Origin of the sequence: Allochromatium warmingii, from assembly GCF_900107145.1 — a bacterium.
Taxonomy (GTDB): Bacteria; Pseudomonadota; Gammaproteobacteria; order Chromatiales; family Chromatiaceae; genus Thermochromatium; species Thermochromatium warmingii.
The window spans coordinates 1-57,671 of sequence record NZ_FNOW01000016.1 but is presented as its reverse complement, the minus strand read 5'-3'; the positions used below and the strand labels follow the sequence as shown (position 1 = coordinate 57,671).

The window sequence follows — 57,671 nt, the reverse complement described above, 5'->3', positions numbered from 1 at the left end:
CGCGCTGAGTGCCGCCGCGAGTGTCTGGCGCGGCTGGAATCCACTTGTGCCCGGCGGGCTGACATTCCTGACCACCGAGGGCGGCGTCGCGGTCGCCGCGCATCATAGCTGGATTCAAGCCTATCCTTCGCCGACCAATAGCTGTGTGAGCAGCGATCCGGGGCTGATTGAAACGCTGGTTGAATGGCTCGGACAGCAGATACCCAGCCTGTTTTTAGCCACGGGTTTTTGTGAGGATGATCGCTTTCGTTTACTCGGCTTGCCGTTGGCAACTATCTCGCTCTTGCTGTTTACCGCGCTCACAACTGCCGCACTCTGGGCGCTGTGGCACACTTGGCGCATCCGCTCACGCAACGTATAAATTTTGGAGCACCGCTTATGCTGCTAAACCGCCGTCACTTCAATCACCTGCTCTTGAGCACAGTCGCGCTCGCCGCCTTGCCGCTACAGGCGCGGGCGGAACTCATCGAAGGTCAAGACTGGCGTGCTATCACCCCGCCACAGCCGAGCGATGTGCCGGGGAAGATCGAAGTGCTGGAGTTCTTTTCCTACGGCTGCCCGCATTGTGGTTCGCTCAATCCGCTGCTGAAACAATGGCAGACCACCCTGCCGGAAGATGTCGTCTTGCGGCGGGTGCCTATCACCTTCGGGCGACAAGCTTGGGCAAATCTGGCGCGGCTGTTTTATGCGCTTGAAAGTCTTGATGAATTAGAGCGACTCGATCAACCCCTATTCACGGCGCTGCACGAAGATCGCGCCAAGCTATTCACCGAATCGGCTATTGTGGACTGGTTAGACGATCAAGCGATTGATCTCCAGCGTTTCAAAGATGCCTTCAATTCCTTTGATGTGCAGACTAAAGTCGGACGCTCGGATTATCTCGCCGAGCATTATCAAATTGATGCTGTGCCGACGCTGGCTATCGGAGGACGTTATGCCGTGCTGAATGAAAACGCGCAGACACTGCCGGATTTGATTGCCATTGCCGATCAATTGATCGAACGGGTGCGGCGTGAAACCAGCGCACCACCGGCGGCATAGGTGCCGTGCAAGCGAGCGTCCCGCGTGCGCGTGAGACGCTTGTATGCACGGCAGCCGGTGTCAGAGTGTGGCATTCCGCTTGAGCAAATCCAGTAAACCGAAGAGCGCCGTGTAGACAGCCTGTTCGCGCACCGCTTCGCGCTCACCAGCAAAACACACGCGGCGCGTTACAATCGTGTCTGCTGTCTGTCCCCAAGCAAACCAGACCGTCCCGACTGGCTTGTCGGGTGAGCCACCGCCCGGCCCGGCAATGCCGCTCACGGCCAGTGCGACCTGAGCGTGACTGTGCGCTAAAGCACCGGCGACCATTGCCCGCACCACTGGCCCGCTAACCGCGCCCTGTTCAGCAATCAACGTACTTGAAACGCCTAACAGTTCGTGTTTAGACGCATTGCTATAGGTGACAAAGCCACGCTCAAACCACGCACTGCTACCGGCGATGTCGGTGAGCGTTTTGGCAATCCAACCGCCGGTACAGGATTCAGCCGTTGCTACTGACCAGCCGCGTGCGCATAGGCGTTCCCCGATGCGCACGGCGAGAGATGTCAGTTCAGGTGCTGAGATGATTTGATCTGCGGTTGTCATGGCTGATTGGAAAAGTCGGTTAAACATCAAAACTGTCAATTTTCACACACTGAACGAGACAACACACCATGAGCGATTTAACGATTCGTTGCGAACACAAGCCCTCACCGGCCAAGCTCGAGGTGATGGGTGTCGAGGACTGGCCGATCTGGAAGAAAGAACCCGCGACCTTTTCTTGGCATTACGACCAAACCGAAACCTGTTATGTGATGCGCGGGCGCTTCCGCGTCACACCCGAAGGCGGTTCAGCGCAGGAGTTCAAACGCGGCGATTTAATTACTTTTCCGGCAGGTTTGACCTGCATCTGGGAGGTGCTTGAGGCGGTGGAAAAGCACTATCGTTTTGATTAACGCTGCCAAACTCAGCCCATACAATCAATGCTTTGGATAAAATATAGCGAGTATAGTCGGCGGCTGCCGCCATCAGTGTAAAATCGCCCCCTTTTCATTCAGCCGCTGGATGCTCCCATGTCAGACGCCATATCTGCTAAGCCCTGGGCCGGTCGCTTCAACGCGCCAACCGATGCCTTTGTTGAAGCCTTCACCGCTTCAGTTGAGTTCGACCGCCGACTCTATCCCTATGATATTCAAGGCTCGATTGCCCATGCCACCATGCTGGCGCGTCAGGGGATTTTGACCGACGCCGAGCGCGACGCCATTGTCGCTGGACTGGAGCGCGTGCGTGCCCAGATCGACGCGGGCGCGTTTCAGTGGTCGATCCGGCTTGAAGATGTACACATGAATATCGAGTCGGCGCTGACCGCTGACATCGGCGAGGCAGGAAAGAAATTGCACACTGGACGTTCGCGTAACGATCAGGTCGCGACCGATGTGCGGCTCTGGTTGCGCGATGAAATTGACACTATTCGTGCTGAAATAGTCCGGCTGCAAACCGCGCTGCTCGATCTGGCCGAGCGCGAAGCTGAGACCATCCTGCCGGGTTTTACGCACCTTCAGGTTGCCCAGCCGATCACTGTTGGTCATCACATGCTGGCGTGGTTTGAGATGCTGGAGCGCGACCGCGAGCGTCTGGCGGATTGTCGGCGACGGCTCAACGTCATGCCGTTGGGCGCAGCGGCGCTCGCGGGCACCACCTATCCCATCGACCGCGCCTATACCGCTGAATTGCTGGGTTTTGATCGTCCAGCGGAAAATTCGCTTGATGCAGTTTCGGATCGGGATTTTGCGATTGAATTTACCGCCGACGCAGCGATTTTAATGATGCACTTGTCGCGCTTTTCGGAAGAGTTGATTTTATGGTCATCGGCGCAATTCGGTTTTATTGAGTTATCCGATAGTTTTTGCACTGGCTCGTCGATTATGCCGCAGAAAAAAAATCCCGATGTGCCTGAATTAGTGCGCGGCAAAAGTGGGCGAATTTTTGGGCATTTAATGGGTTTATTAACGCTGATGAAGTCCCAGCCGTTGGCCTATAACAAAGACAATCAAGAAGATAAAGAACCGTTATTCGATACGGTAGATAATTTAAAAGGATCGGTCAAAGTTTATGCCGATATGATGGCGCATGTGACCTGTAAGCGTGAGCGGATGCGGGCAGCGGCAAAACAAGGATTCAGCACAGCGACTGATTTAGCGGATTATCTGGTACGGCGCGGCATTCCATTCCGCGATGCGCATGAAATTGTCGGCAAGGCGGTTGCGCTTGGCGTGCGTGAAGGGCGCGATCTGGCTGATTTAACATTAGATGAATTGCGCCAATTCTCAGCACTGATTGCTGACGATGTATTCAGCGTCTTGACGCTTGAAGGCTCAGTTGCCGCCCGCGATCATTTCGGCGGCACGGCACCGGCTCAAGTCCGGGCAGCGATTGCGCGAGGACGCCAGCGGCTCGCTGATCACGCCTAAAAATCCAACCCTCAATAGCGACTAAAAAAGCTGGTAACTGAATATGTCATGATTACTGTCGCTGAAACTGGGCCGTTCCAAAAAAAGATCGCAACACTACTCTCTTTGGAAGAACGTATGGAATTGATTTCGTATTTAGCCGAACATCCAAATTCAGGCGTTTTAATTCAAGGTAGTGGTGGTATCCGTAAACTGCGATGGGCGCGACAGGATAGCGGCAAGCGTTCTGGTATTCGCGTTATTTATTACTTTCACAGCGATATGATGCCGCTATATCTATTAGCGGCATTCGGGAAAAACGAGAAAGCTAATATTTCGGCAAAAGAAAAGCAGCTTTTAGCAAAAGCTGTTGAAGAATTAGTGCAATTCTGGAGAAAACGTGATGAGCAATGCCTTCATTGAAATCATGTCGGGCCTCAATGATGCTAAATCTCATGCTCAAGGGCAATCGCGTCATGTTATTGAACATGCTCCAGATTGCTTAAACGTTAAAGCCATTCGCGAAAAGACTGGCATGAATCCGCAACGCTTTTGCGCCACCCTAGGTATTTCTCTCAATACATTAAAGCATTGGGAACAAGGGTCAAAAATACCGCGCGGATCAGCGCGAATTTTGCTAAAAGTGGTTGATAAAAATCCGCAAGTCGTGATTAAAGCTATTGCAGACTGACAGATGAGGCAAAATAAATGATGATGCTCGACTGGCTAGTCGCAGCAGTTGCAGATTGGAGCTATGCGGGTATTGTGCTGCTCATGGCTATTGAGTCGAGCTTTATTCCGTTTCCGAGTGAAGTGGTGCTGATTCCGGCGGGCTATTTAGCGCAGCAAGGGATCATGAATCCATTATTGGTGCTCATCGCGTCGCTGCTGGGATCGTTAATTGGCGCGTTTGTCAATTATGGGCTGGCACTCTGGGTCGGGCGGCCATTTTTGGAACGCTATGGGCGCTATGTGCTGATTTCACCGCCGACGCTCCATAAAACTGACCGCTTTTTTGCGCGTCATGGAGCTATTTCGACCTTTACCGGACGGTTAATTCCGGGGATTCGCCAACTGATTTCAATTCCGGCTGGATTAGCGCGGATGCCGTTAATTCCATTCGCGCTTTACACCGCTTTAGGCGCGGGGCTGTGGTCGCTGGTATTGATTGCGTTGGGCTATGTGATTGGCGATAACGCGGCGCTCATTCGTGAGCACCTGACATTAGCAACTAGCGCGACCTTAATCGGCGTCGCGCTCATGCTGCTGATTTATGTGCTATGGATGCGGCGGCGTCAGCCGGAATGAACTGCTGTATTGGTATTCTTCTGGCCGGGACGATAGAACAAATGTCGCCCGATGCGCGTGGTGCGCTGGAATTGCCGCGACCATTTGGGCTTGACGTAATCGGTGTGATAGTAGAGTGCGCCGTTGGTCGGGTCGGGCACTTCGTCGGCGAGCACGCGGCGGCTGATTTCTAAGGAACGTTGCCAAGCGTGTGCTTCGGTCGGGTCATCCGGCTGGCCATCGCACCACCAAGAAAACTGGCAGCGGTTGCGTTTGTTGCCGCCCTGTTTGACCACACCACAGACCGATTTGGGAAATGCCTCGGATTGGACGCGGTTGAGGGTGACACGGGCGACGGCAATTTGGCCGGATTCCGGCTCTGAGCGGGCTTCGTGATAGATGTTGAGCGCCAGACAGTGTAAATCCTGATCGAGCGTGGGGTTGAGGTTGACCTTGACGGCAGTTTTATGACGCGGTTGCGGTTTGCTCGGTCGGGGTTTATGGGGTTTAGTGGTAGCCGCTATTTGGGGTTGGGGCGCTTCCTGACTGAGTGGCGGCGTGTCGCTGAGGCGCGGGACAGCGTGTGAAGCGGTCAGGATGGTCGGAATAATCGCGGCCAGCATGGCAGTTGACAAAGTGCGCATGTTCGCGTTCTCGTGTATGCACTACAAAGCAAGATGGCTGCAATGGTATTGCAAAACGCGATATAAGGGAAATCCCTAGATAGGGATTTTCCCAAGTTGCGAACCGCACGCACACACAAAACGACGGGCAGTGTGCGTTATGTGTGCCCGCCGTACTGCCGGTTATTTGGTTAGCGTAGCGGCGGCGCTCAATCCTCCGCCCGCTGATACGCCTCCATCATCTGCTTCTGAATCTGACCCGGCACCGGATCATAATGACTCAATTCCAGACTATAGGTGCCCTCACCGCCGGTGAGCGATTTCAGCCGCGCATCATAGCCATCTAATTCCGCCAGCGGCGCTTCACCTTCAATGACCACCCGCCCGCGACTCTTGGCATCACTGCCATTGATTCGCCCACGCCGACTCGATAAATCACCGGCTAAATCACCCATTGCTGATCCGGGCGTGGTAATACGGAGTTTGACAATCGGCTCCAAAATCACCGGCTGCGCTTTCAGTACCGCATCAATAAAAGCTTTGCGTCCAGCGGTGGCAAAGGCAATATCTTTGGAATCAACCGCATGATATTTACCGTCGTATACCGTTACCCGAACATCTTGCAACGGATAGCCGGCAATCGCGCCCTCATCTAATACCTGACGCACGCCCTTTTCAATCGACGGAATAAAATTCCCCGGAATCGCACCGCCGACAACCGCATCGACAAATTCAAAGCCTGCGCCCCGTGCTAATGGCTCAACGCGCAAATAGACTTCGCCGAATTGCCCAGCACCGCCAGTCTGTTTTTTATGGCGATAATGACCCTCCGCCTGACCCATAATCGTTTCACGATACGGAATACGCGGCGGATGGGTTTCAACCTCGACATGAAATTGCTCAGATAAACGCCGCAAGACCACCTTGAGATGCGCTTCACCTAAACCGCGCACAACGGTTTCATTGGTGTTGGCATTATGCTCAATATGAAAACAGGGATCTTCCGAGCGCAATTTATTCAGTGCCTCGGTTAATTTCTGTTCATCGCCGCGCTTGGTCGTCGTGATTGCCAAACCGAATAACGGCACCGGACATTCGAGCGTCGATAGATGGAAATGATCCTCGTCGTGCGAATCATGGAGCACAGCATCAAAATACAGATCATCGACGCGGGTCACGGCCAAAATATCGCCCGGCACCCCTTCATCGACTTCAATCAGATCATTGCCATGTACACGATAGAGATGATTGACCTTAAATGGCTTACGCGCATCGCCGATGAATAACTGACTCGCCGGCGTAATGCGCCCCTGATGCACGCGGAACATGCCGATTTTGCCGCGATAGGGGTCATTGATGATCTTGAATACATGCGCAATCGCGTGCCGCGTTGGATCGGGATGAACCGGCACCGGCTCTAGCGCCGCGCCCTCGCCCTTGAGAAATGGCGGCGGATTACCTTCAGCCGGATTCGGCATCAATCGCGTCAGAATTTCCAACAGTTCGGGAATCCCCGCGCCGGTTTGCGCCGAGACATAACAAATCGGCATTAAATGCGCTTCGCGCAGCGCCGCTTCAAAGGGGTCATGGAGCTGTTCGGGTTGCAGCTCTTGACCCTGCTCTAAATAGAGCGCCATCAGGTCTTCATCGACCTCAACGACTTGGTCAATGATCTGGCTGTGGGCCTCGGCGACCGATGAAAAATCCGTCGCCGCGCCGCTGGGCTGAAAAAAGCAATCGACCACGCGCCGCCCATGATCGGCGGGCAGATTGATCGGCAGACATTCAGGGCCGAAAGTCTCGCGGATCTGGGCGGTCAATTGCCCGAGATCAACCTGCTCGGCGTCAATCTGGTTGACGATAATCAGGCGGCATAACTGCCGATTGTCCACTGCTTTCATCAGGCGCGTGGTCATCGGTTCGATGCCCGCCTGCGCGTTGATCACCAGTGCGGCGGTTTCGACCGCTGGCAGCACCGAGAGGCTACGCCCAAGAAAATCGGGATAGCCGGGGGTGTCAAGCAGATTGATATGCTTGCCGTGTGTGGTAAAGCTGGTGATCGCGGCATCGAGCGAGTGCTGCAAGGCTTTTTCCATCGGGTCAAAGTCGCAGACCGTGGTGCCTTTGGCGATATTGCCCTGCACATTGATGACGCCGGTGGCCGCCAGCAGCGCCTCCACCAGCGTGGTCTTGCCGCCGCCGGCATGACCGACTAAGGCGATATTGCGGACGTCCTCGGCATTGTAGTCAGACATCTGGAATTCCATCATGGCGCTTGAGTGAAAAAAACCATCGGTGAAGCGTGCGCGAACGAGCGCCTAGAAGCGTTCGCGTGAACGCTGTGCCAGTATACTGTAACCAGCGAAGTGGACATCGCGGCGGGCGTACCCCGGATCAATGGGGGTGCTCAGGTAGGGGGATAGCGGTTGGATCGTGCAAAAAAGGGCGGCCACATACTACAGGCCGCCAAAGGACGCACAGCTAGAAATCAGGATAAGCCGTCGCTGAACAGATCGCCGCATGCAGATCAGCGGGGCACGATTCGATCCGATCCATGATTGAAACAGTAGCACAACGCTGACCGCTAAACTCGGCACTGGTTCGCAAATCTGACACGATCAAACCGAGCCGTTTAGCCGTCGCAGCAACCGCCGCAATCGTGCTCGGTTATAGCGTTGAATCAAGATAAATGGCAAGTTTATAACGCCAGCATAGATGAGCATGAACACGCCCATCCACCACGGCGTCCACAGAAAAAAAGTCAGCGCCAGCGCCCAAGTCAGCCAATGCCCGAACTCAGCACGGCTGGTCTCGCGGGCAAAGCGGTCGAGATAGTCCAGCTCGGCGGACGCAAGCTGGCGTTTAGCAAATCCATCGCGCAGCAGCCCGCCCGCTTCGGGCAGATGATCTTTCCACGCCCGAATCCGCAGCCATTCATAGCAGCGCCCGCCGTGTTCCCAGCCGTAGCTGGCGCGAATGATCGGCCAGCGCGTCAGCCAAGCGAGCGGCAGACGTTGTGCCACATAGCCAGCCAGCAGATGAAAACTCGGCCACAGCACCGCGCACAGGGCGATGAAGATCCAGACATTCATGCCCAATTCGGCGGCGAGTTCGGCGCTGTTCATCATCGAGTGTGCTTAGTTCAGCCGCTCCAGACCGCCTAAATAGGGCCGCAACACGTCGGGAATCAGCACGCTGCCATCGGCCTGTTGATAATTCTCCAGCACGGCAACCAGCGTCCGCCCGACCGCCAGCCCCGAGCCATTGAGCGTATGCACCAGTTCCGGCTTGCCGGTTTCGGGATTGCGCCAACGTGCTTGCAGTCGCCGCGCCTGAAAGTCACCGAAATGACTACAGGAGGAAATCTCGCGGTAGGTGTTCTGTGCCGGTAGCCACACTTCGAGATCGTAGGTTTTACGTGCCGAAAACCCGAGATCGCCCGCGCACAGCGTCATCACACGGTAGGCCAATCCCAGCCGTTGCAAGATCGACTCAGCATGGCCGGTCAGGGCTTCGAGCGCCTGCGGGCCATCCTCGGGGCGCACAATCTGCACCAGCTCGACTTTCTCGAACTGATGTTGCCGAATCATGCCCCGCGTATCTTTGCCGTAGGAACCGGCCTCACTGCGAAAACACGGCGTATGCGCAACCCATTTGCGCGGCAGGCTGTCGGCTTCCACAATCACATCCCGCACCAGATTGGTCACCGGCACTTCCGCCGTCGGGATCAAATACAGCTCGCGCTCGCCCGGAACTTTGAACAGATCGGCCTCAAATTTGGGCAACTGCCCCGTGCCGCGCAGACTGTCGGCATTGACCAGATAGGGCACATAGGTTTCGGTATAGCCGTGCTCAGTGGTATGCACATCGAGCATAAATTGAATCAGCGCCCGATGCAGCCGCGCCAGCGGGCCAGACAGGGTGACAAAACGCGAGCCGGTGATTTTCGCTGCTAAATCAAAATCCATCCCGCCGAGTCTGGCCCCAAGATCGACATGATCTTTGGGGTCAAAGTCAAAGGTTGGCGGCGTGCCCCAGCGCCGTTCTTCACGATTCGCCGCCTCATCGCGCCCATCGGGAACGCTCGCATCGGGCAGATTCGGCAAGCTCAAGCTGATGTCGGTCAGTTCCTCTTGAAGCGTCGTCAACCGCGCCTCAGCCGCCTTGAGCCGCTCGCCCAGATCGGCCACCTCAGCCAGCAGCGGCGCGATGTCCTCTCCGGACGCTTTGGCGCGACCAATTGACTTGGAGCGCGTGTTGCGCTCGTTTTGCAGTTCCTGCACCTGAATTTGCAGGGTTTTGCGCTCAGTTTCCAGTGCTTCCAGTCGCGCCGTATCCAGCACCAGACCACGACGAGCGAGCTGTTCGGCAACCTGCGCCAATTCGGTGCGCAACCAACGGGGATCGAGCATGATTTATCCTGCTACCAGCGAGAAAATGGCGAATTATACCCGCTTGCCAAACGGCTGCTTCCAGAACGCGGCGCTGAAATCTCCAGCTAGATAGCCTTCCTGAAACTGGTATTCAACGTCCAAATCTTGGGCTAACCGTTTGATTTCTCGCGGTAAATAGAGATTATAAATCGGCGAGGTGTCCCAGCCTTTGAGCAGATTGAACACGAATCCATGACGGCTGGCATCCAGACAGCGTTCGATAAAGCGCCGCGTTTCCTCGCGGGTAAAGGTATTCATCGCCCCGCTACACAGATAAACATCCGCTTCGGGGAGCGTAGTCGTCGCGTCGAGAATATCGAGCACCTGAATCTCACAGCCGGTGCGCCGTCGCGCCGCCTCGACCATTGGTTCCATCACATCCAGCCCGATATAGCGGCGCGGGCGCTCGCCGCTACGCTCCAGATAGCTATAAAGATCGCCGAAACCGCATCCGGCATCGACCAGCGTCAGCCGCGAGATATCCGGCGGCAAAAATGAGCGCAGGACGCGAAAGCGCACTTCTTGGGTTTCGGTCGAATTCCACTGCACGCCCTCGGCGGTTTCGCCATGAGTGTCGAGCGCACTGCGATAAAAAATTTCCGTATCAACGCGGGGCATACCGGGTGCGCCTCCTTAAGCGCGGGGTCAAAAGTGCGTTACTGTCGAAGTGAGATGCAGACGAGTGTTTGTCGGCTCGATTTCACGCCGACAGCTATGATTGTGTAGGATGCAACAGGCACTGATTGTGACCGCGCAATCTACAAGCTGTTTATTCCACCCTCGGTTCGTTCAATCGCAATCCTGTCTGATGGAGAGTCATCATGCCATCGCTACCGAACGCGCCCCGATTGGCCGCCAGCGGCTGGTTGGTGCTGGCTCTTATGTTTGGGTTCGGAATCGCATCCGCCCAAGCAAGTACAGATGTTATTTTGGCGCTGGATCGCTCGTTGAGCATGAACAATAACGATCCGGGGCGCGACAGTTTGCAGGGCGCAACGCTATTTACGGAACTCTTGAACCCGACAGATCGGCTCGGACTGCTAACTTTTGGACAGGATGCGCCACTGCTGCGCGATCTGAAGGTACTCGACGCCGACACCCAACGCCAGTCGGCGATTGAACAGATTCAGTCGCTGGTGATGAACGGCACCCGCACCGATTTTGGCGCGGCTCTGCGCACCGCCTATCAGCAATTCAACGCGGCCAAACGCGATGTAACCACGAAACGGCTGCTGCTGATTTTCACCGACGGGCAACTCAATCTCGGCTCAGACGCGGCGACCAATGCCGCCCGCGCCGAGATCATCAACACCTGGATTCCGCGCTATCAAGCCGCTGGCATCCAGATTCACGGTGTCGCCTTTTCGCCCGAAGGGGATAGTGATTTTCTGCATTTGCTCACCGATTCCACCGGCGGCCAAGCACTACGCGCCGAGCATCCTGAAGATATTTATCTCGCTTTCGTCAAATTATTTGAGCAAACCGATCAGCCATTGACCGCGCCGGTGGTCGCCGGACGGGTCACGGTTGATGCCAATGTGCGTGAACTCAAGCTCTTGATTCCGCGTGATCACACCGCTCCCCCAACGGCGCTCACCGATCCGAGCCAACGCACCCTGACCGCAGACGCCCCGGGCGCGGGTGTAATCTGGCACCCGACCACGCATTTTGATCACATCGTCATCACGAATCCAACGCCGGGCATCTGGGCAATCAGCAATCTCAACCCCAATCAACGCGCCTATCTCGAAAGCGATCTGGATTTAAGCGCGACCTTGCCGGTGCTCGCAACCGTCGGGCAACCGCTGACGGTCACGGCGCGGCTGGTCTATCACGGTCAAGCTGTAGATGCGCAGTTAGCTGACACCACGCTGTTGAGCGCGACTGTGCTCGACGCTACTGGCACGCCGCTGCATCGCGTTGAGCTGACCCCGGAGCTGACCACAGCGCAAACGCCAGTGTCGTATCAAGGTCAGTTGCAGTTGACCGCGCCCGGCCCCTATCAGATTCAAGTCATGGCCGAACACGAGAGTTTTCAGCGCACTAAGATCCTATCGATGAGCCTATTGCCAGCCGATCAGCCACCCGCGACCGCTGACGATCTGGTTGATGAAGAACAGGTCGCCGCCCTGAGCATTGTGCTCGTAGCCAATCTCATCTTACTGCTGGTTATCGGCAGTGGCGCGGGGCTGTGGTGGTGGCGACGCCAACAGCGCCGTAAGGCCGCAACCGCGAGCCAATCCAGTTCCGCTTCAGGAGTGCTCTAAATTATGGCGCTCAATCAGTATGTCTGGATTTACAGTCTGGCCGAAATGTTGGCCGTGGTGCTGGTTGTTGCCATTGTTTTCGGGATCAAATGGTGGCATTTGCGCCAAGAGCGGCGCACTTGGCTCGGCCTCAGCGTGCGCGTCGAGCGCCTGATTGATGACGAAATCGCCGCTACTAACAGCAAACACGCGGATCGGCCCGAATTGCGCGACAGTCATCTGGCAATCCTGTGCGCCATCGCCAAGCCGTTTCAGGATGAACGTCTGACCGAAGATCAAGCTTGGTCGGAAGTCATCGGCTTAATCGACCGCTACATAACTGCGCTGACGCAAGTAACCGCACGCCCGACCACTCAGCGCACCGCCGCGCCGCCTGCGGCCACACCCGCCGAACAGACCGCTGCGAATGCAGCGGCTGAAAGTCGAGAAGTTGAGCTAATTAACGGCATGTTGCAGCAATGCCAACGCGGGCGCTCTACCTTACCTGAAGGCGAGAATTTGCAGCGCACTTATCAGGACATGATCCAGACGCAAGAACAGCTCATGGCGCGGGTGCGGGCCGCCCGCGAAGGGTGTCAACTTGACATGGACGCGCTACAAGCAGATTTAACCACCGCCACCGAAAACAATAGTGCGTTCATGCAAGCGGCGCACACCACCGAGCGCAATATCCAACAGCTTGAGCAAATCTTCGAAGATTTTGAAGCGCGGATTCATAATCTTCAGGTGACGATCAACACGCATCGCAAATCAGCGCAAAAGCTCATCACCGAGCGCAATAGCTTGCAGCAGGATAAAGAATTACTACTGGGGCAACTGGCGATTAAAGAAAAGATTATCGCCCGCCTCAATCGCAGTTATGAAACCTTGCGCCGTGAGTACGTCAAGATTTACGAAGGGAAGCTCTAAAGCAGGGTTTGATTTTTGGTCACGAAGCTTGAACTTCGTGACCGCTGAAAGCTGAAAAGCAATCAACCCGCCGTCACCACCACAATTCCCTCCGGCGAGACAAAAAACCGCTCACGGTCGCGCCGCGCATCTAAACCAATCTGTTCGCCGGGCGCAATAACCACTTCTTTTTCAACAATACAGTTGCGCAATTGCGCCCCGGCACCTACGCTCACGCCTTGAAATAAGATCGACGCCTCAACAATTGCGCCATCTTCAACCCGCACTTGCGGGAAAAGAATCGAATGATTGACGCCCCCACCGCTAATCACCGTGCCCGCCGCTAACATTGAATTGACGAATACGCCCTCAGTGCCACTCTGCGGGCCGGGCACAGTCCGTGCCGGTGGATGCTGACCTTGATAAGTGTGAATAATCCAATTGGGTTGATAGAGATCGAGCGGCGGCGTCGCACGTAATAACGCCATATTCGCCTGATAATAAGCATCAATTGATCCCAAATCACACCAATACCGATCCGGCGTCACGCGCCCGCGTGCTTGACCAAAACGATAGGCTCGCACCGATTGTTCGGCTAATAATGGCGCAATCACATCGAGTGCTAAATCTGTATCCGCTGTTACTCCGCGTTCATAGCGTTCGAGTGCGGCAAGTAATGCGGTTTTTTCAAATAAATATACGCCCATTGTTTCGAGCATTTCGGGCGCGGACGAATCCGGTTCAGCCTCGGCAGACGGTCGCTCCGGCGGTAATAATGCTTGAATCGGTTCCTGTTCTTGTGCCGCGAGCACCACCCGCGCTTGGCGTCCGGCGCTGCGTGGCGTAACCGTGCGCGTGACCACGGTGACTGCTGCGCCGGTTTCCTGATGCGCACGCACTAATTCCGCGTAATCCATACGATAAATCGCATCACCCTGCAAAACCAGCACATGACGTGCGTGATTGCGTTCGATTAAATAGCGATTTTGGCGAATGGCGTCAAATGGGCCGCGATACCAATCTTGACCTTCGCGCATTTGCGGCGGCACGGGCGTAATAAATTCGCTGAGTTCCGGATTAAAAATCGACCAGCCATCGCGTAGATGTTTTTGTAGCGAATGGCTTTTATATTGCGTCAATACCAAGACTTGACGCAATCCCGAATGCAGACAGTTTGCCAGCGTGAAGTCAATCACGCGATATTTACCACCAAATGGTACAGCCGCTTTGGTGCGATGATAGGTCAGGGCATCGAGACCCTGGCCGCGATCTTGGGCCAAAATCAGAATCAGGGTGTCTGAAGACATGATGAACTAGGGAGCCTTTATAATGAGCGTAATCAGCTAAATTTTGACAGGATGAACAGGATTATTCAAAATGAACAGGATTAAAAAAGATTTTTGATTAAAAATTCGGTTAATCCTGAGTCATCCTGTTTATCCTGTCCAATTCCTCAGCAACACACACAACAGTTAGACGCCATCGTCGCGCTGATGAATTGCGCTAATAATACGACTCGTCGAGCGTCCAGGCACGAAATCAAGCACCCGTACTGTACCGCCCCGCGCCAGCACCGCATCCGCGCCGGCAATATCCTCGGGGCGATAATCACCGCCCTTCACCAGCACATCCGGTAGCACGGCGCGGATCAACGCTTCGGGCGTGTCCTCGCTGAACGGACACACCCAATCGACCGACGCCAGCCCCGCAAGCACCGCCAGCCGCTGTGCTAACTGATTGATCGGACGCCCCGCGCCCTTGAGTCGCCGCACCGACGCATCGTCATTGACGGCCACAATCAGCCGATCCCCGAGTCGCCGCGCCTGTTGGAGATAAGCGACATGCCCATCATGCAGAATGTCGAAACAGCCGTTGGTCATCACCAGCCGCTCACCCGCCGCCCGCGCCGCCGCGACCGCCGCAAGCAATGCCGTGCGATCCAGAATCGGTCGCCATTCCACGCCATGATAGGCACGCTCCAGTTCTGCTGCGCTGACACTGGCCGTGCCCAGCTTGCCGACAGCCAAGCCCGCCGCGCAGTTGGCCAGCGCACAGGCAGTGGTCAGCTCTCCGCCCGCTGCCAGCGTCGCCGCTAAGGTCGCAATGACGGTATCGCCAGCGCCGGTCACGTCGAATACGTCCCGCGCTTGGGTCGGCAGATGCAGCGCCTCGGTTGCCGCTTGCACTAGCAGCATTCCGCGTTCACCCAGTGTCACCAACAGCGCATCTAATGCAAGGTCAGCCCGCAGCCGCTCGGCCCGCTCGCGGAGCGCGGCATCATCTGGACAAGCGCCAACGATGTCTTCAAATTCAGCACGATTCGGCGTCAGCAGCGTTGCGCCGCGATAACGGTTGAAATCGCGGCCTTTGGGGTCGATCAGCACCGCTTTGCCCTGCGCCCGCGCCAGCGCAATCAGCCGTTGCGGATCGGCAAGTGTGCCCTTGCCATAATCCGACAGGAGCAGCAGATCGCATCCAGCTAACGCGCTAGTCAGCGCATCCGGCAGCGGATCGGCGGCAGCGTCATCCGGCGCTAATGATTGTTCAAAATCGAGGCGTAGCAGTTGTTGATGCTGACTGAGCACGCGCAGTTTAGTAATCGTCGGACGATCAGCGCGGCGAATGAGCTGGGTCGCAATGCCTGCCGCCTGTAGCCGCGTTGCCAGCACGCTCGCCGCCTCATCTGCACCCGTGACGCCAATGAGGGTCGCGTTAACACCGAGCGTTGCCAGATTCAGCGCGACATTCGCCGCCCCGCCCGGACGATCTTCCAGCGTCTCAATGCGCACTACGGGCACCGGTGCTTCCGGTGAAATCCGGCGCGTCGCTCCGCTCCAATAGCGATCAAGCATTACATCACCCGCGACCAGCACGCGGGCGCGGGTGAAATCAGGACAGGCAACAGCCGAAGGAATAGTCACGGCACCTAACACTCCGTATCAAACATCGGTATCGGTAGAGATGCAGACAGGATAAACAGCCTGATACAGGCACGCTGCGTCCAATTTCCGCTATCATAAGCGCGTGAACCTACGTGACCTCAAATACATTCTCGCTGTCGCTGAAACGCGCCATTTTGGGCGTGCCGCCGACCGCTGTTTCGTCAGTCAACCGACTCTGAGCGGTCAAATCAAAAAGCTGGAAGATGAACTCGATGTGGTCATTTTCGAGCGCACCAATCGCTCGGTTGAAGTAACCCCAGTCGGCGCAGCGATTCTCGCTCATGCACGGCTGATCCTCGAACAGACTACAGCCATCGAGCAGGTCGCCCGTGCCCATCAGGATCCAATGGCCGGGCCACTGCGGGTGGGCGCGATCCCCACCCTCAGCCCCTATCTGATGCCGTTGATCCTGATGCCGCTCAAGCAAACCTATCCGCAATTGCGGCTCGTACTGTCGGAAGAAATTACCGAGCAACTGCTCGGACGGCTCGCTCGCCATGAAATCGATGCCGCGTTGCTGGCCACCGCCGTCGATGACAGCGATTTCGAGAGCCTACCACTGTTTGAAGAACCGTTTTGGCTGGCATATCCGCCCGGACATCCGCTTGAGACACAGCGCGAGATTAGTGCGCTTGATTTGGAACAGATCGAATTGCTACTACTCGCTGATGGGCACTGTCTGACCCATCAAGTAATGAGCGTCTGTCATCTCAGCGAACGCCCCCAGCATGGCGACATGGCCGATCTCCGCGCCTCCAGTCTGGAAACGCTGCTACAACTGGTTCGCGCTGGATTCGGCTGCACACTGATTCCGGCGCTTGCAGTTCAAGCACGCAGCACGCACCGTGATAGCAGCCTCATGACCCGCTCATTAGCGACCGTCCCCGACGCCTATCGCCGCATCGCGCTCGTGTTCCGCAAAAGCTTTCCCCGCCGTCAAGCCTTAGATGCCTTCGCTGAAGTCATCCGCGCCCAATTACCTAAAACCGTTAAAGTCGTGCGTTAAATAAAAGTCGCGAACATCATACGCATGCGATTGCGAATATTCGCAATGATCGCTTTGAGGTGGAATAGCTGACTGTCTCAACTCTTTTCTTTCACTGATGCGCTCATGTCGGAGCAAACCATGTGCATCCTTTCGCCACCCCCGACAGACGCCAGCGCCGCTTTAGGTCAGATTGTCCCGATTTTAGCCGGTGGCGGGACGCGCTTACCGGCGCATGTCGGCGTCATTCAGGCGCTCGATGAACTCGGCGTGATAGGTGGGCATATTGTCGGTGTGTCGGGCGGAAGTATTGTGGCCGGTTTACGGGCGGCGGGTTGGTCAGCGGCAGCCATGCAAGCATTGGCGCTGAGTGTGGATTTCCGGCAATTTCGTGATTTCAGTGTGTATCAATTACTTTTTCATGGCGGTTTATCATCAGGTGATCGCTTTGAACGCTGGATAGATACCCAATTACAGGGCGCTCGTTTTCAAGATTTACCTATGACGCTGCATGTTGTGGCAACTGATGTGCGCAATGGATCGCCGGTGGTTTTTAATCGCGAACAGCAGCCGGACATGCGTGTTTCGCAAGCAATTCGTTATTCGATGGGCATTCCCTTGCTCTTTGCATATAAAGAACATAATCAACATTTGATGATTGACGGCAGTATTTTATCGGAAGATGCACTGCGCCGCGATTGGTCAGGCGAAGGGATTCCCAGTTGTTGTTTTCGGTTGCGGGCTAATAGCAGTGTTGCGCCACCGCAGCGCCGTTGGTTGCCGTTGGCTGATTATTTGCAAATGCTTATTCGCGCATTTATGACCAGTCTGTCACATGAATTTGTGCAGGATGCGTTTTGGAATTCTACGGTGGTCATTGATACCAATGGCATTACGCCGCTGGAATTTAATCTGACTGTGCAAAAAAAGCTGGAATTATATCAAGCTGGTTATAATACAACGCATCGTATTTTTCCTGATAAAATGCAGCGTTTTGCTGCTAGGGCAATTTCAAGATCAAAAAATTGACAGGATGAACAGGATGAATCAAGATTTACAGGATTGATTTTATATTGATAAATTTATCAAAAATCATTCGATTCTGAACCATGCTGCATCATTATTCTGGTCACGAAGCTCTAGCTTTGTGACCTATAATTCGGGCCGATCTGATGCCACGCTCTAATCTTTTTCGTCAGCGTCTGCTTGTGCTCTTTTTATTAGCACTGTTATTGCTGTTCTCGCCATTGGCTATGCGTCCTGAATCAGCAGAATCTTGGTTCGGCTTGCCCGCGCTCTTTGTTTATTTATATGCAGTCTGGGCCGGTGTAATTGTGCTGGCCGCTTGGATTGCATTCCATGATCGCGATTGAGCAGCGCCAATTATGATTTCCGGTGCGCTGATTATTGCCGTTGCCTTTGCCTATCTCGGACTACTTTTTGCGATTGCGCATTGGGCGGATCGCCGCGCTGATGCTGGGCGTTCGGTGATTGCGCATCCGACAGTGTATGCACTCTCACTCGCTGTTTATTGCACAGCTTGGACATTTTATGGCAGCGTCGGGCAAGCTGCTGAAACTGGCATTGGTTTTTTGCCGATTTATCTCGGGCCGACTTTGATCGCACTGCTTTGGGGATCCGTGCTGCTCAAAATGACCCGTGTAGCTAAAAGCGCCCGCATTACGTCGATTGCTGATTTTATTGCATCGCGTTATGGCAAAAGCCAATTACTCGGCGGGCTGGTGACAATCATCGCTGTGGTCGGTGTGGTGCCTTATATTGCGTTGCAGCTCAAAGCGATTGCTTGGAGTTTTGAGATTCTCCGTCATTATCCCGAAGTGCGGATGCCCGCCCCGACCGATTTACCGCTCTGGCATGATTCAGCCTTTATTATCGCGTTATTGCTGGCCGCTTTTACGTTGCTATTCGGCACGCGACAACTAGATATGAGTGAGCGCCACGAGGGATTAGTGGCCGCGATTGCATTTGAGTCAATGATCAAGCTAATCGCTTTTTTAACCCTTGGTTTGGTGATTACGCTGGGATTATACGGATTCGATGCGCTTGATCTCGGAAATGCCAGTGTCGATTTAGCGCATACCGCATCGCTTAATCCCTTGCTGCAACCCAGTCTCGCACCGATGGCGGATTGGCTGGCAATTAGTTTTTTAGCAGGATTAGCGGTCGTATTATTGCCGCGTCAATTTCAGGTTGCCGTGGTGGAAATCAGCGATGAGCGCCATATTCGACGGGCGATCTGGTTATTTCCGCTTTATTTATTGCTGATCAATCTTTTCGTGATTCCGATTGCATTAGCCGGTCGCTTGACATTTCCCGATGGCGCGGTTGATGCCGATACCTTTATGCTCACATTGCCGATGGCATTTGAGCGCCCAGGCTTGGCGCTGCTGGTATTTATCGGTGGCTTATCAGCGGCGACCGGCATGGTGATTGTCGAGACAATTGCGCTCTCGACGATGGTGAGTAATGATTTAGTGTTGCCGGTGTTAATGCGCGTGTGGCGACATCATCAACCGCCCGCTGAATTAGGACGCCTGTTATTAGCGGTGCGCCGTGCCGCAATTGTGCTGATTTTAATTCTAGGCTATCTCTATTATCGGCTCGCTGGTGATGCGCATGCGCTGATTGGTATTGGGTTGATTAGCTTTGTGGCGGTGGCGCAATTTGCACCTGCAGTGATTGGTGGATTGTATTGGCGCGGCGGTACCCGGAATGCGGCGCTTGCCGGATTGATTGTTGGCTTTTTACTTTGGGCTTATACGCTGCTGCTGCCTTCATTTGCGAAATCCGGTTGGCTCCCCGCGTCCTTTATGATTTCTGGGCCGGGTGGAATTGATTGGTTGGCACCGCTCGCGCTCTTTGGTTTGAGCGGCTGGAATGAAATCACGCATGGGTTGTTTTGGAGTTTGACGGCTAATATCGGCGCGTTTTTGCTGGTTTCGGCGTGGCGGGCACCGAATGCGCTCGAAGCGGCGCAAGCGCGGCAGTTTGTCGATGCCCTGCGCTATCCACGTCGCGCTAGTCGTGCGCTGTGGCGCGGTCAGGCTGATATCCGCGAACTCTTGGCGCTGGCCGAGCGATTTTTGGGCGTGATTCGCACTCGCGCCGCCTTTGATCGCTATGCGCGGTGGCGTGGCGTGCCGACGTTCGACGCGCTGCCCGCTGATGCTGAAACCGTCGATTTTGCTGAAACCCTGCTGGCGGGCGCGATTGGCAGTGCTTCGGCGCGGTTAATGGTCGCGTCGGTGACGCAAGAGGAAGAATTGGGACTCGACGAGGTGCTCGATATTCTCGATGAAGCCTCGCAAATTCGCGCCTATAGCCAGCAACTTGAGCAAAAATCGCGGGCGTTGGAAGCAGCGACGGCTGAACTGCGGGCGGCCAATGAGCGACTGCAAGAACTCGACCGACTGAAAGATGATTTTATGTCGTCAGTCACGCATGAATTGCGCACGCCTTTGGCGTCAATTCGCGCTTTTTCAGAAATTTTGCACGACGATCCCAAGCTGCATTTAGCCCAGCGCAAGCAATTTCTCTCGATTCTGGTCAGCGAAACCGAGCGCCTGTCACGGCTGGTCAATCAGGTGCTCGATCTGGCTAAAATCGAGTCTGGGCACGCTGATTGGCGCACCGAAAGCGTGCCGCTGCATGAAGTGATTGAACAGGCCGTAGCCGTTACTGGGCAACTGCTGCGTGATCGGCAGATTCAGCTTCAGCTCGATCTGCCACCCGAACCGGCGCTGGTGTGGGCGGATCGCGATCGGCTGGTGCAGGTGCTGGAAAATCTGCTTGGCAATGCGGCGAAGTTCGCCCCGCCGGAAACCGGCTGCATCATCATCACGTTGGCGCGGGTGGCCAATGGTTGGCGCGTCACGGTCGCCGACAACGGCCCAGGGATTCCCGAAGCGGCGCTGGAGCTGATTTTTGAGAAATTCCGCCAAAGTCTTATCGGCGATGCCAAGCCTTCAGGCACGGGGCTGGGACTGCCGATCAGCCGCCAAATCATCGAACATTTCGGCGGACACATTTGGGCGGAAAACATGCCCGAAAAAGGTGCTAACCTTTGCTTTGAGCTGCCCGCTCACCTCCCCGATTCTTAGGCTTCAGGCACTGACCCATGAGCAAGCGCATCCTAATCGTTGACGACGAACCCAATATCGTCATCTCACTGGAATTTTTAATGATGCGCGAGGGCCATGAAGTCCATGTCGCCCGCGATGGCGAGGCCGGATTGCTCGCCGTGCGTGCGCAGCGGCCCGATTTAGTCGTGCTCGATGTCATGATGCCCAAGCTCGACGGATTTTCGGTCTTAGCGGCCATTCGCGCTGATGCGGAATTAGCGCAAACCCGCGTATTAATGCTGACCGCTAAAGGCCGTGAAGCTGAACGTGAAAAAGGGCTGACATTGGGCGCGAATGCATATATGCCCAAACCATTTTCGACCCGCGAATTAGTCGATAAAGTCAAAGAATTACTGGTGTTGGAAGATTTAAATTAGCTGTTAGCGTCCAGCTATTAGCAACCAGCTTCCAGCTCAATCACGCATACTCAATCATTCTCCAAGCACGACCTGCACGCACACGAGGCGCTGACCAATGGAACTGCGTGATGTGACCATCGCCGATAGCGGAACCGAACCCGCCCCACTGCGCACTCTAGCTCGGCACGAACCGCTCGTCGTCACGCCGGCGACGCCGGTGCGCGAGGTGCTCTACCGCTTCAGTCAGGACGAAGAAGACGCCGCCGTGATCGCCGACAGCGCCAGCGGCTTGCCGCTCGGCTTGGTCACGCTGCGCGATATGCTGCATGTAGTCAGCTTCGAGCACGCCGATCTCGATGATCCCATCGCCAATCACATGCTCGGCGCACCCTTGACGCTCACCGCCGATGCGTCGGCGCATCGTGCCAAAGTCACAATGGCCAAGCGCGGTGCTCGGCATCTGATTCTCACCGAAACCGATGGCCGCCTGTTTGGTCTGGTTACACAGGCCGATCTATTGGGACTGAAAGCGGGCGGCGCCGAGGCGTTGATTGCCAGCATCAGCCGCGCCCGCGATCTGCGGGCGATGATGTTGGCCGTTGATGCGGTGCGGCGGCGCGGCGCGGAATTATTTCGTGCGGGAATGGGCGCTGAATCATTGTGTCAATGGATGTCGGGTCTCAATGATTTAATTGTCATGCGCATCATTGAATTGATCGAGGATGAATTTGATTTGCCCGCCGTACCCTGGTGCTGGATGGTATTCGGCTCAGAAGGTCGCTTAGAGCAAACCTTTGCCACCGATCAAGATAATGGGCTACTATTCGTACCGCCCAATGCCGTGAATACCCAATCGCTCCGTGAGTGTTTTATCCCCTTTGCACAGGCAGTCAATGAGGCGCTGCATCAATGCGGTTTTGAGCAGTGTCGCGGCGAAATAATGGCCAGCAATCCTGAATGCTGTTTAAGCGCGGCAGAATGGCGGCAGCGTTTTATGGATTGGTTACAGATCCCCGATCCCGAAGCCGTTTTACGGAGCACGATTTTTTGTGATTTTCGTCCGCTCTATGGTAATCAAGAGCCGGTCGATCAGTTACGCGCTTGGCTTGTACGTGAAGCCCCAAAACATCCGCGTTTTTTGCACGCACTCGCCGCCCAAAGTTTGGAAATCAGCCCACCGCTTGGTTGGGCTGGTCAATTCAGCTTCGACCGCAACCGCGATTATCCGCACACGCTCGATTTAAAATTACAGGGCGCACGCTTTTTTATGGATGCGGCGCGTTTATGGGCGCTGGCAGAAGGTGTGTGGGCAACCAATACCGCCGAGCGCCTGCGGGCAGTGGGGCAAGCGCGGCAGCGTCAAGCTGAAGAGCTTGCCGCCGAGATTGAATCTTTTCATCTCATTCAAGGCTTTCGCATTGCCCAGCAGCTTCAAAACCCAGATCGTGATGCTGTCAATCGCGTTGATCCCGAACAATTAAAGAATCCACCCGCAGAGCGGGTGGAATTGAGTTAGCCCCTAAAAGGGGCTAAATTGCCTTGCCCCCTGAGGAGGCAAGGCTGTTGCCCCCACATTGATTGGTGGACTGTTAGACGTCTAGCTTGAGCTGTTCAGCCCGTTTCTCGCGACGCTCCTGATACAGCACATACGCGCGTATCTTCTCCGCGTCCAGGCCCACGGTATCAACGCAGTAACCGCGCGCCCAGAAGTGGTTGCCCCGATAGGGTTTTTGCTTGAGTTCACGGAATTTGTTGAAGACCCGAATCGCTGTGCGCCCTTTGACGGTCCCAACAAAGTCCGAAATCGCCACCTTGGGTGGCACCATGACCAACAGATGCACATGGTCAATTTGAACGTTCAACTCAATGACTTCCGCTTTCTGCTGCTCGGAGAACGTCCGGATGCAGCGGGCGACTTCCTCGGCGACGCGCCCCGTCAGAATGCGGAAACGATACTTCGGCACCCAGACAATATGGTACTGACAGTGCCAAATGGCATGTGATAACTTCTTGAATCGGCTCATTAGGTGACTCCTGTTTGGGCGTTGTGGGGACAACGACACAGGAGTACCAAATGAGCCGTTCAACTGGCAAAGCCGTTGAACTCTGACCACGCCCTGAGGGCGTGGATTTCTACGTTGTGATTAAATGAATTACATCGGCTGATGCTCAAAGAAGCCTTTAAGCAAGCGCGGAAAATTCAAGCGCGAATCCGACAGGAATTTAAGCTTTGACTGTGAAGCTGCCAGCTATCAGCATCCAGCCGCATTTTCTCACCCACCCATCCACCTAACTAAACAGACCATTTAAAATGCTGAAATTTATTCATATTCCCGCACTGGCTATCAGCCTCTGTTTCGCTGGTTCGCTGCACGCTGATGCAATCAGTGACGAAATCGCCGCTGCGCGTAAAGCTTATGAAGCTGGTGAATTGCGCACGGCAATTGAAACGCTGAATTTTGCTGTATCCAAAATTCAGGAACAGATGGCTGCGAATTTAGTCAAGCTGTTGCCTGAACCGCTGACCGGCTGGACAGCAGATAAACCCGAATCGCAAGCTGGCGGCATGGCGGCAATGATTACTGGCACCACCTTAAGCCGACGCTATGAACGTGCCGATGGTGCAGAAGTGACGCTGAGTTTAATGGCTGATTCGCCATTGATTCCAATGCTGACGATGGCGATGGCGATGCCATTCGTCATGCAGAATAATCCCGAAACCCAGATGTATTCATTCAAAGGCTATCGCGGCATGTTAGAACACGCCGCTGATAGTCAAGAATATGAACTCTCGCTGATGGTCGGCAATCGCTTAGTCATTCAAGGTAAAGGCCGTCGGCTCACCGACAGCCAACCGATTGAAGATTATTTTAAGCAATTGGATTTAGAGGCGATTCAAACGGCGCTGACGCAATAAGCGCCATAGCCGTCAGTATAATGAATTGTGGGCTGAATGTGACAGACTAATGCGGCAGATTGAATCCGGTTGTCATGCCCAGCCCTTCCAGCAATCCGAGGCTTACCAACGCGCCGAATCGCTTGGCAATAGCATCGAGTAAATCGGGTTTTTCGGTATATTCGACCAGTTTTTCAGCACCGATCTGCTCACGCGCCACCTGACTTGAACTACCTAGCCCATCAGCTAAACCCAGTTCAACCGCTTGCTGACCGCTCCAAAATAATCCGCTAAACAGCTCATCACCGCCCTTGAGTTTATCGCCGCGCCCCTGTTTAACTTCATCAATAAACTGCGTATGCAGTCGATCAAGAACGCTTTGAATAAACACCCGCTGTGATTCAGCGAGCGGCGAGAATGGATCGAGAATACCTTTATTCGTTCCCGCTGTCAGCAAGCGCCGTTCAATACCAAGTTCTTCAAGTGCTTTTTGAAAACCAAAGCTGTCAATGCGCACGCCGATTGAACCAACTAAACTGGCTTTATCGACATAGAGCGCATCAGCACCGACGGCGATGTAATATCCACCTGATGCGCATAAATCAACGGCTACTGCATACACTGGCATGACTTTGCCGTCATGCTCTTGCTGATATTTATCTTTGAGCCGTTTAATTTCGTCATTGATATAACCCGCCTGCACTGGACTCCCGCCCGGACTATTGATTCGCAGAATAATGCCCTTGACATGTTTTGCTTCAAATGCGGCGCGTAATGCCGTAATCACGCGGTCGGCGCTGGCTTCGCTATCTGATGCAATGACACCCTTAATCTCAATTAGCGCGGTATGATCCTCGCCAACCTTAACCGCATCAGTTAGCTCTTGCGTATGCGCAGCAATCAATATGCCAATCAAATACAGCGCGATAAGCAGCTTAAACGCATTCGCCCAGCGGCGGCGCTTACGCTGATCATTTAAATACTCAGCCGCAAGCCGATTAATCAGCGCACGTTCCCAATCGGGTTGACCGGGCGCTGGCATGGTGTCACGGCGTTGTTGCCAAAATTTCCAATTCATCACTATTTTACCGCCTGTTGTACCGCTGCGAATGCTTCGGGTAATGATTCATGCCGCCTTTAACTCAGCGCATAATCGCCAATCAATCCGACGAAAATCGCCATGCCGAAATAATTGTTATTGAGAAACGCCTGAAAACACAGCTTTGGTATGCGCTGGCGAATTAAATATTGCTGATACAGTGCAAATCCAGCGGCGGCTAGTAAGCCGAATTGATAGACTAGCCCGCGCTCAGTGATTTCACCGATCCAGAGTAAGAGCGCCAGCATCACTATCTGTAACAGTCCGATTGTCAGTCGATCCCAGCGCCCAAATAAAATCGCGGTTGATTTGATGCCGATTTTGAGATCATCTTCCCGATCAACCATTGCATACTGTGTGTCGTAAATCAGTGCCCAAATCAGGGTTGCACTAAACAACACCCAAGCATAAAACGGAATAGCACCAGTCACGGCCGTAAATGCCATTGGAATCGCCCAACCAAATGCCGCACCGAGAAATAATTGCGGGACATGGGTAAAGCGTTTCATAAAGGGATAAATCCAAGTCAGCGCCAGCGCAATGACGCTCAATGCTACTGTTTGCCAATTTAATTGCAGCACCAGCACAAAAGCGATCAAGCTTAAGACTAAAAACACGCCAATCGCTTCGCGTGCTGAGACTTCGCCAGTGGCTAATGGTCGTTGATTAGTGCGGGCAACCTGGCCATCAAAGCCACGATCAGCGAAATCGTTAATTGCGCAACCAGCCGAGCGCATCAGCACTACGCCGAGCACAAAAATCAACACAATTGACCAGGGCGGCTGTCCCGCACCGGCAAGCCAGAGTGCCCAGAGTGCTGGCCACATCAGCAAAAAAATACCAATCGGGCGATTTAAACGCACCAGCACGAAATAGCGATAAAGACGCTCGCGCCAATGAGCATTTGGACGTTGAATCTGGACTTTTAATTCAGGAGTGTTCATGTGCGGTTGTTGAAAGACACTCAATGCACCGAATTTAAGCGAAGGATTGAACCCTAGATTGGGCTGGATTGGAGTATAGCGGATAGGCGCGGATACGATCCGTCGCTGTGCGCCGCGCTCACGCCCGCCCGATCACCACCGCTCGCAGCGGCGCGGGATGGCCTTCAATGGTGCGGCTCGGATCGGCTGGATTAAGATGATCCGGCAATGATTGAAAGTGCATCCAGTCGGTTGCGCGTTGTTCGGCAATCGTGGTGCGCGTGACATCGACGACGCTAACCTGTTGAAAACCCAGTCGTTTCATCCAAACCACCAGTGCCGCGACACTCGGAATAAACCAGATATTGCGCATCTGTGCATAGCGATCCGGCGGCACCAGCACCTGTTGCTCGGCGCAATCGAGCGCCAGCGTTTCCAGCACCAGTTGACCGCCCGGGCGCAGCAGTGTGCGTAATTCGGCCAGATGATCGAGCGGCGAGCGGCGATGCGACAAGACCCCCATTGAAAACACGGTATCAAAACCGCTCAAACTAGGTGGCAGATCTTCGATGCCTAGCGGTAGCACGGTGACTTCCGGGCACTGCACATAGTGCTGAATGGCGCGAAATTGACACACAAATAATTGCGTCGGGTCGATGCCCATGACCAGCCGCGCCCCCGCGCCGCGCATCCGCCAAGCGTAATAGCCGTTGCCACAGCCGACATCGAGCACCACGCGCCCAGTTAGCGAATCAATGGCATCCGCCAGCCGCGCCCATTTCCAATCCGAGCGCCATTCGGCATCAAGGTGTAGATCGTGGAAACAAAACGGCCCCTTGCGCCACGGGTGTAGCTGCATCAAGGTCGCCCGCAGATGGGTGGCGATTGCGGGCGCAAGCACTTGATCGGACTGCAAACCAACGGCGGCTTGATCGAGCACCACACGCCCTGGCGGTAAATCCGGCAGCGCCGCTAAGGCTGCTTCCCAGCGCATGAGATCGCCATGTGTTCGCGCCGCGAGCCGCTCGCGCACGGCGACCGCTAACGGCTCAACCCAGGGCGCGAGTGTGGTGTGCGCGAGCTGCGCAAAAAATGGCTGAAATAGCGTTAAATCCGTTAAATCCATGCTAACCAAGCGACAAAATTCAGACTTTGAAACCAGCGCACTGCGCCGGCAAAACCGGCCTCAGTCAGTCGCTGCTCATGGGTAGCGAGCGATTCGGGAATCAACACCTGTTCAAGCGCCGCCCGTTTACGCGCAATCGCCAACTCGCTGTAGCCGTTGGCGCGTTTGAAATCCTCATGCAGTGTCGTCAACCATGCGCCCGCCCGCCCCTCAGGTGCGGCAAATTTTTCCGCCAAAATCAACGCCCCGCCCGGCACTAAACCAGCGCGGATGCGCTGTAACAGTTCCAGCCGTAATTCAATAGGGACAAATTGCAGCGTCAGATTGAGTACCACCAAGCTGGCCTGTTCTATAGGGACAGTTTGAATATCTGCGCATTGGGTGACAACGCGCTCGGCGTCATCGCTATCAGCAAATTGCGTCCGCAGTCCGGCAATCATCGCTGGCGCATTATCGACCGCAATTACCGTCACATCCGGCCCAGTTTGACGCAAAATCGTGCGCGTCACCGCCCCCAATGAACAGCCAAGATCGTAGCAACGCGCCCTCGGCCCAGCGACACGCCGCGCAATCAGCCCGCTGAGACCGACCAACTCGGCATAGCCCGGCACCGAACGGCGCACCATATCGGGAAACACGCGGGCGACATCGGCATCAAATTCAAACGGGCGCACTGGCCGGTTCGCCCGGTCAAATAGATCGTCAATCATGGCCCAGCACCGCCCGCACCGGCGCGAAACTGCGTCGATGCCAGCGACTCGGCCCGAGTCGGACGAGCGCCTCGCGATGAGCGCGGGTCGGATAGCCCTTGTGTTGGGCAAAGCCATAGCCCGGACACTCGGCATCGAGTTCGCACATCAGGCGGTCGCGGGCGACTTTGGCGAGAATCGACGCCGCGCCGATGGCCGGAATCACGCCATCGCCGCCGACAATCGCCTCCGCCGGAATCGACAACGCCGGGCACTGATTGCCGTCAATCAACGCCCGCGTCGGCTGGATCGACAACGCCGCAACCGCCCGCTGCATCGCCAACAGCGTCGCCTGCAAAATATTGAGCTGATCGATTTCCGCAACACTCGCCCAAGCCACCGCCCACGCCAGCGCCTGTTCTTGAATCAACGTCTCCAACCGCTCACGACGCCCAGCACTGAGCGTTTTGGAATCGCCGATGCCCGCAATCGGGCGCTCGGGATCGAGAATCACCGCCGCCGCACACACCGGGCCAGCCAGCGGGCCGCGTCCGGCTTCATCGACGCCGACGATCAAAATGTGTTCAACGGGTTCGTCGCAAGCAAGCAACATATCAATGCAGCACTCAATTAACCAAAACAAAAACGGCGCGATTTTAAAGCATTTCCGCTGCGCCCGTTCGCTGACGGCTGGACGCTGATCGCTGGAAGCTGAAAAAAGCTGAAAACAGTAGAATGTTACCGCCTCCCACCAAACCGCGTGTTCCACGCCCGCCCGCGATGACCCAAGACGCCCTGACTAAAGCCTCGATTCTGTTAATGACGTTGGCGATCTCGGCGCTATTTCTCGCCATGATCCAGCCGTTTTTAATGACATTATTATTAGCGGGTATTTTCAGTGCCCTCGCACGACCGTTTTATTTACGACTACAAGCGCGGCTCGGCTGTAGCGCATGGCTTGCTGCCTTGCTGACGGTATGCGTGATTGCCGTGATGGTGCTGATTCCAGCGGTTTTTTTGATTACGGTGCTGATTGGTCAGGCGCTTGATGTCAGTCAGCTTATTACCATCTGGGTACGCGGCGTGATTGACGATCCCACTGCTTTGCTAACCGCACTCCAGCATCTGCCATTTTATGATGAAGTGATCGAGCATCGCGGTTTGATTCTCGATCAAGCGGGACAGGCAGCAACCCTGATTAGCAAATTATTAGTCGATTGGGTGTCGTCGATTACCCTAAAAACGGTGAATTTTATTTTTCTAACCTTCGTTCTGCTCTATAGCCTGTTCTTTTTGCTGATGGACGGGCCAAAATTTATTCTCAAGCTGCTCTATTATCTGCCGCTCCAAACCCGTGACGAGCGCCGAATGCTCAATAAATTCACCTCAGTTACTCGTGCCACACTCAAGGGATCATTTTTAATCGGCGTATTACAGGGTGGTTTGGCCGGAATCGCCTTTGCGGTTGCCGGTATTGACAATGCCGTTTTCTGGGGCACCGTGATGGCAATTTTATCGATTATTCCGAATGTCGGCTCGGCATTAGTCTGGGGGCCAGTCGTGCTGATTTTGATTGCTCAGGGTGCGGTGCTCACAGCGATTGTACTCGGCTTATTTTGCGGTCTAATTGTCGGCAGTTTAGATAATGTCTTGCGCCCGATTCTCGTCGGCAAAGATACCAAAATGCACGAGCTGCTGATTTTTTTCAGCACCCTCGGCGGTTTAGTTATGTTCGGGCTGCCGGGATTATTCATCGGGCCGGTTTTAGCTTCGCTGCTGATTTCAATTTGGGAGATTTACGGCGTTGAATTTGCCGATATTCTGCCCGAGGTCAGCGAAGTGTTAGTCGATCAAGTCAATTATGGTGTTCAACTATCTGAACCACAGACAGTAGCTGCCGTCGCCGATCACCTACCGGATGCGCCGCCAGCCGCCGCGCCAGCGGCTGTTGCTGATGATGATGCGCAACATGCCGCGCCCGCCGTGCGGATACCACCGGAATGTTAATGCGCTGATCGGGTGTCCTTGTATAACTCGGCTGTTATGCCGATAATATTCGGTTATTCCGCGATTCCCCTCTAGGCTGGCCGGTCGGCCTTCTCCAAGGGTTCGCCCTACCTCCCCTCCGAGAGGCCACCATCATGGATACCTTAGACGAAACGAGCGTCGGCTTCGACGCGCTCGGTCTTTCACCTGTGATCGCACACGCAGTCAAAAACCTCGGCTACGAATCTCCGACCGCGATCCAGAGCCAGTGCATCCCGCATCTGCTTGCTGGCCGCGATCTGCTCGGTCAGGCGCAGACCGGCACCGGCAAAACGGCGGCCTTTGCGCTGCCGCTGCTCAGTCGCCTCGATCCTGACCTGCGCCAGCCGCAAGTGCTGGTGCTGACGCCGACCCGCGAGCTGGCGTTGCAGGTCGCTGAAGCCTTTCAACGCTATGCGACTGATCTCAAAGGCTTTAATGTCCTGCCCATTTACGGCGGTCAGGGCTACGGGCTGCAACTCTCGCAACTGAAGCGCAATCCGCAAGTGATCGTCGGCACGCCCGGGCGGGTGATGGATCACATTCGGCGCGGCACGCTGGCGCTGGAATCAATCCGTGTGCTGGTGCTCGATGAAGCCGATGAGATGCTCAACATGGGCTTTGCTGAGGACATCGACTGGATTTTCGATCAAGCGCCAGCCGAGCGTCAGGTCGCGCTGTTCTCGGCGACCATGCCGCCCGCGATCCGCCGCGTGGCGCAAACGCGGCTGAACGATCCGGTTGAGGTCAAGATTGCCGCCGATTCAGAGACAGTCGATACCATCGACCAGCATCACTGCATCGTCACCCGTTTTCATAAGCTCGACACGCTCACGCGCATCATGGAGCTGGAGCCATTTGACGGCCTGCTGATTTTCGTGCGCACCAAGAACGCGACCACCGAACTGGCCGACAAGCTCAAGGCGCACGGTTTCGCCGCCGAACCGCTCAATGGCGACATGAATCAGGAAATGCGCGAGCGCACTGTCGAGCGGCTCAAGCAGGGTCAGCTTGATGTGCTGGTGGCCACCGATGTCGCCGCACGCGGGCTGGATGTCGAGCGCATTAGCCATGTCGTCAACTACGATATTCCGACCGATCCCTCGGCGTATGTGCATCGCATCGGGCGCACCGGACGGGCGGGACGGGCCGGACGAGCGATTTTGCTAGTCGAACCGCGTGAACGTGGCTTACTAAAATCGATTGAGCGCGTGATTCGGCGGCACATTCCGGCGATGGAACCGCCCTCGGCAGCGGCGCTCAGTGAGTCGCGGATTGATCGCTTTATCAGCGAGATTCGCAAAACACTGGCGGAAAAAGATTTAGATTTCTTCTATCGCCTGCTGGCGCGGATCGGGCAGGAACAAGAAATTGAGATGATGGATATTGCTGCTGCGCTGGCCTATCTGACGCAGCGCGAACGCCCGCTCGATGTGAAAGAAGATCCGCCGCGCCCACCGAAACGTTTTGAAGAACGCAGTGAGCGCGGTGAACGGCCGCGTGGTCGTGAGTCGGAGCGTCCGCCCCGCCGCGAACGTTTCGAGGAGCGCGACGGCAATCGTGAGGAGCGTCGCCCACGTCCCGAACGCGGCGAGCGTCCGCCGCGCCGTGATGAGGATGCCGATTTAACCAGTTATCGGATCGAAGTCGGGCATCAGCACGGCGTCACGCCGCGTGAGATTGTGGGCGCGATTGCCAACGAATCGGGGCTAGAAGGGCGCTATATCGGTCGTATCGACATCCATGACGATCATTCCGTCGTCGATCTGCCAAAAGGTATGCCACGCGAGGTATTCCAGCATCTGAAGCGTGTCTATGTGCGCGGTCAGGCATTGCGGATTGCGCCGGCGGATGAAAAACCGGCAGCAGCGAGCGGCGGTGCGTGGGAGAGTGGTCGCGGTGAGCGCACCACTGCCCCGCGTGAGCATGATGCCAGACCGCCCCGCGCTGGTGGTGATGGGCAGCGCCGCGACCGCGACGGCTATGCGCCACGCCGTCCGAGTTCGGGCAATAAGAGCAATGATGGCGGGAAGCGTGGCCCAGGTGGGTCAGGGCGGAAATTCCGCGATTGAGTGCGGGTGGGCTTGGCGTTGGGTCACGAAGCTGCGGGTTCGTGACCAGCAAGTGATTTGGTGACGAAGCTGACGCTTCGTTACCAACTAGGCGAGACGATTATTAACGACGCCCCAGCAGTCGCACATCAGCCAACCGTTCGAGCGTGCGCATCAGCGGTGCCCAGCGTGCGGGCGGCTCGAACGCATCAAAGAAGTTCTTCAGATACAAACCTAATTCGGTATCACCCGACATCCGCAGCCGCCGCTGAAAAAATAGCGTATCAGCATCTTCACGCCGCGCTGCCAGCAGCAAAAACTCATGCAAGCCACCGGCAATGCTGGCATCGGCGCCGCGCTCCGTGCCATAGCCGCAAATGCGCCCCTGTTCTAGCCCAAGCCGATAGCTCACGCCAATATCATCAATCGCGATGGTCAGGCAGCGTCCGGCCAAAAAATCCAGCTCGCCATCAGCCAACGCCTCTTTCATCACCTGATTGAGGATACCGGCCAGCGCACGACTATGCAGGGTGCCGGGCACGAGACGCAGTGGAAAAGTTAAGGGATATAGAAAACGTTGGGCAGCAGACATGGGCACAGCTCTCGATCAAATGCGTTGCACAAATAGCGGGTGATTGTCCCCGCTCACTGTGCTCGACACAAGTGCAGAATGGCGGTCAAATAGCTTCAGCTTCCTGTTTGCGACACACGCGACGCGAATGCCCGTCAACTCTTTGCAGAAGGTTTAAACATGGCCACCAGTCTGCTTGCCCTGCTCGACGATATCGCCACCGTGCTCGATGATGTGGCCATTTTGACCAAGATCGCCGCCAAAAAAACGGCCAGCGTGCTCGGCGATGATCTGGCACTCAATGCCGAACAGGTGCGCGGCGTGCGGGCTGACCGTGAATTGCCGGTGGTGTGGGCGGTGGCGAAAGGCTCGGCGGTCAATAAACTGATTTTGGTGCCGCTGGCGCTGACTATCAGTGCGCTTGCTCCTTGGGCGATTTTGCCGCTGCTGATGCTCGGCGGCCTCTATCTGTGTTATGAAGGGGTCGAAAAGCTCGCCCATGCGTTCACGCACAGCCGTGATGCCGAGGCCGCGCATCATGCCGCATTGACCGCCGCGCTCGCTGATCCGATGGTCGATCTGGCGACCCTAGAACGCGACAAAATCAAGGGCGCGATTCGGACAGATTTTGTGCTCTCGGCGGAAATTATCGTGATTACGCTCGGCAGCGTCGAACAGGCGAGTTTTCTGACGCAGATTCTGGTGCTCACTGGCATTGCGATTGTCATGACTATTGGCGTCTATGGTTTGGTGGCGGCGATTGTGCGGCTCGATGATCTGGGCTTGATGCTCAGTCGTCATGCTGGCAGCGATTGGCCGGCCAGTGCGCAACGGGCGTTGGGCCGCATCTTGCTGCACGCGGCCCCTGTGTTGATGAAAGTATTAGCCGTCGCCGGCACAGTGGCGATGTTTTTGGTCGGCGGTGGCATCATCAGCCACGCGCTGCCGAGTGTGCATCATCTCAGCGAACAGCTTGCCGCCGCGTTGCTGCCGCTGGCGCTACTCGGGCCGCTGCTCAGTGCGGTGACGCCGCTGCTTGTCGATGCCCTGATTGGCGTAATCGCTGGAGCGCTGGCGTTGATTGTCTGGGGACGGTTTCAGGCGTGGCGCGTGCGTACAACCTGAACCTGAGCATGACCTGAACGCTCACCCACAAAAAACAAAAAACCCCCGCCTGAGCGGGGTTTTTGTTTGAACGCCGTGCGAGTTAATGCACAGCGGGCACGAGACGCTTAGGCTTCCAGTGCCACCGAGCCGAGCTGCTCGCGCCAGTTCGGGAACAGCTTGTCGGCATCATGCGGGAAGGACGCGAAGGCGCGGGCAAATTCCTTGTGCTCTTTGGCAAAGGCAATCGGATCAGCACCGGCTTTCCAGCACTCATAGGCCTGACGCAGTGAGCGTGCGCCAGCAGCCGGGGAGTCGATGTGACCGTAAGAACCGCCGCCAGCGGTGTTGATGATGTTGCCGTGACCGAGATTCTGGAAGAAGCCGGGCAGACGCAGTGCGTTCATGCCGCCGGAAATGATCGGCGTGGTCGGGCGCATCCCGTACCAGTCCTGATGGTAGATCGGCCCCTGACAGCTATCACGTTCGATCATGTAGGCGATGATCTTGTCATCGGCCTCACCTTCCATCTTGCCATAACCCATGGTGCCGACATGGATACCGGACGCGCCTTGCAGACGGCTCATCTTGGCCAGCACGAATGCCGTATAACCGCGCTTGGAACTCGGCGAGGTGATCGCACCATGACCGGCGCGATGATAGTGCAAATACTGACCGGGATATTGACGCCGCGCAGTCGTCACCATGCCCGGGCCGCCGACATAGCCATCGACTAAGAACGCGAGCTTATCGGCATCCGGCCCAAAGGTTTCGAGCGCGAAATCTGCACGGGCGCACATCTCAAAATGATCGTCGGCGGTGATGTTCATGGAGAACAGCTTGGCCTCGCCGGTCTCGTCCATCGCCCGCTTCATCGCGTCATAGACCAGCGGCATCACTTGTTTGACTGGCGCGAAGGTCTGATTCCCCTGCGGCTCGTCATTTTTGATGAAGTCACCGCCCAGCCAGAACTGATAGGCCGCGTGCGCGAACGGCTCGGGACGCAGCCCCAGCTTGGGCTTGATGATGGTGCCGGCGATGTAACCGCCGTCCGTGACCGGACGCCCGAGGATGCGCCACAGATCGGAAATATCTTTCGCTGGGCCGTCAAATAACTGGATGGCACGCGGCGGCACCCAGAAGTCGATCATCTTGGCATATTCGATGTCGCCCATGCCCTGATTATTGCCAATGGTCAGCGTCAGGAACGAGACCATCATCATGCGTCCGTCGATCATGTTGCGGTCGAACAGATCCAACGGATAGGCGATGCGCATTTCCTCACGCGCCTCGTCGATGGCATACACCAGCGCATCAACGCCTTTGGTGAAATCGTCTGTGGTGCAAACCTCAACGTTAGTGCCGGTGGAGGACTCAGCGGCAAAATGCGCAGCGGCCTCCAGATAGCCGTAACCGGCTTTGGGCTTCATGGTGTAGGCGCACAAAATGTGCTGACCGCCAGCAATCAGATCGGCTTCTTTGAGGCTGAGATCGGCATAACGTGAGGACTGGTCGAGAGCCACGGACTTCTCCTAGCAAGAGGGTAAATAAACGCATTGCGCACAGCGCACGCTAACCGGCTATTCAAGCCACGACATGGTGTTGCCGTCGATGTGACTTGAATATACACATAGGATAAATCCTTATTGCCTATAATGATAATCAGATTATCTTATGATAAGCATAAGCTGTGACTGATGTGATCATCAGGGATGAAGTGGGGTGGGAGTGGAGTGGAATGTCGTCAAAATGGCGACGCAGGTTGCAATAAATAGCGCAATCTGTTGATCGGCACAGGCCAGCCGGTGCCCTGATTCACGCTGTATACTGATCTGGCAGTTTTTTTGCTTAACACGATTAGAACAACGCAACGCCGATTCACGCCCATGCATACCTATCTCGGACTGGCTCAACTGTTACGGCGCACACTGGCCGGAGAAGATCTGCGGCCACTGGGTCAAATGCTGCTCCAGTGTGCGCGAACGGATCCGCAGGACAGCGCGGCATTGCTTGATGCGGCGATCTTGTTTGAGTTTCAGGAACAACCGGCGCTGGCCGCCGCATTACGCCGTGAGGCTTTGGCGCTGGGTCGGCATTATCGACTCCCAGCCCGTCATCAGCCGGCTCGCGTGCGGGTGCTGGCGCTGATGGCTCCCGGGCCGATCATGGCCAATGTCCCCATTGAATGTCTGCTCGATAACAGTGACATCGACCTCGAACTCTATTACGTCACATCACAGTTGCCCGCGACCGTGCCCGCGCATGATGTGCTATTCGTAGCGATTGGCGAATCAGACGCCAATCGCCCGCTGCTTGAAGCCTGGGCCGAACCGCTGCGTCAGTGGCCACGTCCGGTGCTCAATGATCCGCGCCGTATTCTTGACGTTGCCCGCGACCGCGCTGCCCAGCGGCTTCAGTCACAGCCTAGGTTGCTCATGCCACCGACCTGGCGCGTGGAGCGCGGTCAGCTTGAGGCGTGGGCTGGCGGAACGGGCGTTGAATTAGCTGATTTAGGCGCGGGGCCTTGGCTAGTGCGTCCAGTCGATTCACACGCTGGACGCGGGTTGCAGCGGGTTGCAACTCGCGCTGCATTGCGTGACGTATTGGCGCAGCAAACAAGCCGTGATTATTTTATTTCGCCCTTTGTTGATTATCGCAATGCCGATGGGCGTTATCGCAAATATCGCGTCGTGTTAATACATGGCACACCATTCGCGTCACACATGGCGATTTCTGAGCACTGGATGATTCATTATCTCAATGCTGGAATGGATAACGATGCGGCGAAACGTGCGGAAGAAGCTGCATGGATGATGAATTTTGCAGCGGATTTTGCACCGCGTCATGCGGCGGCATTCGCGGCAATTCAAGCGGCTTTTGAATTAGAGTATCTCGGGATAGATTGCGCGGAATTACCCGACGGGCGGTTATTGATTTTTGAGGTCGATCCGGCGATGGTGGTGCATGATATGGATCCCATAGAACGCTATCCCTATAAACCAGCAGCGATGCAGCGGGTATTTGCCGCATTTCGCAGGTTATTGTACGAAGCTGGAAATTCATCACCAGAAAAAGCGCAGGCGGCGTTTGAGTCGCGTTTTTTGCCGCTGAAAACGCGGAATACGCAGAAAAAACCTGCGGTTTGAGGTGGAGTTTAGGTGCGCGTTGTGATTGTGATGGCGCTTGTTTTACCGCGCTATCCAGCTAATAATTTAGGCAGAATTTGTTTAGCACACTTGAGCTTGCAGCGCATACTCATACAACGCCCGATACGCCCGCGCTGGCTGCTGCCATGAATAATCCGCCCGCATTCCATTTAAGCGTAATTGACTAAAATACGCTGGATGTTCGCGCCATAGCGTGATTGCACGCGCTAATGCTTCATCAAGTGCCTCGCGGGTCGGCTCATCGAATAAGTAGCCGTTGCGGGCCAAAAACGGCGCGGTCGAATAATTGGCGTCTTGAATCGTATCGGCCAGTCCACCGACGCGCCGCGCTATCGGTACGGTGCCATAGCGCATGGCAATCAATTGCGTTAAACCACAGGGTTCATAGAGACTGGGAATCAGGATCATATCCGCCCCGGCATAGATTAAATGCGCCAGCGTCTCGTCATAACTGAGTTCTAAATGTACATGCGGATGCGTTGCCCAGTGCGTTTGAAGTGCGGCGAAGCGGTCGGCAATCGCCGGTTCCAGCGCACTGCCTAATAGCACGATCTGTGCTCCATACGCTAAGCCGCGCTGGAGACCGTGCGCGATTAAGTCCACGCCTTTTTGTCGATCTAAGCGGCTGACAACAGCCAGAATCGGGCGCGTGTCGGTTTCAGCTAATCCACAGCGCACACGTAATGCCTGTCGATTCAAGGCTTTGCGCGGCAGGGTTTCGGGGCCAAAGTGCGCCGCTATCTGAACGTCTGTCAGTGGATTCCACACCGTCGCATCAATGCCATTCAGAATCCCGCCGAATTTGTAGCGATGGCGGTGCAACAGCGGTTGCAGTCCCATGCCCTGTTCAGTGTTCTGAATTTCCCAAGCGTAACGCGGCGAGACGGTGTTGACGACATCAGCGGCGACAATGCCGCCTTGCATCAAATTGGCGCGGTGCGGATCACCCGCTACCGCGAGCCGCTCGGCGGTGAGCCAATAGGCGAGATCTAACCCCACCCACTCCAATAGCTCCGCCGCAACCCAACCTTGATAGCCGACATTGTGTAAGCTGTAGCAGGTCGGCAGTCGGGCGTTTTGGTCAGTGAGCAACACCGGAATCAATCCAGTTTGCCAGTCGTTGCAGTGTAAGACATCGGGGCGCACGGTCGGCTGCGTGACATATTCGACGACAGCGCGTGAGAAAAAGGCGAAGCGTTCGGCGTCGTCTGGCTCGCCATAAATCCGTCCCCGTTGAAAAAATCGCTGCGGTGTGTGCGGGGCAATCAGGCGACAGTCGTAGCCATCGAGCGACAGACTGAGCAGTTGACAGTCAATCAGCGAACCACGAAACGGTACCTTAAGGGTCAGAGCGAGCGGTTGCGGTGTCGGTAACGCGCTCAGGTGCAGACTGTCATAGGCGGGCAAGATTACCTCGACGCGCTCGCCTTGACGCGCCAGTTCGCCCGCTAACCCCTGAACGAAGTCACCGAGTCCGCCGGCTTTGGCAAGGGGCGCACATTCGGCGCTGACCAGAGCGATGTGCATGGTGGATAGCGTCGCGTTGGCGGTTAGCGTGGCGGGATGGATTCACTAAGTGGATGCAAGGCGAGGGCGCGGCGGATCAGTTCGGCATCTTCAACCCTAACCTGAAGCTGAAAGCGTCCGCCCGCGCCAACACGATATGACTGCCCAAACAGATCCAGCTCGACATTCGGCGCACTCCAGCCGCGAATCACCAGTTCGACTTCAATAACAACACGGCTCGGCGTCGGTGTGGGATCGGCATAGGTGAGCAGCGGAATCGCTGTCACCCAGATCGCCGGCAGCAGCGGGGGCGCATCCGCAGGCGGCTCGCCAGCGCAGGCATCTGGGTTCACGTCCGCTGGTGCGATGGATACTGCGCGTGAGCATGGCGCACTGGGGCGCGGATGCGTCAGGGCTTCCAATCCCAGTCCATACGCCGCTTGCAACTGATTCGACCGCGCCAGCAATGCCCAGCCGCCGTCGGCATTGGTTAGCCCTAATTCGGCTTCAAATAGTGCCCCATCGTCGTCAATCTGAAAACACACCTCGCCGCTGCCCTGCAAGCCAGAGAGCTGCAACGCCTGCTCGCGGATTGGCTCACAGTCCCCATTGATCCGCCGTCGCCCAAGCCGCAACACCGCATGTGGTGCGCCTGCGGTCGGCGGAAAGCGTGCGCCCTGCGTGACGAACGTATCTGCCGTCAAGCGCCACTGTACACACAGTTGACCGCTGGCAGCGGGGTAGAGTGTCAGCGCCCGCGCCGCATGGCTCAACGGAAAAGTCGGAACAAGTGGCGTTGCGGGCGGCAACAGATCGGGGGTAACACGCGGCATCGGATCGGCGAAAGATCAGTCTTGGCTAACAGTCATTACGTGTACAAACGGCCTTCGAGCACCTGAATACTCCGCGAGCGCACCAATTGACGGGCATCATCAACTGGGCTTTGCGCAGCGGGCGGCACCAGATCCGCTGGCGCACAGCGCGACGTATCCAGTGCCAGATGCCAGCGGGCCGGAGCGATCTCGGGCAGCGCAAAGCGCAGTGCAAAATCGCTCATATTAATCATCACATGCAGCGCCGCCTCGTCGGGATGGGCTGGCGCGAGCGTGAACGCCAAAATCTGCGCATCGGGATCCGTCCAGGGCGGGGCGTACAGGTCTAGCCCATGCCAGACCACATCCGGCAGGGAGCCGCCCGGCAGCGGCTGGCCGGAGAGAAAATGCCGATGTTGTAAATTCGGATGGCGTTTACGTAGCGCAATCAGCCCGCGCACAAACTGCAACATCGCCGCCTGCTGTTCCACAAGCGACCAATCGAACCAGCCGAGCGCGTTATCTTGACACCAAACGTTGTTATTGCCTTGCTGCGAGCGCAACACCTCATCACCGGCCAGCAGCATCGGGATGCCCTGACTTAAAAACAATAGGGTCAGTAAATTCTTCGCCTGACGCCGCCGCAGTACCAGCACCTCAGCATTCGGCGTCTCGCCCTCGGTGCCACAGTTCCAGCTTAAATTATCGTCAGTGCCGTCGCGGTTGTTTTCGTGATTCGCCGAATTGTGTTTGCGATTATAGGAAACCAAATCCCAGAGCGTGAATCCATCGTGACAGGTCACAAAATTGATGCTGTTAATTGGCTTACGCAGATTCGCTTCATATAAATCACTGCTGCCCGACAATCGGGTTGCAATTTCCGGCACCAGACCACGATCACCGCGCACAAAACGGCGCACGCTATCACGATAACGCCCGTTCCATTCCATCCAGCGATAACCCGGAAAACTGCCGACCTGATATAACCCAGCCGCATCCCACGCCTCAGCAATAATTTTAGTGGCCGCAAGCGTGTCGGATAATTCAATACCCCATAAAACCGGCGGATTAGCCAGCGGACGACCATCGCTATCCCGCGCCAGCGCACTCGCCAAATCAAAACGAAATCCATCGACGTGCATTTCGCGCACCCAATATTCGAGTGCATCAATAATAAAATTCGTCACCTGCGGATGATTGGCATTCACCGTATTGCCGCAGCCAGTGAAATCGAGATAAATGCCTTTATCGAGGGTATCAAGACAATAAAAAGTCTCGTTGCCAAAGCCTTTAAAATTCAGCGTCGGGCCAGTCGCGCCGCCTTCGCTAGTATGATTAAACACCACATCGAGAATGACGCCGATCCCAGCACGATGCAGCGCCTTGACCATATCGCGAAATTCACGGCGATGGGTTCCACGCTCAGGCGTCACACAAAATCCGGGATGCGGTGAGAAAAAACCAAAGCTGCTATAGCCCCAAAAATTGCGCAATCCAGCGGCCCATACCGCTTCGGGGACATCCTGTTCATCAAATGCCATCACCGGCATCAATTCAACATGCGTAATGCCAAGCTCTTTGAGATAGGGAATTTTTTCAATTAAACCAAGAAAAGTACCCGGATGCTGCACACCGGAACTGGGATGTCGCGTAAAACCGCCGACATGCAATTCATAAATAATCATCTGCTCGCTGGACAAGCGAATAGGCGTATCACCCTCCCAGTCGTATTCTTCAGCCAGCACCATCGCACGCGGCGAATCATGCGGCTGCACACCCTGACGCTGCCGCCGCCAGCGATCCCAGTCGGCGACATTGATCGCCCGCGCCCAGGGATCAACAAGCTCGACCTGTGGATCAAAACGCCAGCCGTGTGTATGCGGATCGTTTGGCCCTTCCAAACGCCAAGTGTAATGCGTGCCCGGCGGCAAATCCTGCACCATGACATGCCAAGAAAAAAAGGTGTGATGGGTGCGCGGATCGAGGCGGATGATCTGAAACGGCTCCGGACTGCTCGCCGCTTCATAAAGCAGCAGTTCCGCGCCGGTGGCGTGGCGACTGTAGACGGAGAAATTAACGCCGATGTCCTCGACCGTCGCGCCCGGTGGGTAGCGTCGTCCAGACAGAACCGGATAGGGAGCATTGCAGGCTGGCATGGGGGCGGACGGTCTCAAACAGCACTAAAACAAGCAGCATCATAGCACGCTCGTGTCTGGTGACGGCGATCAGCCTCCAGCTTTCAGCGACTGGCTTATAAGCTGGCGGCTGGTCGCTGGAAGCTGAAAGCTAAAAGCTAATATTTCCCCGTATGCCCAAATCCGCCCGCTCCTCGCGCTGATGGAGTGAATGATTCCACAATCGCTAATTCAGCATGGAGAATCGGCACCAAAACGAATTGCGCAATCCGCTCACCGATTTCAATACAGAACGCTTGATCGCTGCGATTCCAACACGACAGCATCAGCGGCCCCTGATAATCTGAGTCAATCAAGCCGACTAAATTACCCAGCACAATGCCATGTCGATGCCCAAGTCCAGAGCGCGGCAGAATCATTCCCGCTACGCCAACTTCAGCAATATGCACCGCTAATCCAGCCGGAATCAATTCACAGCCACCGGGCACAAGTTCTAATGGCGCATCGAGCATGGCGCGTAAATCTAAGCCAGCCGCGCCCTCAGTGGCATAGTGTGGGAGCGGAAATTCCCGCCCTAAACGTGGATCAAGAATTTGGATTTCAAGACGATGACGCATGATAAATCTGATACCGTTCAGCAATACATTGAGCTAATTGACGAGCAAGCTGAGATTTAGGCTGCATTGGTAATTCACATTGACCATCATCCCAAATCACGGTCAGTGCATTATCCGTGCATTCAAATCCACCCTGCGCCCCGCCGACCTGATTGGCGGCAATCATGTTTAGTTGTTTGTGTTGCAATTTAGCGCGAGCATAGTCAATGACGTGATCGGTTTCAGCAGCAAAACCAACGGTAAACGGCGACGCAGTCAATGCAGCAACTTCACCGAGAATATCCGGGTTGCGCACCAAATGCAGCGTAAATTCATCGGCGTGTTTTTTGATTTTATGCTCCGCGACATTCACCGGACGATAATCAGCGACCGCTGCGGTGGCGACAAACACATCACAGTCGGCCACCCGCGTCATCACCGCTAAATACATTTCTAACGCTGTTTCAACATCTATACGCTCGACGCTTGGCGGCGTGGGTAGCGCCGTCGGCCCAGCAATCATCACTACACTAGCACCGAGTTCACGCAACGCTGCGGCCAGTGCAAAACCCATCTGTCCCGAACTGCGATTGCTCAAAAACCGCACCGGATCAAGCGGTTCGCGGGTCGGCCCCGCCGTCAGCAGCACGCACGCGCCCTCTAATGCGCGGGCAGCGCGGGGCAACAGCGCCTCAGCGATCTCCAGCGGTTCCAGCATCCGCCCAGGGCCGTGTTCGCCGCAGGCTTGAGCGCCCACCGCTGGCCCAAGCACCTGCGCCCCTCGCGCCCGCAAAATGTTTACGTTGTGCTGGGTGGCGGGATGTCGCCACATCGCTTGATTCATCGCCGGTGCCAGATAGAGCGGCGCATCACAGGCGAGGGCAACGGTTGTCAACAGATCATTTGCGAAGCCAGCGGCCAAGCGTGCGAGCACATCCGCCGTCGCTGGCGCAATCACCAGCCGCTCGGCCCAACGCGCCAGCTCAATATGATCCATACCGGCTTCGGCCTGTGGATCAAGTAGCGTGGTGCGCACCGGATGACCGGACACGGCTTGAAATGTCAGCGGTGTGACAAAGGCCGCCGCCGCATCTGTCAACATTACGCGCACGTCTGCGCCGCGCTCGCTGAGGCGACGCACTAAATCCACGGCTTTATAGGCCGCAATGCCGCCGCTGACGCCGAGCAGCACCCGAGTACCTGCGTGCAAATCCATGATCTTATTGTGTATTCTGGTCTACAATGCAGCCGGAAGTGTAACCGATCCGCCGCCGCATCGCGGCTGGAAGCTGGCCGCTGAAAGCTCAAAAAAACCCAACACACCGGAGACCGCGCATGTCGATCAAGGACTGGCCCGAGGGTGAACGCCCGCGTGAAAAATTGCTCGAACGCGGCGCGGGGGCGCTCTCGGATGCGGAATTGCTGGCAATTTTTTTGCGCACCGGCATTGCCGGCAAAAGCGCCGTCGATCTGGCCCGCGAACTGTTGCGTGATTTTGGTGGATTGACGCCACTGCTGGCCGCCGATCAGCGGCGTTTTTGTGACGCGAAGGGGCTGGGCACGGCGAAATATGCACAACTGCAAGCGGTACTCGAACTCAGTCGCCGCTATTTGCTCACGCGCCTAGCTGGACAGGATGTGCTCACCAGCCCCGAAGCGACCCGCGAGTATCTCAAACTGCGGCTCTACGGCTCACCCTATGAGATTTTTGCCTGCTTGTTTCTCGATACCCGCCATCGCGTGATTGTGTATGAAGAGCTGTTTCGCGGCACCATCGACGGCGCGAGTGTGCATCCGCGTGAGGTGGTGCGGCGCGTGATCGAGACCCAAGCGGCAGCGGTGATCTTTGCCCATAACCATCCCTCCGGCGTTGCCGAGCCGAGTCAGGCGGATGTGCAGATCACGCGACGGCTCAAGGATGCGCTGGCTTTAATTGATGTGCGGGTGCTCGATCACATCATCATCGGCGATGGCGATGGCACCTCGTTTGCGGAACGTGGGTTGTTATAGTCGGGGAGCGGGCGGTTTTGTGCGTGATTCAGTGCAGCACGGCACAAATGAGAAAGCGTTGCATTTGCGCGGGCAGCGGTCTAGGATAAGAATCATTCTTGTTACTGCCGAGTCGTCGCCATGAATCTTGCCTATTCGCTGCATCCATCCGATTTAATCTCGTCCACGCAATCATCCACGCAAGCGTTCCCGCTGATGCTGGCCGATGACGGCGAGCGGGTGCGCATTCAAACGCTGCAAGGCGGCAAAGGATTGGCAAAACGGCTGACTGAATTGGGGCTGAATCTTGGCACTGAAGTACGGATTGTGGCACGTCAGGGCGGCGGTCTGGTGGTGGCACGCGGCGAAACGCGGCTGGCGCTCGGCGGCGGTATGGCCAGCAAGATTCTGGTGGAGGCCATCGCCCGATGAATACGCTGACACTGACATTAAAGGATTTCAAAGCCGGCGAGCAGGGGCGCGTGCGCGGCTTTCAGGCCGGTGGTGGCGCGTATCGGCGCAAGCTGTTAGCGATGGGGCTGACGCCCGGCGCGGCGCTGGAGGTGATTCGGGTCGCGCCGCTGGGCGATCCGGTGGAGATTCGCGTGCGCGGCACGGCGGTGAGTTTGCGCCGTGATGAGGCGGCGGTGCTGGAAGTGGAGCGTACCGCATGAACCAACCCGTCTCTCAACCACAGTTCTGCATCGGCGTGGTCGGCAATCCGAACTGCGGCAAAACGACGCTGTTTAATGCGCTCACTGGCTCGCGCCAGCAGGTTGGCAACTGGTCGGGCGTGACGGTTGAGCGCAAAACCGGACGTTATCGCTTCGATGCGGCGGAATTTACCCTCGTCGATCTGCCCGGCACCTATTCGCTCGATGTGTCTGAGCCGTCAGTGTCGCTTGATGAACGCATCGCCCGTGATTTTGTTCATGCCCGCGAAGCCGATGTCATCCTCAATATCCTCGATGCGGCGAGTTTAGAGCGCAATCTCTATCTGACCACCCAACTGCTTGAGATGGGCCGCCCGCTGGTGCTGGCGCTCAATATGATGGATGTGGCGACGGCGCGAGGCATTCACATCAACATTGCGGCGCTGGCGCAACAGCTCGGCTGTCCGGTGGTGCCGCTGGTGGCCGCTACTGGCGATGGCTTGGCGGAACTCAAGCGCACGCTGCATGAACAGGCCGTGCTCGCGTCCACACATATCAACAGACCGTCGGTGCAAATTCCATTCGGCAAGCGGCTGGAAACCGCCATCAGCGTCTTGGAACCGCGTTTGCGTCCGCTGGCTGAAGCGCAGGGCGATCCGGTGCGCTGGCTGGCAGCGCGATTGCTCGAAGGCGATGATCTGGCACGCGCCCTAACCGGCACAGCGATGACAGTGGCGGAAGTTCAGGCGCTGCTCGGCGATGATGCGGAAGCGGTCGATATTCTGTTTGCCGATGCGCGTTACAGCTTCGCGCACGCGGTCACGCAGGCGACGGTAAAACAGTGCGGTCAGGCGTCGCGTTCGTTGTCGGATCGGGTAGATCGCGTGGTGCTCAATCGCGTGCTCGGCTTGCCGATTTTTCTCGCCGTGATGTATCTGATGTTCATGTTTACCATCAACATCGGCGGGGCGTTGATCGACTTTTTTGATCTGGCGGCGGGCACGATCTTTGTCGATGGCGTGGCGCAGCTGTTAGCGCAGATCGGTACCCCAGAGTGGCTGATGATTGGTCTCGCTGATGGACTCGGCGGCGGCGTGCAGGTGGTGGCGACCTTTATTCCAATCATCGCCTGTCTCTATTTATTCATGTCGGCGCTGGAAGATTCGGGGTATATGGCGCGGGCGGCCTTTGTAATGGATCGCTTGATGCGGGCGATTGGGTTGCCGGGCAAATCATTCGTGCCGCTGCTGGTCGGATTTGGCTGCAATGTGCCAGCGATTATGGCCGCCCGCACGCTCGAACATCCCCGCGACCGCATTCTCACTGTGTTGATGACGCCCTTTATGTCATGCGGGGCGCGATTGCCAGTCTATGCGTTATTTGCAGCCGCGTTTTTCACCGCTGGCGGGCAAAATGTGGTGTTCGCGCTCTATTTGATCGGCATTCTCGCCGCCGTGCTGACCGGCTTTATTCTCAAGCGCACCCTGCTTGAAGGTCAGGTGATGCCGTTTGTGATGGAACTGCCGCCCTATCATCTGCCGACACTCAGGGGCGTGTTGCGGCGCACCTGGGATCGCACGCAGGGCTTTGTGGTGCGAGCGGGCGCGGTGATTGTGCCGATGGTGCTGGTGCTCAATGTGCTCAATACCACCGGCACCGATGGCAGTTTTGGCAATGAAGATAGTGAGCAATCGGTGCTCGCCGCGATTGGACGCACCATCGCGCCCGCGTTCGCACCGATGGGCTTAAATGCCGATAACTGGCCGGCAACGGTCGGGATTTTTACCGGAATTTTGGCCAAAGAAGCAGTGGTCGGCACACTGGATGCAACCTATTCGGGATTAGCAGCGACAGATGCGGGCGCAGAGGCAACAGCGGCTGAGGACAGCGCGGCCCCCTACAGTTTGAGCGCCGGACTGCGCGAAGCGGCGGCGACAATTCCGACCAATCTGGGCGCTGCACTTGGCAGTTGGGCCGATCCGCTGGGCTTGGGCAGTGTCGCCGAGAGCGCCGATCCGATGGCAGCGGCGGAGGCGCTTGCAGTCGGTAGCGGCACCTTTGGCGCGATGGCGGCACGTTTTGACGGTGCAGCGGGCGCTTTCGCCTATCTGCTGTTTATTCTGCTGTATTCGCCCTGTGTCGCGGCGATTGGTGCGATTCAGCGCGAGACCTCGACCGGCTGGGCGCTGTTTGCGGTGCTGTGGACGACCGGACTGGGTTATATCAGCGCGACGCTGTTTTATCAGGCGGCGATCTTTAGCCGCGATCCGCTGAGTGCCGCGATCTGGATTAGCGTGATGCTCGGTGTGCTACTAGCGGCGGTGATCGGGATGCGCGTGTGGGGGCGGCGCTCGGCGCTGCCGGTTAAATTAGCGACTGAGGTGATGTCGGCATGATTGTCAGTGAACTTGCACGCTATCTCCGCGCCAACCGCCGCGCCGCCGTGCGCGATCTCGCTTATCGGTTTGATACCGAACCGGAGGCCCTGCGCGGGATGCTCGACATACTGGAACGCAAAGGCCGGATCCGCAAGCTTCCAGCCTATACACCCTGCGCCGGGGGCTGTAGTCACTGCGATCCGAGTACGATTGAGTTATATGAATGGGTGGACGCAACGGATCCGGTCGCGCCCACTGTATAAACCCGTGTAAACGGCTAGACTGTCGGGTATCGCATCACGCATCGCCCGACAGGATTGCCCCCATGCCCACCCCCTCGCCCGCGTCTGCCAACTGGCCCACCGGCTTTATGCTGATTCAGGGCAATCGGCTTGAAGAGCTACGCGCCCTTTTGGTCGCGTGGATACAGCGCCATCCGCTCGCGCCGCTGGAAAATGAAACCATCTTGGTGCAGAGCAACGGCATCGCCCAATGGCTCAAACTGGCGCTGGCGACCCATCCAGCGCAACACGAATCGGATCGCTTCGCCGGTGGGCTGGGGATCGCGGCGGCGCTCGATGTGGTGTTGCCAGCGCGATTTATGTGGCGCGTTTATCGCGCCGTGCTCGGCGCACTGCCGGAAACCTCGCCCTTTGATAAAGCGCCGCTGACGTGGCGGCTCTATCGCTTGCTCGAACGGCTGACCGATCAGCAGTCATCTATACATTCAACCGACACGCTGACCGAAGCATTAGCCCCATTGCGCGGATTTTTGACCAGTGCGGGCAGCGATGCCGCGCCGCGTCGCCGTTATCAGCTCGCTGAGCGCCTCGCCGATTTGCTCGATCAATATCAGGTGTATCGCGCCGATTGGCTCGCCGCTTGGTCTGAGGGCCGCGATAGCCTGATTCGTCCCAACGGCGCGGAGCGCCCAATTCCAGCCGGTCAAGCGTGGCAGCCGGTGTTGTGGCGGGCGCTGCAAGCCGATGTCGCCGCCGAGTGTGACCCCAACGATCCGCCATTGCGTCATGCCAGCCGCGCTCAGGTGCATCAGCAGTTTTTAGCGCAGGCCGGGCAGCTAACCGCCAGCGCCCGCCAGCGGCGCGGACTGCCGCGCCGCGTCATCGTGTTCGGTCTCTCGGCGCTGCCGCGTCAGATGCTCGAAGTGCTCGAAGCCCTTGCGCCCGTGACGCAGGTGATCGTGTTCGCGCTCAATCCGAGTCGCCATTATTGGGGCGATATTATCGAAGGCCGCGATTTATTCCGCCGTCCCTATCGTCGGCACAGGGCACGCAAGGTGCCCGAAGATCTCGACGAGCGCGAACTGCATTTACACGGTCATCCGCTGCTTGCAGCTTGGGGCAAACAGGGGCGTGATTATCTGCGTCTGCTTGATGAACAGGATGAACGGCTACGCTATGAAGCGCAGTTTCGCGGGCTGGTGGCGAACGGCGCGAGCATTGATCTGTTCACGCCCGCCGGTGATGACTGTCTGTTGCATCAATTACAAGACGATCTGCTCGAACTGCGCCCACTGCACGAGCGTCAGGCGCAACAGACGGTGATCGATCCGGCCCAAGATCGCAGTGTGGAATTTGTCATCGCCCACAGTCCACAGCGCGAGATTGAGATCCTGCATGATCGGCTGCTTGCCGAGTTCGAGCGCAGCGCCCGCACCGCTCGCCCATTGCACCCGCGTGAAGTGCTGGTGATGGTGCCGGATATCGCCATTCACGCCCCCCACATTCAAGCCGTATTCGGGCGCTTTGAGCGCAGCGACCCGCGCCATATTCCGTTCCAGATTACCGATCAAGGCCAGCGCCACCGCAATCCGTTAGTGATCGGACTAGAACAGTTGCTCAATCTACCGCGTGCCCGCTTGACGGTCAGCGACGTGCTGGATTTGCTGGATATTCCGGCGCTTCGCGCCCGTTTTGACCTGACCGAAGCTGCTGTCCGCACCCTGCGTACTTGGATCGCTGGGGCGCAGGTACGCTGGGGTTTGTCTGCCACGCATCGTGCCAGCCTCGGACTGCCAGCCGGATTAGAACAGAATACTTGGCGATTTGGATTGCGCCGCTTGCTGCTCGGATTTGCCAGCGGCGCGGCGGGCGCGTGGCGCGAGATTGAACCACATGATGAGGTCGGCGGACTGGAGGCGGCGCTGCTCGGGCCGTTGACGCTGCTGCTCGACCGGCTCGAACTGACGTGGCAGCAGTTACGCGAAGCGCGTGCGCCGACCGCTTGGGTGGCGCTGATGAGCGAACTCTTGGAAACCTTTTTTATGGAGGTCAGCGACAGCGATGGCGTGATCTTGGCGCGAATGCTGGCCGAATTGGATGCCTGGGCGGAAGACTGTGCGCAAGGCGGATTAGGTGAGGAACCAATTGCGCTGGAGATTTTCCGCGAAGCATTATTAGCGCGGCTCGATCAACCGAATTTGAACCAACGCTTTTTAGCCGGTGAGGTCAATTTTGCGACCTTAATGCCGATGCGGGCGATTCCATTTCGGCAGATTTGGTTATTAGGCATGAATGACCAAGATTATCCGCGCCGCCAGATTCCAGCCGATTTTGATTTAATGATCGGCGATTATCGCCCTGGGGATCGGTCGCGGCGCGAAGATGATCGTTATTTATTTCTCGAAGCTCTATTATCGGCGCGTGATAAGCTGGTTATTGGCTGGGTTGGGCGCAGTATTCGCGACAATAGCGAGCGCCCGCCGTCGGTCTTAGTCGGGCAATTACGCGATCATCTCGCCGCCGGTTGGCAATTACCGCCGCATCATAGTGGATCAGTGCCACAGGCTTTAACCACTGAGCATCCATTGCAGCCTTTTGGACGGGCGTATTTTACCGCTCATGCTACCGCTGAACACGCGCCCGCATTATTCACCTATGCCCGTGAATGGCGAGCGGTGCATACACCGCCCCTTGCAAATAATACTGCGCCACTGCCGCTCTGGGTGCCAGATGCGCCATTGGATTTAGAGCAGCTCAGTCGCTTTTTGCGTGAGCCGATTACCCAATTTTTCAAACAGCGATTAGGCATTACCAAACCCGATGCAGCGATTGCCGTCTGCGATGTCGAAACCTTCGATCTCGATGGGTTGGAGAATTGGGCAATCAAAGATGAATTGATGACTGATTTATTTGAGCCAGATTTAACCGATGCGGAATTAACCGACCGCTTGCAGACGCGCATTGCACGGATTCAAGCGCAAGGGCGATTAGTAGCCGGTGAATTAGGACAGGCGCTTGGGCGTCAGGTGATTGAATATCTCCCGAAGCTCTATACCGACTGGAACGCCGCCCTAGCCGAATGGCCGCAGCGGTGTGAACAGCCGTTGTTAGTCCAGCTTGAATTAGTACGCGCAGATGCTGTATTGAAATTAGAAGATCGCTTAACTGACTTGCGGATGGGCGAGACGGGTTATGGTCAAATTATTTTAAGCGCCAGTGGCTTAATCAATAACAAGTCTGATACCGATTCTAAATATAAATGGCGCACTATTTTACCGGCTTGGGTACAGCATTTGGCCGCGCAATGCAGCGGCTTGCCAGTCACGACGCTGCTTTTAACCCCTTCGGGAATCTTACGTCTACCGCCATTTAAACCGGATGATTCACAAGCCCATTTAACAACCTTACTATCCGCTTGGTGGGTTGGCATGTCTGAACCGCTACCGCTGGCGCTTAATTCGGCGATGATTTGGATTAAAAAAGATGGCCCGGCGCACTGTAGCGATGATTTTGACCCGACTGCTTTACCGGCGTGGAATGCTGCCGTCAAAGCCTTTGAGACTGATTTGAAATATGACGCCTATGTCAGGCGCTGTTATCCCACATTTGAGGCACTGTGGTCAGCGGGGGAATTTGCGGTCTGGGCGCAGCGACTTTATCACCGCTTGCACACAACAGTTCATGCTGTCGTGAATAAAGCACAGGGAAAGCCTGAGTAATCAATCGGAGTAATGTTTCAATGACTGCCATTATTCAGCCAAGTATTCAATCAGCTAATCAGCCAATCGCGCCGCAAATTGTCCAACAACTCGATCCGCTGACGGTACCGCTGCATGGCTCGCGTTTAATTGAAGCCAGCGCCGGTACCGGCAAAACCTTTACGCTCGCCATGCTCTATGTGCGTTTAGTCTTGCAGCATGGCGGTGAAACAGCTTTTAATCGACCGCTGGTGCCGCCGGAAATTCTTGTTGTGACCTTTACCAATGCCGCGACTGAAGAATTACGCGACCGTATTCGCCGCCGTTTAGTTGAAGCAGCGGCAGTCTTTCGCGGTCAGCCGCCGCATGATCCCTCGGATCAATTGCTCACGGCATTACGCGAGGCGATGGCAGGCGGTGATTTAGCGCAGAGTGCGCGGCGCTTAGATTTAGCCGCAGAATGGATGGATGAAGCGGCGATTTCGACGATTCATGCGTGGTGTTATCGCATGTTGCGTGAACATGCGTTTGATAGCGCCAATGCGTTTGAGCAAATCTTAGTTAATGATGAAGCGGATTTATTACAGCAAGCGGCTGAGGATTATTGGCGGACGTTTATTCTGCATCTTGATGCCGAAGCCTTGCAATTAGTGTTGGCTCAATGGTCAGCGCCAGCGGTGCTCAGTAAAGCGGTGAGTGCGTTATTGCCGTTAGTCGAATATCTGCCGGCGACTGATGCACCGGTTATCAGTTTACGTCATTATTATCAGCAATTAGCGGCGATTAAAACTACTTGGCGCGAGCAAGACTATATCGCCGGATTAGAGCAGCTTTTTGATGAAGCATTGAAAAACAATGCGTTTCATAAATCAAAACTCAATGTCACCAATCGCGGTAAAGTTTTGAATGATCTTAAGCTGTGGATTGCGACACCCAATCAAGTCAGTTTACATGCGTTTGAAAATGAATCTTGGAAACGCATGTCATCGCTCGAAATAGCAACCGTCTGGAAAAATCCCGCACAAGCGCCGGTCGATTATCCAGCCTGTCAAGCCTTAGCTGGACTGAAAGATGCGCTCGTTGCCCTGCCCGAACAGCTCACGCAAGCTTTGCTTGCGCACGCGACTCATTGGCTTAAACGGCGCGTCGAGCATGAAAAACATCAGCAATCGCTGCTGACGCAAACGGATTTATTGATTCGTCTCGATGCCGCCTTACAAGGTACGGGCGGTGAACGGCTCGCTGCTGTCATGCGTCAGCAATTTCCGGTCGCGTTGGTCGATGAATTTCAAGATACTGACCCGATCCAATATCGCATTTTTGATGCGATTTATCAGATCCGCGCCAATTCGCCATTGAGCGGTTTTTTTATGATCGGCGATCCAAAACAGGCGATTTATGGCTTTCGCGGTGCCGATATTCATACCTATTTAATCGCCCGCGCTGCCACTGCCGGACGCCATTACACCCTGCCGATCAATTATCGGTCATCAACCGATTTAATTGCAGCAGTCAATGGCTTATTTCAGCATGGTGAAGCACAAGCCAAGCGCGGCGCGTTTTTATTTCGCACGCCGGACGGCGCGGCGAATCCGATTCCCTTTTATCCGGTCAGCGCCCGCACGCAAGCTGAACCGACCCTCATGATCGACGGTGATCCTTGCGAACCGCTCCACGCTTGGTTAATTGAGCTGGACACGAACGGCAAATTGACCAAAGAGCGGTATCGCCAGCGCACGGCCACCGCAGCGGCGCGGCTGATTGCGCAACTGTTGCAACTTGGACAGCAGGGCCGCGCCCGCTTACCGGAATGGCCCGACGGTTCGCGTTCGCTGCAAGCCAGTGATTTGGCGGTATTGGTCGCCAATCGCGGCGAAGCGGACGCGATCCGCGCCGAACTGCAACGCTTGGGCGTGGCCAGCGTGTATTTATCCGAGCGCAATAATGTGTTCGATACACGCACGGCGGATGATCTGGTGGTGATCTTGCGGGCGATTGCCAGCCCGTTTGAGGATCGGCTGTTACGGCAGGCACTGGCGACCGCGTTATGTGGTCAGGCGTTGGCTGATCTCGACCGCTTGAACCACGATGAACGCTATTGGGAAGCGCAGGGCGAACGCATCCGCCTGTTGCATGACTGCTGGCAGCGGCAGGGATTTTTGCCGATGCTCTATCGCTTGCTCGATGTGTTCGGGATGGCGACGCGGCTGTTAGCCCAGCGCGACGGCGAGCGCACGATGACCGATTTGCTGCATCTCGGCGAGCTGTTGCAGCAGGCCAGCACCGAGCTAGACGGTATGGCGGCGCTGGTGCGCTATTTAGAAGAAGCGATCAGCGCCAGTCGGACGGCGGTCAGTGCCCCGCCGGAAACCGATCAACTGCGGCTCGAAAGTGATGCGCGGTTGGTGCGGATTGTGACCATTCATAAATCAAAAGGGTTGGAATATCCGCTGGTGTTTTTGCCATTTGCGGCAAGCTGTCGCTGTATCAGTGACAAAGATCGACCGCTCAAAACCCATGATGATGCCCATCAGCTTCAGGTGCATCTGGGCGGCAATCCGGCGATTGTGCAACAGGCCGATCATGAGCGATTAGGCGAGGATGTGCGCAAGCTCTATGTCGGATTAACCCGTGCGCGTTATGTGAATTGGCTGGGCTTGGGGGTGACTGAAGATTTTAAGCGGTCGGCATTCGGCTATTTGCTCGGCGTGCCGGAAGAGACCGCGCTCGATACCGCGATGCTGGCCGAACAGTTGCGCCAGTTGCCAAAACTGGTGCGACTGACCGCGCCCGAATGTGACCCTGCACCGCTGGCGCTGACCGCAGCGGAGACGCTCGCGCCAGCTCGCAGCGTGACCGATTGGCGACCGCGTGCGTGGTGGATTAGCAGCTATTCGGCCTTGATTCGCGAGACTTGGCGACCCGTGTCAGCACCGGAAACGGCCAGCGATGAGACCGTACACGAAGAACTGAGCCAACCGTTGGAATCAACTGCCGTGCCGCTCGACTTGCCAGCAGCGCCAGCAATGCCGGTCGATCCGGCGAGCTTACATGCCTTTCCACGCGGCGGACGGTACGGCACCTTTATTCATGGCGTGCTCGAATGGGCCGCAACGCAACGCGCTCCCTATCCGTTGCGCTCAGGTTTTGCCGCTGCGCTCACCGCCGACCACGCCCGCCGTCAGATGCTGGCAAACCGCTGCACGCCGCGTCATCTCGATGACTGGATTGAACCGCTCGATGCTTGGCTGACGGCGCTGTTAGAGCGAACTTGGTCGCTGACAACACTCGCTTTGCCAGATGGTCGCGTGCCGACATTGCGGTTGGCTGATCTTGACCCCAGCCGCTATCAGGTCGAACTCGAATTTTGGATCGAAGCGCGACAGGTCAAGCTTGCCACGCTCGATGCGCGGCTGTTAGCGCACACGCTCAACGGACGCGAACGCCCGCCGCTGACCGGCCAGCAGCTCAACGGGATGCTCAAGGGGTTTATTGATCTCGTGTTCGAGCAGCAGGGGCGCTATTACGTGCTCGATTGGAAATCCAACTGGCTTGGCCCTGATGACCGCGCCTATAGCGCCGAGGCGATGCAGGCGGCGATGTGCGAGCGTCGCTACGATCTGCAATATGTGCTCTATCTGCTGGCGCTGCATCGACAACTTAAAGCCCGCTTGCCCGATTACGACTATGACCAGCATCTTGGCGGCGCGATCTACATCTTTGTGCGCGGCGGTCAGGCCACGACACAAGGCTTATTTATGGATCGCCCGCCGCGTGCCTTGATCGACGCCCTTGATGCGCAGTTTGCCGGAGCTTAAGCACATGGATACAGCCGCCAACCTCTTGTCACAGTTACAGAATTGGGTCGCTGCCGGCGCACTGCGTCCGCTCGATCTGGCACTGACGCGCTTGATTCACGACCAGACGCCGGAGCACGATGCCGCCGTGCTGCTGGCCGTCGCGCTCACCAGCGAGCGTAATCAGCATGGGCATGTGTGCTTAGATTTAGCCGCTGCGCTGGCCCATCCGCACACGCTGCTACGCGCCCGGCACGCGCCGCACGCCGATCTCACCGATGTCGCCGCCGGCGCGGTCGGCGACGCGCTCGCTGCCCAGCTTGCGACCCTGACGCTCGCGGCGTGGATCGAGCGACTCGCGGCCAGCGGCGCGATAGCCGATCAGCTTCATCGCAACTCAACCGCACCGAATGCGACCGACAGCGCAACGCCCTTGGTGCTGGCCGGAACCGCCGAGCGCCCGTTGCTCTATCTGCGACGTTATTGGACGTATGAACAGCAGATTCGGCAGGGCATCGCCGCACGTCTGCGCACGCCGCTCGCTGTGCCCGAAGCCACCACGCGCCGCCTGCTCGATGCCCTCTTTGTCGCCGAACGCAGCGATCCGCCCTGGCAGCGCATCGCCTGTGCCCTAGCTGCCCGCAGTGCCTTTGCGATCATCACCGGCGGCCCGGGCACCGGCAAAACCACCACCGTCGTGCGCCTGCTCGCGCTGCTGCAAAGCTTGGCGCTGGAATCCGGCGGCGCGGCCTGGCGCATTCGGCTCGCAGCTCCGACCGGCAAAGCCGCCGCACGGCTCACCGATTCCATCGCCGCGCAGGTCGCCGGATTGCCGTTCGCGCACCTGCCGGGCGGCGAGGCGATCTTACGCGCCGCGATTCCGACCACCGCGACCACGCTGCATCGCTTGCTCGGCCCGCTGCCTGACAGTCGCCATTTTCGCTATTGCGCCAAGCAACCGCTGCCGGCTGATATTGTCGTGGTCGATGAAGCTTCGATGATTGATGTGGAGATGATGGCGGCGCTGCTGGCCGCGCTGTCACCGGAAGCGCGGCTGATTCTCTTGGGCGATCAAGATCAGCTTGCATCGGTGGAAGCCGGAGCCGTACTCGGCGATCTGTGTCAACGGGCACGCGCCGCGCATTACACGCCGGAGACGAGCGCGTGGCTGGCGCGGGTGAGCGGCGCACACCTGCCGGATGCGTTTCTTGATCCCGCCGGACAGCCGCTCGATCAGGCGATCACCATGCTCCGGCACAGCTATCGCTTTCACGCCGAAGGCGGCATCGGGGCGCTGGCCGAACTGGTTAATACGCAGCGGTTATGGCAGCAGCCGGTGCGTCATCCGCTCGGCGCACTCAAAACACTGTTTGCCCAGCAAGCACAGGCAACGGATACCAGTCTTGGCCGCTTACAGCAGATCGTGTTGCGCGATGCGACCGACCCACAACTCGATCAACTCGCTCGCGCTGGCTATGCCGCGCCGGACGGCTATCTCGCCGTGCTCCACGCCCAGCGCCCAGCCGATGACGCACCCGCCGAGGCGTTCGATGCTTGGGCACGCGCTGTGCTTGAGGCGCAGAGCCGCTTTCAACTGCTCACCCCGTTGCGGCGTGGGCTGTGGGGTGTTGAGGGCTTAAATCAGCGCATTCAGCGGCTTTTGAGTCAGGGCGCAGGCGCACCGCTGGCGGACACTCGCGGGCAACCCTGGTTTGAGGGGCGGCCAGTCTTAGTCACGCGCAATGATCGTGATTTAAATTTAATGAATGGCGATATTGGTTTAACACTGCGCGTACCGGAGCGATTTGATACAGCAGCGCGGGCATTTTTATTGCGCGTGGCGTTTCCGGCGGGGAATGGTGCGATTCGCTGGCTGTTACCGAGTCGCTTACAAGCGGTTGAGACCGTGTTTGCGCTGACGGTGCATAAATCCCAGGGATCGGAATTTGCGCATACGGCATTAGTCTTGCCGGATACCGCAAATCCAGTGCTGACCCGTGAATTACTCTATACAGCGATTACGCGCTCAAAATCTATGTTTACGCTGCTCTATAGCCGTGAATCTGTGGTGCGCGAAGCATTAGAACAGCAGGTGGAGCGGGTGACTGGGTTGGGGATGTTTGCTTAAATCGGTTTTTTCTGGTCACGAAGTTTTGTGCTTTGTGACCTTTGATTTTACTAACTGAGAAATATGAGAAATAACCATGCCTTTATCTTGGAATGAAATCAAAGAACGTGCCTTAGAATTTTCGCGTGAATGGGCAAATGAGTGTTCAGAAGATGCGGAAGGTAAGTCGTTTTGGGATGGATTTTTCAATGTGTTTGGTATAACGCGGAAACGATTAGCGAGTTTTGAGCAGCGTGTTAAAAAGCTCGATGGGCGCGATGGTTATATTGATTTGCTCTGGAAGGGTAAATTATTAGTTGAGCAAAAATCACGCGGCAAAAATTTAGATCGTGCGTTTCAGCAGGCGACAGATTATTTCCCCGGACTGAAAGAGCGTGAATTGCCGCGCTATATTTTAGTATGCGATTTTGAGCGGTTCCGGTTATATGATTTAGAAACCGATGAACGCTATGAATTTATGTTGTCTGAATTAGTCGATCATGTGCATGTATTTGGTTTTATCGCGGGCTATCAAACGAAAGTCTATCGGGAACAAGATCCGGTGAATATTAAGGCTGCCGAACGGATGGGGCAGTTGCATGATGTGTTGCAAGCGTTAGGCTATGACGGGCACGCGCTGGAAGTCTATTTAGTGCGGCTGTTGTTTTGTTTGTTTGCTGAGGATACGGGGATTTTTGAGCCAGATCAGTT

51 protein-coding genes (1 of these 51 running past the window's edge) are annotated in these 57,671 nt (G+C 56.3%); 30 read left to right on the top strand and 21 right to left on the bottom strand.

Translation table 11 applies throughout. From position 1 onward, the window contains the following. Nucleotides 1-361, top strand: partial view of a disulfide bond formation protein B gene (locus BLW10_RS06790; protein WP_091333344.1) — the 3' portion only. 155 nt of this gene lie to the left of the window's left edge; the window shows 361 of its 516 coding nt (coding positions 156-516); its start codon lies beyond the left edge, outside the window; the stop codon is at nucleotides 359-361. A 17-nt stretch (nucleotides 362-378) separates the two neighbouring features. Further along, nucleotides 379-1,041 carry a thiol:disulfide interchange protein DsbA/DsbL gene (locus BLW10_RS06785; RefSeq protein WP_091333342.1) on the top strand — a complete coding sequence of 221 codons (663 nt, stop codon included), beginning with the start codon at nucleotides 379-381 and terminating at the stop codon, nucleotides 1,039-1,041. A 60-nt stretch (nucleotides 1,042-1,101) separates the two neighbouring features. On the opposite strand, the gene pncC is transcribed toward BLW10_RS06785, so the two are convergent. Then, complete coding sequence (gene pncC / locus BLW10_RS06780) at nucleotides 1,102-1,626, bottom strand: nicotinamide-nucleotide amidase (protein ID WP_091333340.1); 525 nt, start codon at nucleotides 1,624-1,626, stop codon at nucleotides 1,102-1,104. 68 nt (nucleotides 1,627-1,694) lie between these two features. Here pncC and BLW10_RS06775 point away from each other — a divergent pair, with 68 nt between their 5' ends. From BLW10_RS06775 to BLW10_RS06755, 5 genes are all read left to right on the top strand, one after another. Beyond that, nucleotides 1,695-1,976 carry a cupin domain-containing protein gene (locus tag BLW10_RS06775; protein WP_091333339.1) on the top strand — a complete coding sequence of 94 codons (282 nt, stop codon included), beginning with the start codon at nucleotides 1,695-1,697 and terminating at the stop codon, nucleotides 1,974-1,976. A 117-nt stretch (nucleotides 1,977-2,093) separates the two neighbouring features. Beyond that, a complete protein-coding gene (gene argH / locus BLW10_RS06770; protein WP_091333337.1) occupies nucleotides 2,094-3,491 on the top strand; it encodes an argininosuccinate lyase in 1,398 nt (465 codons plus the stop codon). Between the two features lie 48 nt (nucleotides 3,492-3,539). Continuing rightward, nucleotides 3,540-3,893 (top strand): type II toxin-antitoxin system RelE/ParE family toxin, encoded by a 354-nt coding sequence (locus BLW10_RS06765; RefSeq protein ID WP_091333335.1) that lies wholly within the window; start codon nucleotides 3,540-3,542, stop codon nucleotides 3,891-3,893. Beyond that, complete coding sequence (locus BLW10_RS06760; RefSeq protein WP_091333334.1) at nucleotides 3,874-4,161, top strand: helix-turn-helix domain-containing protein; 288 nt, start codon at nucleotides 3,874-3,876, stop codon at nucleotides 4,159-4,161. The genes BLW10_RS06765 and BLW10_RS06760 overlap by 20 nt, the downstream gene beginning before the upstream one ends. A 17-nt stretch (nucleotides 4,162-4,178) precedes the next feature. Continuing rightward, the gene (locus BLW10_RS06755; RefSeq protein WP_091333332.1) at nucleotides 4,179-4,778 is read left to right on the top strand and encodes a DedA family protein; all 600 of its coding nucleotides are present in this window, start codon (nucleotides 4,179-4,181) and stop codon (nucleotides 4,776-4,778) included. On the opposite strand, the gene BLW10_RS06750 is transcribed toward BLW10_RS06755, so the two are convergent. The 5 genes from BLW10_RS06750 to BLW10_RS06730 all read right to left on the bottom strand — a co-directional run bounded on the left by BLW10_RS06750 (nucleotide 4,766) and on the right by BLW10_RS06730 (nucleotide 10,431). Beyond that, nucleotides 4,766-5,401: a cell wall hydrolase gene (locus tag BLW10_RS06750; protein WP_091333330.1), complete on the bottom strand. Its 636-nt coding sequence runs from the start codon at nucleotides 5,399-5,401 to the stop codon at nucleotides 4,766-4,768. The genes BLW10_RS06755 and BLW10_RS06750 overlap by 13 nt on opposite strands. Nucleotides 5,402-5,589: 188 nt before the next feature. Then, nucleotides 5,590-7,635, bottom strand: coding sequence for an elongation factor G (gene fusA / locus BLW10_RS06745; RefSeq protein WP_091333354.1), 2,046 nt, complete (start codon nucleotides 7,633-7,635; stop codon nucleotides 5,590-5,592). 363 nt (nucleotides 7,636-7,998) lie between these two features. Next, nucleotides 7,999-8,508, bottom strand: coding sequence for a glycosyl-4,4'-diaponeurosporenoate acyltransferase CrtO family protein (locus BLW10_RS06740; RefSeq protein ID WP_245709160.1), 510 nt, complete (start codon nucleotides 8,506-8,508; stop codon nucleotides 7,999-8,001). Nucleotides 8,509-8,517: 9 nt separating this feature from the next. Continuing rightward, entirely contained in the window at nucleotides 8,518-9,792 is a 1,275-nt protein-coding gene (serS, locus tag BLW10_RS06735) for a serine--tRNA ligase (protein WP_091333328.1), read from the bottom strand. A gap of 33 nt (nucleotides 9,793-9,825) precedes the next feature. Further along, entirely contained in the window at nucleotides 9,826-10,431 is a 606-nt protein-coding gene (locus BLW10_RS06730) for a class I SAM-dependent methyltransferase (RefSeq protein ID WP_091333327.1), read from the bottom strand. Between the two features lie 203 nt (nucleotides 10,432-10,634). On the opposite strand from BLW10_RS06730, the gene BLW10_RS06725 reads away from it, so the two are divergent. Together BLW10_RS06725 and BLW10_RS06720 are read left to right on the top strand one after the other, a co-directional pair. Beyond that, the gene (locus BLW10_RS06725) at nucleotides 10,635-12,080 is read left to right on the top strand and encodes a VWA domain-containing protein (protein WP_091333325.1); all 1,446 of its coding nucleotides are present in this window, start codon (nucleotides 10,635-10,637) and stop codon (nucleotides 12,078-12,080) included. A 3-nt stretch (nucleotides 12,081-12,083) separates the two neighbouring features. Beyond that, complete coding sequence (locus BLW10_RS06720) at nucleotides 12,084-12,989, top strand: hypothetical protein (protein WP_091333323.1); 906 nt, start codon at nucleotides 12,084-12,086, stop codon at nucleotides 12,987-12,989. A gap of 62 nt (nucleotides 12,990-13,051) precedes the next feature. Here BLW10_RS06720 and BLW10_RS06715 read toward each other — a convergent pair whose 3' ends face one another. Then, nucleotides 13,052-14,275 (bottom strand): glucose-1-phosphate adenylyltransferase family protein, encoded by a 1,224-nt coding sequence (locus tag BLW10_RS06715; protein WP_091333321.1) that lies wholly within the window; start codon nucleotides 14,273-14,275, stop codon nucleotides 13,052-13,054. Between the two features lie 165 nt (nucleotides 14,276-14,440). Then, nucleotides 14,441-15,889: a bifunctional D-glycero-beta-D-manno-heptose-7-phosphate kinase/D-glycero-beta-D-manno-heptose 1-phosphate adenylyltransferase HldE gene (gene hldE / locus BLW10_RS06710; protein WP_281241127.1), complete on the bottom strand. Its 1,449-nt coding sequence runs from the start codon at nucleotides 15,887-15,889 to the stop codon at nucleotides 14,441-14,443. Between the two features lie 103 nt (nucleotides 15,890-15,992). Between hldE and BLW10_RS06705 the strand changes: the two genes are divergently transcribed. The 6 genes from BLW10_RS06705 to BLW10_RS06680 all read left to right on the top strand — a co-directional run bounded on the left by BLW10_RS06705 (nucleotide 15,993) and on the right by BLW10_RS06680 (nucleotide 22,912). Then, nucleotides 15,993-16,916: a LysR substrate-binding domain-containing protein gene (locus BLW10_RS06705; protein WP_091333319.1), complete on the top strand. Its 924-nt coding sequence runs from the start codon at nucleotides 15,993-15,995 to the stop codon at nucleotides 16,914-16,916. Nucleotides 16,917-17,036: 120 nt separating this feature from the next. Next, nucleotides 17,037-17,924: a patatin-like phospholipase family protein gene (locus tag BLW10_RS06700; RefSeq protein ID WP_091333317.1), complete on the top strand. Its 888-nt coding sequence runs from the start codon at nucleotides 17,037-17,039 to the stop codon at nucleotides 17,922-17,924. A gap of 143 nt (nucleotides 17,925-18,067) precedes the next feature. Further along, a complete protein-coding gene (locus tag BLW10_RS06695) occupies nucleotides 18,068-18,268 on the top strand; it encodes a hypothetical protein (RefSeq protein ID WP_091333315.1) in 201 nt (66 codons plus the stop codon). A gap of 12 nt (nucleotides 18,269-18,280) precedes the next feature. Next, nucleotides 18,281-21,016, top strand: a complete 2,736-nt coding sequence (locus BLW10_RS06690; protein WP_091333313.1) for an ATP-binding protein — start codon at nucleotides 18,281-18,283, stop codon at nucleotides 21,014-21,016. A 17-nt stretch (nucleotides 21,017-21,033) separates the two neighbouring features. Continuing rightward, nucleotides 21,034-21,414 carry a response regulator transcription factor gene (locus BLW10_RS06685; RefSeq protein WP_091333311.1) on the top strand — a complete coding sequence of 127 codons (381 nt, stop codon included), beginning with the start codon at nucleotides 21,034-21,036 and terminating at the stop codon, nucleotides 21,412-21,414. 97 nt (nucleotides 21,415-21,511) lie between these two features. Beyond that, nucleotides 21,512-22,912, top strand: a complete 1,401-nt coding sequence (locus BLW10_RS06680) for a DUF294 nucleotidyltransferase-like domain-containing protein (RefSeq protein ID WP_091333309.1) — start codon at nucleotides 21,512-21,514, stop codon at nucleotides 22,910-22,912. A gap of 73 nt (nucleotides 22,913-22,985) precedes the next feature. Here BLW10_RS06680 and tnpA read toward each other — a convergent pair whose 3' ends face one another. After that, nucleotides 22,986-23,420 carry an IS200/IS605 family transposase gene (gene tnpA / locus BLW10_RS06675; RefSeq protein WP_091333307.1) on the bottom strand — a complete coding sequence of 145 codons (435 nt, stop codon included), beginning with the start codon at nucleotides 23,418-23,420 and terminating at the stop codon, nucleotides 22,986-22,988. 287 nt (nucleotides 23,421-23,707) lie between these two features. Between tnpA and BLW10_RS06670 the strand changes: the two genes are divergently transcribed. Beyond that, a complete protein-coding gene (locus BLW10_RS06670; RefSeq protein WP_091333305.1) occupies nucleotides 23,708-24,313 on the top strand; it encodes a hypothetical protein in 606 nt (201 codons plus the stop codon). A gap of 46 nt (nucleotides 24,314-24,359) precedes the next feature. Here the strand turns inward: BLW10_RS06670 and BLW10_RS06665 are convergent, their stop codons facing one another. The 5 genes from BLW10_RS06665 to rnhB all read right to left on the bottom strand — a co-directional run bounded on the left by BLW10_RS06665 (nucleotide 24,360) and on the right by rnhB (nucleotide 28,742). Further along, nucleotides 24,360-25,370: a S49 family peptidase gene (locus BLW10_RS06665; RefSeq protein WP_091333303.1), complete on the bottom strand. Its 1,011-nt coding sequence runs from the start codon at nucleotides 25,368-25,370 to the stop codon at nucleotides 24,360-24,362. A 59-nt stretch (nucleotides 25,371-25,429) separates the two neighbouring features. Continuing rightward, a complete protein-coding gene (gene ubiA, locus BLW10_RS06660; protein ID WP_091333301.1) occupies nucleotides 25,430-26,335 on the bottom strand; it encodes a 4-hydroxybenzoate octaprenyltransferase in 906 nt (301 codons plus the stop codon). 118 nt (nucleotides 26,336-26,453) lie between these two features. Beyond that, entirely contained in the window at nucleotides 26,454-27,440 is a 987-nt protein-coding gene (gene cmoB, locus BLW10_RS06655; protein ID WP_091333299.1) for a tRNA 5-methoxyuridine(34)/uridine 5-oxyacetic acid(34) synthase CmoB, read from the bottom strand. After that, a complete protein-coding gene (gene cmoA, locus BLW10_RS06650; protein WP_091333297.1) occupies nucleotides 27,431-28,150 on the bottom strand; it encodes a carboxy-S-adenosyl-L-methionine synthase CmoA in 720 nt (239 codons plus the stop codon). The genes cmoB and cmoA overlap by 10 nt, the downstream gene beginning before the upstream one ends. After that, on the bottom strand, nucleotides 28,143-28,742 hold the full coding sequence (gene rnhB, locus BLW10_RS06645) for a ribonuclease HII (RefSeq protein ID WP_091333350.1): 600 nt from the start codon (nucleotides 28,740-28,742) through the stop codon (nucleotides 28,143-28,145). The genes cmoA and rnhB overlap by 8 nt, the downstream gene beginning before the upstream one ends. A 167-nt stretch (nucleotides 28,743-28,909) precedes the next feature. Between rnhB and BLW10_RS06640 the strand changes: the two genes are divergently transcribed. Both BLW10_RS06640 and BLW10_RS06635 read left to right on the top strand, forming a co-directional pair. Then, nucleotides 28,910-30,136: an AI-2E family transporter gene (locus BLW10_RS06640; protein WP_091333348.1), complete on the top strand. Its 1,227-nt coding sequence runs from the start codon at nucleotides 28,910-28,912 to the stop codon at nucleotides 30,134-30,136. Between the two features lie 134 nt (nucleotides 30,137-30,270). Further along, a complete protein-coding gene (locus BLW10_RS06635; RefSeq protein ID WP_091333295.1) occupies nucleotides 30,271-32,226 on the top strand; it encodes a DEAD/DEAH box helicase in 1,956 nt (651 codons plus the stop codon). Nucleotides 32,227-32,329: 103 nt separating this feature from the next. On the opposite strand, the gene ubiT is transcribed toward BLW10_RS06635, so the two are convergent. Continuing rightward, nucleotides 32,330-32,797 (bottom strand): ubiquinone anaerobic biosynthesis accessory factor UbiT, encoded by a 468-nt coding sequence (gene ubiT / locus BLW10_RS06630; protein WP_091333293.1) that lies wholly within the window; start codon nucleotides 32,795-32,797, stop codon nucleotides 32,330-32,332. A 159-nt stretch (nucleotides 32,798-32,956) separates the two neighbouring features. Here ubiT and BLW10_RS06625 point away from each other — a divergent pair, with 159 nt between their 5' ends. Then, nucleotides 32,957-33,901 carry a DUF808 domain-containing protein gene (locus BLW10_RS06625; RefSeq protein WP_091333292.1) on the top strand — a complete coding sequence of 315 codons (945 nt, stop codon included), beginning with the start codon at nucleotides 32,957-32,959 and terminating at the stop codon, nucleotides 33,899-33,901. A 107-nt stretch (nucleotides 33,902-34,008) separates the two neighbouring features. Here BLW10_RS06625 and BLW10_RS06620 read toward each other — a convergent pair whose 3' ends face one another. Beyond that, nucleotides 34,009-35,403, bottom strand: a complete 1,395-nt coding sequence (locus BLW10_RS06620) for a ribulose-bisphosphate carboxylase (RefSeq protein WP_091333290.1) — start codon at nucleotides 35,401-35,403, stop codon at nucleotides 34,009-34,011. Nucleotides 35,404-35,766: 363 nt separating this feature from the next. Here BLW10_RS06620 and BLW10_RS06615 point away from each other — a divergent pair, with 363 nt between their 5' ends. Then, nucleotides 35,767-37,026, top strand: coding sequence for an ATP-grasp domain-containing protein (locus BLW10_RS06615; protein ID WP_177169008.1), 1,260 nt, complete (start codon nucleotides 35,767-35,769; stop codon nucleotides 37,024-37,026). An 81-nt stretch (nucleotides 37,027-37,107) separates the two neighbouring features. On the opposite strand, the gene BLW10_RS06610 is transcribed toward BLW10_RS06615, so the two are convergent. The 5 genes from BLW10_RS06610 to coaBC form a co-directional block, all read right to left on the bottom strand. Continuing rightward, a complete protein-coding gene (locus BLW10_RS06610) occupies nucleotides 37,108-38,574 on the bottom strand; it encodes a glycogen synthase (protein ID WP_091333288.1) in 1,467 nt (488 codons plus the stop codon). A 23-nt stretch (nucleotides 38,575-38,597) separates the two neighbouring features. Then, entirely contained in the window at nucleotides 38,598-39,386 is a 789-nt protein-coding gene (locus BLW10_RS06605) for a hypothetical protein (RefSeq protein ID WP_091333286.1), read from the bottom strand. A 35-nt stretch (nucleotides 39,387-39,421) separates the two neighbouring features. Next, nucleotides 39,422-41,521 (bottom strand): glycogen debranching protein GlgX, encoded by a 2,100-nt coding sequence (gene glgX / locus BLW10_RS06600; RefSeq protein WP_091333283.1) that lies wholly within the window; start codon nucleotides 41,519-41,521, stop codon nucleotides 39,422-39,424. Between the two features lie 137 nt (nucleotides 41,522-41,658). After that, nucleotides 41,659-42,117: a dUTP diphosphatase gene (gene dut / locus BLW10_RS06595; protein ID WP_091333281.1), complete on the bottom strand. Its 459-nt coding sequence runs from the start codon at nucleotides 42,115-42,117 to the stop codon at nucleotides 41,659-41,661. Next, the gene (gene coaBC / locus BLW10_RS06590; protein WP_091333279.1) at nucleotides 42,101-43,312 is read right to left on the bottom strand and encodes a bifunctional phosphopantothenoylcysteine decarboxylase/phosphopantothenate--cysteine ligase CoaBC; all 1,212 of its coding nucleotides are present in this window, start codon (nucleotides 43,310-43,312) and stop codon (nucleotides 42,101-42,103) included. Before coaBC ends, dut begins: the two co-directional genes overlap by 17 nt. Here coaBC and BLW10_RS13970 point away from each other — a divergent pair. The 10 genes from BLW10_RS13970 to BLW10_RS06545 all read left to right on the top strand — a co-directional run. After that, complete coding sequence (locus tag BLW10_RS13970; RefSeq protein WP_177169007.1) at nucleotides 43,311-43,460, top strand: hypothetical protein; 150 nt, start codon at nucleotides 43,311-43,313, stop codon at nucleotides 43,458-43,460. The genes coaBC and BLW10_RS13970 overlap by 2 nt on opposite strands. Then, a complete protein-coding gene (radC, locus tag BLW10_RS06585; RefSeq protein ID WP_091333277.1) occupies nucleotides 43,432-44,106 on the top strand; it encodes a RadC family protein in 675 nt (224 codons plus the stop codon). The genes BLW10_RS13970 and radC overlap by 29 nt, the downstream gene beginning before the upstream one ends. A 120-nt stretch (nucleotides 44,107-44,226) precedes the next feature. Beyond that, nucleotides 44,227-44,517 (top strand): FeoA family protein, encoded by a 291-nt coding sequence (locus BLW10_RS06580; RefSeq protein WP_091333276.1) that lies wholly within the window; start codon nucleotides 44,227-44,229, stop codon nucleotides 44,515-44,517. Between the two features lie 5 nt (nucleotides 44,518-44,522). Beyond that, nucleotides 44,523-44,759 carry a FeoA family protein gene (locus tag BLW10_RS06575; protein WP_425425888.1) on the top strand — a complete coding sequence of 79 codons (237 nt, stop codon included), beginning with the start codon at nucleotides 44,523-44,525 and terminating at the stop codon, nucleotides 44,757-44,759. Then, nucleotides 44,756-47,134 carry a Fe(2+) transporter permease subunit FeoB gene (gene feoB, locus BLW10_RS06570; RefSeq protein WP_091333273.1) on the top strand — a complete coding sequence of 793 codons (2,379 nt, stop codon included), beginning with the start codon at nucleotides 44,756-44,758 and terminating at the stop codon, nucleotides 47,132-47,134. The genes BLW10_RS06575 and feoB overlap by 4 nt, the downstream gene beginning before the upstream one ends. After that, nucleotides 47,131-47,379, top strand: a complete 249-nt coding sequence (locus BLW10_RS06565) for a FeoC-like transcriptional regulator (protein WP_091333271.1) — start codon at nucleotides 47,131-47,133, stop codon at nucleotides 47,377-47,379. The genes feoB and BLW10_RS06565 overlap by 4 nt, the downstream gene beginning before the upstream one ends. Nucleotides 47,380-47,441: 62 nt before the next feature. Then, complete coding sequence (recC, locus tag BLW10_RS06560) at nucleotides 47,442-51,077, top strand: exodeoxyribonuclease V subunit gamma (protein ID WP_091333270.1); 3,636 nt, start codon at nucleotides 47,442-47,444, stop codon at nucleotides 51,075-51,077. Between the two features lie 20 nt (nucleotides 51,078-51,097). Then, nucleotides 51,098-54,874, top strand: a complete 3,777-nt coding sequence (gene recB, locus BLW10_RS06555; protein WP_091333268.1) for an exodeoxyribonuclease V subunit beta — start codon at nucleotides 51,098-51,100, stop codon at nucleotides 54,872-54,874. Between the two features lie 4 nt (nucleotides 54,875-54,878). Then, a complete protein-coding gene (gene recD, locus BLW10_RS06550; protein WP_091333266.1) occupies nucleotides 54,879-56,981 on the top strand; it encodes an exodeoxyribonuclease V subunit alpha in 2,103 nt (700 codons plus the stop codon). A 76-nt stretch (nucleotides 56,982-57,057) separates the two neighbouring features. Further along, on the top strand, nucleotides 57,058-57,671 hold a 614-nt coding region (locus tag BLW10_RS06545), incomplete at its 3' end, for a type IIL restriction-modification enzyme MmeI (RefSeq protein ID WP_342707514.1).

What these genes read in the sequence shown, in the direction of transcription:
- recB (WP_091333268.1), top strand. Translation starts at nt 51,098, where the DNA reads ATGACTGCCATTATTCAGCCAAGTATTCAATCAGCTAATCAGCCAATC.
- BLW10_RS06615 (WP_177169008.1), top strand. Translation starts at nt 35,767, where the DNA reads ATGCATACCTATCTCGGACTGGCTCAACTGTTACGGCGCACACTGGCC.
- BLW10_RS06720 (WP_091333323.1), top strand. Translation starts at nt 12,084, where the DNA reads ATGGCGCTCAATCAGTATGTCTGGATTTACAGTCTGGCCGAAATGTTG.
- argH (WP_091333337.1), top strand. Translation starts at nt 2,094, where the DNA reads ATGTCAGACGCCATATCTGCTAAGCCCTGGGCCGGTCGCTTCAACGCG.
- BLW10_RS06730 (WP_091333327.1), bottom strand. Translation starts at nt 10,431, where the DNA reads ATGCCCCGCGTTGATACGGAAATTTTTTATCGCAGTGCGCTCGACACT.
- dut (WP_091333281.1), bottom strand. Translation starts at nt 42,117, where the DNA reads ATGCGTCATCGTCTTGAAATCCAAATTCTTGATCCACGTTTAGGGCGG.
- BLW10_RS06635 (WP_091333295.1), top strand. Translation starts at nt 30,271, where the DNA reads ATGGATACCTTAGACGAAACGAGCGTCGGCTTCGACGCGCTCGGTCTT.
- BLW10_RS06565 (WP_091333271.1), top strand. Translation starts at nt 47,131, where the DNA reads ATGATTGTCAGTGAACTTGCACGCTATCTCCGCGCCAACCGCCGCGCC.
- BLW10_RS06670 (WP_091333305.1), top strand. Translation starts at nt 23,708, where the DNA reads ATGCTGAAATTTATTCATATTCCCGCACTGGCTATCAGCCTCTGTTTC.
- pncC (WP_091333340.1), bottom strand. Translation starts at nt 1,626, where the DNA reads ATGACAACCGCAGATCAAATCATCTCAGCACCTGAACTGACATCTCTC.
- BLW10_RS06665 (WP_091333303.1), bottom strand. Translation starts at nt 25,370, where the DNA reads ATGAATTGGAAATTTTGGCAACAACGCCGTGACACCATGCCAGCGCCC.
- BLW10_RS06775 (WP_091333339.1), top strand. Translation starts at nt 1,695, where the DNA reads ATGAGCGATTTAACGATTCGTTGCGAACACAAGCCCTCACCGGCCAAG.
- recC (WP_091333270.1), top strand. Translation starts at nt 47,442, where the DNA reads ATGCCCACCCCCTCGCCCGCGTCTGCCAACTGGCCCACCGGCTTTATG.
- ubiT (WP_091333293.1), bottom strand. Translation starts at nt 32,797, where the DNA reads ATGTCTGCTGCCCAACGTTTTCTATATCCCTTAACTTTTCCACTGCGT.
- BLW10_RS06680 (WP_091333309.1), top strand. Translation starts at nt 21,512, where the DNA reads ATGGAACTGCGTGATGTGACCATCGCCGATAGCGGAACCGAACCCGCC.
- tnpA (WP_091333307.1), bottom strand. Translation starts at nt 23,420, where the DNA reads ATGAGCCGATTCAAGAAGTTATCACATGCCATTTGGCACTGTCAGTAC.
- BLW10_RS06765 (WP_091333335.1), top strand. Translation starts at nt 3,540, where the DNA reads ATGATTACTGTCGCTGAAACTGGGCCGTTCCAAAAAAAGATCGCAACA.
- BLW10_RS06715 (WP_091333321.1), bottom strand. Translation starts at nt 14,275, where the DNA reads ATGTCTTCAGACACCCTGATTCTGATTTTGGCCCAAGATCGCGGCCAG.
- fusA (WP_091333354.1), bottom strand. Translation starts at nt 7,635, where the DNA reads ATGTCTGACTACAATGCCGAGGACGTCCGCAATATCGCCTTAGTCGGT.
- BLW10_RS13970 (WP_177169007.1), top strand. Translation starts at nt 43,311, where the DNA reads ATGATCTTATTGTGTATTCTGGTCTACAATGCAGCCGGAAGTGTAACC.
- BLW10_RS06760 (WP_091333334.1), top strand. Translation starts at nt 3,874, where the DNA reads ATGAGCAATGCCTTCATTGAAATCATGTCGGGCCTCAATGATGCTAAA.
- BLW10_RS06605 (WP_091333286.1), bottom strand. Translation starts at nt 39,386, where the DNA reads ATGCCGCGTGTTACCCCCGATCTGTTGCCGCCCGCAACGCCACTTGTT.
- BLW10_RS06690 (WP_091333313.1), top strand. Translation starts at nt 18,281, where the DNA reads ATGATTTCCGGTGCGCTGATTATTGCCGTTGCCTTTGCCTATCTCGGA.
- BLW10_RS06785 (WP_091333342.1), top strand. Translation starts at nt 379, where the DNA reads ATGCTGCTAAACCGCCGTCACTTCAATCACCTGCTCTTGAGCACAGTC.
- BLW10_RS06725 (WP_091333325.1), top strand. Translation starts at nt 10,635, where the DNA reads ATGCCATCGCTACCGAACGCGCCCCGATTGGCCGCCAGCGGCTGGTTG.
- BLW10_RS06755 (WP_091333332.1), top strand. Translation starts at nt 4,179, where the DNA reads ATGATGATGCTCGACTGGCTAGTCGCAGCAGTTGCAGATTGGAGCTAT.
- coaBC (WP_091333279.1), bottom strand. Translation starts at nt 43,312, where the DNA reads ATGGATTTGCACGCAGGTACTCGGGTGCTGCTCGGCGTCAGCGGCGGC.
- cmoB (WP_091333299.1), bottom strand. Translation starts at nt 27,440, where the DNA reads ATGGATTTAACGGATTTAACGCTATTTCAGCCATTTTTTGCGCAGCTC.
- ubiA (WP_091333301.1), bottom strand. Translation starts at nt 26,335, where the DNA reads ATGAACACTCCTGAATTAAAAGTCCAGATTCAACGTCCAAATGCTCAT.
- BLW10_RS06625 (WP_091333292.1), top strand. Translation starts at nt 32,957, where the DNA reads ATGGCCACCAGTCTGCTTGCCCTGCTCGACGATATCGCCACCGTGCTC.
- rnhB (WP_091333350.1), bottom strand. Translation starts at nt 28,742, where the DNA reads ATGTTGCTTGCTTGCGACGAACCCGTTGAACACATTTTGATCGTCGGC.
- serS (WP_091333328.1), bottom strand. Translation starts at nt 9,792, where the DNA reads ATGCTCGATCCCCGTTGGTTGCGCACCGAATTGGCGCAGGTTGCCGAA.
- BLW10_RS06700 (WP_091333317.1), top strand. Translation starts at nt 17,037, where the DNA reads ATGTGCATCCTTTCGCCACCCCCGACAGACGCCAGCGCCGCTTTAGGT.
- feoB (WP_091333273.1), top strand. Translation starts at nt 44,756, where the DNA reads ATGAACCAACCCGTCTCTCAACCACAGTTCTGCATCGGCGTGGTCGGC.
- radC (WP_091333277.1), top strand. Translation starts at nt 43,432, where the DNA reads ATGTCGATCAAGGACTGGCCCGAGGGTGAACGCCCGCGTGAAAAATTG.
- BLW10_RS06740 (WP_245709160.1), bottom strand. Translation starts at nt 8,508, where the DNA reads ATGATGAACAGCGCCGAACTCGCCGCCGAATTGGGCATGAATGTCTGG.
- BLW10_RS06610 (WP_091333288.1), bottom strand. Translation starts at nt 38,574, where the DNA reads ATGCACATCGCTCTGGTCAGCGCCGAATGTGCGCCCCTTGCCAAAGCC.
- BLW10_RS06695 (WP_091333315.1), top strand. Translation starts at nt 18,068, where the DNA reads ATGCCACGCTCTAATCTTTTTCGTCAGCGTCTGCTTGTGCTCTTTTTA.
- cmoA (WP_091333297.1), bottom strand. Translation starts at nt 28,150, where the DNA reads ATGATTGACGATCTATTTGACCGGGCGAACCGGCCAGTGCGCCCGTTT.
- BLW10_RS06685 (WP_091333311.1), top strand. Translation starts at nt 21,034, where the DNA reads ATGAGCAAGCGCATCCTAATCGTTGACGACGAACCCAATATCGTCATC.
- BLW10_RS06580 (WP_091333276.1), top strand. Translation starts at nt 44,227, where the DNA reads ATGAATCTTGCCTATTCGCTGCATCCATCCGATTTAATCTCGTCCACG.
- glgX (WP_091333283.1), bottom strand. Translation starts at nt 41,521, where the DNA reads ATGCCAGCCTGCAATGCTCCCTATCCGGTTCTGTCTGGACGACGCTAC.
- BLW10_RS06750 (WP_091333330.1), bottom strand. Translation starts at nt 5,401, where the DNA reads ATGCGCACTTTGTCAACTGCCATGCTGGCCGCGATTATTCCGACCATC.
- BLW10_RS06640 (WP_091333348.1), top strand. Translation starts at nt 28,910, where the DNA reads ATGACCCAAGACGCCCTGACTAAAGCCTCGATTCTGTTAATGACGTTG.
- recD (WP_091333266.1), top strand. Translation starts at nt 54,879, where the DNA reads ATGGATACAGCCGCCAACCTCTTGTCACAGTTACAGAATTGGGTCGCT.